Here is a 57,671-nt window from a genome sequence, read left to right as displayed (position 1 = left end):
GTCCAGATTAGGAAAACCATATAAAACTTGCGCATCTTCACGTACGTGTAAGTGTACAAAAATTTGTTGTTCAAGGGCTGATGTTCTAAACGCAAATGGATTCGGTGTGTTTAGCTGCCATCCAATTCCTTGCTGCTCTAGCACAATATACTCAGGGGTAATACGTGTTATTTGTCCTTTTAAATAGTCATACATCTATAATCCCTCACATTCATCGTCTTCGATTATAGCATATAGCGAACGAATGCTCGACTATAAGAAAGATAGTATAGTAGTTGCACCCACACAAAAATGACCGCCAAAAGACGGTCATTTTTTCATCATTCTATCAATATCGTACCACAATTTTGGCCAGTATGTGAGGGCACGTTTTGTAAACGGTACTAAATAATCTAAAAATACTAGTTGCTGTTCTAATGGTAAATCTACTGCAAAAAGCCATTCTCGTAATAGTTCATTTGGATATTTTAAACGATGTAGCTTTCTTTTATCTAATCGTTTCAGCTCTGGTAGCTCTGAAAAAATTTTAGTAAGGTCATAATCTACCGCTGGTAATACCCGATGTAACCATAAAATATATTCATCATCCGCTTCTCCAAGATGTGCCAAATCAAAATCAATTAACTTTAATTCGCCATCAGAGCATCTTAAAAAATTATGATGTACAACATCTCCATGTAAAAGTGTAATATCTTTTTCGGGTACATCCTCCATAGAGATTAACTGTAAGGATTTATCACTATAGTGTAAAATTTGATCTATTTCTTCTTTTGTTAAAAAAGCGCGGAATTCATTGCGTCTGCTCTTAAAACGTAGATAACGCATTTGCCATTTTAAAAGCTGTGAATAAGTGTGTAAACCCGGTATTTTTTTCCAGGATATTTTTTTATAGGTATCATGTAAAGCAATTAATAGCTTAAGAGATTCTATTCTGTCCTTTTTATGAGTAAAATTAGCACTATGGCTATCCTCTTGCCATACTTGCACAATTAAATTTTCATCATCACTCTTCACTATAGGCAAAATTAACGAAGGCGTAAGCCGTCCAAGCTGTCGATGGATTGCCTTTACCTTTTCTGTTATTTCTAATTGCTTTGCACGTTTGACAAAATAGGTTTTGGAGCGATATTTATATTTCCAAATATTAGGCTTTAGTTCCTCAATAATATATGCTTTTTCACCATCGATAAGGCGTCATCCCGCCTGGGTATAAGTGCGGTGACACCCATGGTCCACATGTCGGGCATGGCGGTGGGCAAGCCGATGGACATGGTGGCGGTGGTGGGCATGGCGGTGGGCAGTGACATGGGTCCATTTGCCAATTCGGCATCATTGGTTGAGCATTGCAACCACAAGACTGCCCCATATTCATCTCTGGCATAGGTTGGAACTGAGGCTGCGTATATGCTTCAGGTTTTTGGAAGAACGGTGATGTGCTTGACTCTAAGAAATTCTCCATTCCAGCTACATGACTACCCTTCATTTCACAAGATGTTGGTTGCTGTGGCATTGTATAGGCTTCTACTTGTGGCTCCATTTGCATCGGCATTTGCATTGGCATTTGCATTGGCATTTGCATTGGCATCTGCATTGGCCACCACATATGATGATGAACTGGCTGATGACAGCTAGAACAATGTGGTACTGCTGGCATTTGTGGTGGCATGATATAAATCGGTTGTGGCATTGGCGGTGGCGGTGCTGGTTGTATAACAGGTGGCGGTTGAATTTGTACTGGTGGTGGAGCAACGTTTTGTGTTTGCTCTATCTGCGGCATAACTACTTGCTGGTGCCAGCTTAGCTCTACAGGCTGTGGTACAAACATCGGTTGTTGTGGCATTGGCATCGGCATTGGATAAGGTATTGGTATCATCTGTGGTTCGGGCATCGGTGGTGGTGGCACCACAACAGGTGGTGGCATTGGTCTTTGTACCTCTTTTTTAACACTTTCTTTACCTGGCTTTGTAGGTGATTCTTTGTGCATTTGTGTTTCCTTATGTCCTTCTTTATGTGTTCCCCAGTTTGTTTCTCTATGTCCCTCTCTGTTCCCATCTCGATGCCCTTCTCTATGCGGTTCTTTGTTTATTTTTTCAGGCAAAATGATTTCCATGCCTGGAACAATATAATCTGGATTAGCAAGATGGGCATTCAGTCTCTTTAAATCTTCAAACGAAACGCCGTATTCTTTGGCAATCTTCCACAACGTATCTCCCTTTTGAACAATATGAATACGCAATGTTTTCCTCCCTTCCTCTCTACGTATCATATGTTCAATGTTTCATTTGGATACAAAAAATTCACGCATGTTAGAAATGCTTCATGGTACACTAAGCTTTAAGGAAAACTGCTTCCTTTATTACAGGCAGAGGTGATCTCTTATGAAAAAAATGTTAGGCGAGGAGCGCAGATTGTATCTTCTGGCACAATTAAAAAATAGTACAACACCTATAACAGGCACAGACCTAGCTAAATTTGCCAATGTTTCTAGACAAGTCATTGTCAATGATATGACATTATTAAAGGCTAGAAATGAGCCTATTATTGCAACTAGCCAAGGCTATCTCTATATGCACCAGGAACACTTGCAGCATACTGTAGAACGGACAATCCCCTGTTTCCATACATCAGTGGATGCTGAAGATGAGTTGATGACCATCGTTGACTGTGGAGGCACAGTAAAAAATGTTATCGTTGAACATCCAATTTATGGTGAAATTACTGCGTCCCTCATGGTATCTAATCGGCATGAGGTTAAACAATTTATTGAACGTATTAACAAAACACAGGCAAGCTATTTATCCGAGCTCACTGGAGGTACACATCTACATGTTATTTCTGCACCTTCAACAGAAATATTAAATTTGATTGAGCGTACATTAGAAAATAAAGGCTATTTAATTGCAGATCAATAGTATTTTCTTAGCTGCTAGCCTTCTCTACAAAAAGACTAGCAGCTGCTTTTTATCTGTTATATTTTTTATTACTTTTTGGTGAGGTAATCTCAATTGTATCCCCTTCAGTTAACTGGTTAAATAAATAATCCGTCAGGGGATCATTTTTCTGGATGTTAGCACTTCGACTGATGGTCATTACATACCCTTTATGACCTGTCTTTTCAATTACTGGGAAATTTTTTTGAAGAGAAGGTGCTTCATTCAGCATTGTTAAACGCACTGAAACATAGTTATCTGTTCCATCTATAGGTGCAATTGTACCATCTATTGGTACAATATAAATTAACACGACTAAATCGCTTTCCTGTACTTTTTTCACAACACGAAATGATTTAAAAAACCAAGTATGCATACCTATTTTTACTTTTTTGTAGTCATTTTTTTCTAATCGAGTGGCTATTTCTGCTAATCGATAAAATATTAATTGAAAAGCAATAATTTCTTCATGTGTAACACTTTCCTCTAATGCTTCGCGAATAGAAATTATTAAATATTTACCTAAATTTTTATAATGATCTGGTAAAAGGCCCAAGCTTTGGTACTGATGTACGATTGGTTTTATGGATGGGATAAATTGTTTTAAAGATTCTTGCATCACAGCTCCAAAAACCATATCGATTAATGACATTGCAAATTCTTCTATTTTGTTGACATCATCTTGAAACATATGTAGGAAATCTGGTTCATTGTTCTGTAATTTTTCCACAAAAAGTATCTTTATTTTTTCTTTATTCAGTTGTATTGCTGGTGCAATTTTTTTAATCTCCTTTTGAATATCCACCAAAAACATACTTTTACCTCCTTTTTTACCAAATAAATACTATTAATACTAGTGTAACATGTTTAAGGAGGAAATCGACTCAGCAATTTTAGTCATTTTTTGACAAAAAAAGCTATCCAATATAAATTGGATAGCTTCATAGCTAGAGAAATCTTTTTTGCTGGGAAGATGTAGGCAAAAGGCAAATTTTTTTTTGACCAAAAAGACGATATCTATTTTTCGCCACTGCTCGATACACAATATTTCGTAAATATGGTGGTACGATAATGAAAAGATAGCAGATTGACCACAAACCATCTAATTTTCGACTGATTCTAAGAGCAGCTGTTGATTCAACATATGCCTTTCCATGTTCGATTAATATAACACTGTCAACATTCTCTGACACATTATATTTTGTAAGGAGTGCTTGTCCCACATCACTTTGGATGGACGCAAATTGAAAATACGCTGCCTGATCATACCTAATAATAAATTGCACACTGCTATCACAAAAATTACAGATCCCATCAAACAAAATAATGCCGCCCATACTAAGCCTCCTAGCCCGTTTTTAAGATTCATCTGACGTCAAATACGTAAAGTAAGTACCAAGTGATTTTACCTTGCAGCCAAGTGCAGCTAGTTCTTCCATTGCCCCGCGCATCATAGGTTCTTTTTCATCTGCTAAGACATCAATCATAAAGAAATAGTCACCTAAGCCCGTTTTTAATGGACGGGATTCAATTTTACTTAAATTTAACTGCCGCCATGCAAATACAGATAGCACTTGATGTAATGCCCCTGAACGGTCAGTAGGTAAGGTAATCATAAAAGTTGTTTTTGCCTGTCCATCTGATAATTCCTGTGGGAGCCGTATATTTTGCTTTGATAATACGAAGAAACGTGTATGATTAAAATGGAAATCATGAATATTTGGTTGAACGATTTCCAAATCATATTTTTCTGCCGCTGCTGCATTGCCAACTGCTGCAATGCACTCGTTTGGATTTTCGGATACATATTTTGCCGCTGCGGCAGTTGAAGTTGTTTGTTGTAATGGTACATGGCTGAAGCGATAGAATAAGTATTTATGACATTGTGCTAATGCGTGTGGATGTGAATAAACACCCTCAATTGATTCCCAATGATCCTTTTGGGCTTTATTGACCATTAAATGCTGCTGGATTTTTAACTGAAGCTCTCCTGTAACGTATAAGATTGCCTCATGGAATAAATAATCGAGTGTCAGTGTTACAGAGCCCTCTAGAGCATTCTCCATAGGAACAACTGCTAAATCTACCTTCCCCTCAGCTACCGCCTCAATGCATTCTGGAATTGTTGCACATGGAACGAGCCACTCGGTTGGAAAGATTGCTTTTGTGGCTAAGTATGTAAAAGATGCTTCTGGTCCTAAATATGCGATTCGTTTTTCCCAATGCTGCTCTGTCATTGCAATTACCTCCTTCACTACAATTGTAGTTTATAAATTATTTTTACATATATGTTTTTGACACCTGCACTAATATCCTATTCGTTTCTAGAATGATAAGAATGAGGAGCTGTCCCATCAGATACCATTTCTAATGAGACGCTCCTCTTAAAGCTTTATTTGCCGTCTTCTACCTTAGCAGCAATTCAAAACAGATATTACAATGCTCCAGAACTAATAACTTCCGCTGATTCTACAAAATCTAAACGCTTTAGTTGCTGTATTAATTCATCAAGCTCACAAGTCATGCTTGTTACATCTAATGATAAAGTAACATTAGCACGCCCTTGAATAGGTATGGTTTGATGAATTGTTAGCACATTGCAATGTGTGTTTGTTACTGTTTCTAGAAGCTTTGCAAGTGTTCCTTTACGGTCTTGAAGCTGTAAAAAGACTGTTAAAATGCGTTCCTGCACAATTGAGTGGAAAGGAAATACAGCATCACGATATTTGTAAAACGCACTTCGCGATAAATCCACCTGCTTTACCGCATCCCAAATGGATGAAACTGATCCACTTGAAAGTAAGTGCTTCGCCTCCAAAGTTTTTTGCATAGCATCCGTTAAAACATCTTCACGAACTAAATAATATCGCTGATTCGCAACATTCTTCATACGCTTCCCCCTAAAACTCTTGTCTTAATCGACAAATTCAAATTCAAACTCTTGTAGACGAACTGTATCGCCATCTTGCGCTCCTCGTTCACGTAAAGCTTCATCTACGCCCATTGCACGTAATTGACGAGCAAAGCGGCGAATTCCATCTTCACGGCTAAAGTCAGTCATTTTGAATAGGCGTTCAATTGCATAACCACTAATAATAAATGTTCCATCATCATCACGAGTGATTTCAAAATCTTCACCTTTTGCCTCATGTTTATACATGACTGTTGCCTCTGATTGGTCCTCTAAATCATCATATAGAGGGAATTCTGGTGTTACCTCTAGTAAATCTGCAATGGCAAATAATAATTCTTTTAAACCTTGACGCGAAATCGCAGAAATCGGGAAGATTTGAATATCTTCTCCTACTTTTTGGCGGAACTCCGCTAAGTTATTTTCTGCTTCTGGCATATCCATTTTATTGGCTACAATAATTTGAGGACGCTCTGTTAAACGAAGATTATATTGTTTTAGTTCCTCATTAATTGTTAAATAATCCTCATATGGATCGCGACCTTCCATCCCTGACATATCGATCACATGAACAATAACACGTGTACGCTCGATATGACGTAAAAACTGATGACCTAAGCCCACCCCTTCATGTGCTCCTTCAATAAGACCAGGTAAATCTGCCATCGCAAAGCTTCGATGATCCTCTGTCTCAATCATGCCTAAATTCGGAACGATTGTTGTAAAATGATAAGCACCAATTTTTGGCTTAGCAGCAGAAACAACTGATAGAAGTGTAGATTTACCAACACTTGGGAATCCTACTAGTCCCACATCTGCTAAAACTTTTAACTCTAATATAACATTTAATTCTTGTCCTGGCTCACCTTTTTCAGAAAGTTCTGGAGCTGGATTTGCTGGTGTTGCAAAGCGAGAATTACCACGTCCACCACGGCCTGCTTTTGCGATAATCGCCTGTTGACCATGCTCGACTAAATCGGCAATAACAACGCCTGTTTCTTCGTTCATTACGACTGTGCCTGGTGGTACTTTAACGATTAAATCGTCTGCACGTTTACCATGCATTCCTTTACTCATACCATGCTCACCACGGTCAGCCTTGAAGTGGCGTTTGTAGCGGAAATCCATTAACGTACGCAGGCCCTCTTCAACTTGAAACACAACATTTCCACCGTGACCACCATCGCCACCAGCAGGACCACCATTCGGTACAAATTTTTCACGACGGAAGGCTACCATTCCATCCCCACCGTCGCCACCTTTTACATAAATCTTGACGTGATCGACAAACATTTAATTCACTCCCTACTTGCACTCAATACATATCGCCAGCTCGTTGTTGTCTGCTCAATTGTTTGAATGTCTAATTGTTTCAAACCTTTTTCGGTGAATGCATCAGCACTCCATAGCCCATTTAGCGTGAATGTCACGGCAAATGTATGATCGTCAACACGTACATCAAGCGCTAAGCTTTGTTCTGTAAATGGATCTAATGTATCATAAACATGCATAACTGTTTTGTTTAAGGTATCTACAATTTCCCTATCAATATTATTGGTAACAGGCTTGTTTATCTCACCGCTAAGCTCTAATGGCAAGGAAGGATAGCGCCAACCTGCCGTTTGTAGCCACTCAATTGTTTGTGGTAATTGTAGACGATTAAGGATAGAAAATTTTCGTAATTGTTCCGAATAATTTTGAATAAGTTTTTTTGATTCGTCAATTCTACCTAAATCTAAATTCATGCGAATCAATTGAAGTTGATTCACATAATCATGATTTGCAAAACGTAATACTTCACTAATGGTTAGTGATTGATTGTTCATCCCATTCACTCCAATAAAGTTATCCTTACTAGTATAACAAGTTTTACTGTATTTTTCCCTTAATTCTTCATCGAATTTTATCATGCACTACCAATAAAAGAAAACAGTAAACCTTTTAGAGTTTTACTGCTTTTTAGTGCTTCTATAGATTGTTTTCATTTTATCTATATGGAACTTTATTTTATACAAGGACTTTAATGTTCTCAGTATATTCTGCTGCTGTCATTGTTTTCCCATTAAACAGTTCAAATAAAGCTATGCGCTCTTCTTGTTCCAAATATTCTCTTATATTAAAGGTTAACAAGATACCCGATAGAATGGAGAGGTGACGAAGTGCATTTTTACAAGCAGCAATGATGTTATTACGATGATTATCAAATTTATCCACGAATACTTATAATACCAATAATCCTCTGCACTCATAACAGTCTGTTCGGATAAATAAGCCTTTGTATTAATAATCCAACCCATTGAGCTCATATCTCCACAGCAGTCTATGGATACTATATACAAATGATCGTATATGTCTCTATATTCTTTCAAAGTTTGTTCAATTACATGTACGATGGCATCCTCAAATTTTGCTTAAATTCGCATTCATCTCACCATCTATAAAGGTGGGAGACTTCTGCTGAAAGAAGTTAAACATTCCATCGCTCCAATATAGTACTTATCTCATCTCATTACCCTATCTATTACTCTATTACAATCTATTATTTTGTTTATATGGGTTGTTTTCGCTATATCAACTCTACTTAGTAAAAAGTCTTTATATGTATTATATTATATTGAGGCAGTAAAAAAAGGACTGCTTTAATAGCAGCCCTTTAATAATTAAGCTTCTTGTGATGCTGGGTATACAGATACTTGTTTGCGATCGCGACCTAAGCGTTCGAATTTAACAACGCCGTCAACTTTAGCAAATAGTGTATCGTCACCACCGCGACCTACGTTTGTACCTGGGTAAATTTTTGTACCGCGTTGACGGTAAAGAATTGAACCACCAGTTACGAATTGGCCATCAGCACGTTTAGCACCAAGACGTTTAGACTCAGAGTCACGTCCGTTTTTAGTAGAACCTACCCCTTTTTTCGATGCGAAAAGTTGAAGGTCTAATGCTAATAATAATTTCATCGAGTTCCACCTCCTACTTGGTTGTAGTTGATTTGGATGTATTGTCCGTAATTTTGCACCATAGAATACACTTGGGCAGTCATAACTTGGACAATTAACTGTAGTTTTGCATCTACTTCAGGCTCTAAATCTGATGGTAAAGCTACCTTAAGATAGCCTCCACCTTCAGCAGCTTGTTCGACCTCTGGCTGAATTTGTAATAGCGCGTAAATAGCATTTACTGTACCAATGGCAATGGTAGATGCCCCTGCACATACTAAATCCTTACCAGATTCATCGTATTCAGCATGTCCTGAATATTCAAATGCTGACACATGTCTATTTTCATCGTGATGAATCGTAACTTGTATCATTCGCTACACCTCACAATTAAGCGTTGATTGTTTCAACAACTAATTTTGTGTAAGGTTGACGGTGACCTTGTTTACGACGGTAGTTCTTTTTAGCTTTCATTTTGAAAACAACGATTTTTTTCGCACGGCCTTCTTTCACAGCTTTAGCTGTTACAGTAGCACCTTCTACGAATGGAGCGCCAACTTTAACGTTTTCGCCACCAACGAATAATACTTTATCAAAAGTTACAACCTCGTCAGCTTCTACACCTAATTTTTCAACATAGATTTCTTGACCAGCTTCTACTTTGATTTGTTTACCACCAGTTTCAATAATTGCGTACATTTTACTGCACCTCCTCTTAGACTCAGACTCGCCTGTTTACAAAGGTGATCAAAGATACTTAAACCTTTCCAGAGCGGTTGTAGTAGCACAGGTGCTACAAACAATAACATTAAAATATTACCACACGCTTTTTTTTAAGTCAATCTATTCATCACATATTTCTCAAATGCTAAGCGATATTTTCGATAGTTCCATTCTTTTATTGCTTGAAGCCAAATAAATAAACAAAGAATAGCTAAAAAAATAGAATGTGGTAGATTAGTTAACGTTAAAATAAATGTGATAGATGTTATTATGAGAGAAAGCCAATAGTAATATTCAAACGCATGAACACTTGGATAAAATAAATATAAACACGCCATAAATATTCGACCACCGTCCAACGGAATAATCGGTAATAAATTTATAGCTAAAAGGACAAGCTGAACATTGATAAGCTTATTGGCAAGAATTTCTGGCATAAAAAAAGCGAGGCCAATCCCTATAATTGTAGCGATTGGTCCCCCTAGGGCAATCCATAGGAGTGACGATGCTGGCACAACCGCTGGATTTTCAAATTCGATTTCCCCTCCATATGGTGTAATAACACATGATTTGACCTTAACGCCGCAAAGCATTGCGGCTAATAGATGCCCGGCTTCATGCCAAAGTAAGGAAGTTAAAATAATAGCATAGTAGGCAATTTGGCCACTAAAAATCATTAACAATACAAGAGGGATACAAAGAAGGTGTAATTTAATCTTCATCTGCTGTCGTTGATTCCAGCCATTGCACAATCTGTTCTAAATTATAATGTGTTTTATCTTTTTCAATTGATAGATAGAGTTGTCCAGACTCTTTCATGCCGATTAAATCATTTGTCTGCACCGTTGTATAGGGCAGCTGTGCTAAACTATCCAGCATACCATAGGAAACTGTTGTGCCGTCATCATAAGTAATCGTCATCGTTTTACCCGTGTATTTTGTATGACCTGTAAAAACAACTAGACCATTCTGTCCAGCATAGATAGGTAAACCTATATCATACTGCAATAAAAAGCCTTCCTTAAAAACTTGAGCATTTGCAAACGCTAAAAGTTCAGTTTGCCCAACATCGCTCGATACTAAAATGGTTTCATCCTCTTTGTTTAACCAGCTTTGCCCTAGCTCGCTTAAATAAGTTAAATCCTCTGATGTTGTCACCAGCTTTCGCACAGGTGTATCTAGCACCCCCTGATCTTCTAGACGAATCATCAGCATAATTCCTGCCACAAGTAAGATTGTGACCATCCATTTCCATTTTTTAAACAAGCCCTCATCCTTTTTTCACACTATATGAGATTGCATGTCCATTCATGCAGAAAAAGTTTTGAACAGGTCAACTATCCAAGTAGGACATCGAATTCTGGATTGTGATGATTCTATCCACTACTATGGTTCTTCTATCGATCACTTCGAGGTTTCTATCTGCCACTTTGGCTCCTCTATCCATCACTTCGAGGTTTCTATCCATCAAGCCACAAAAAAAGCCTTCTCGCACAAATGCACGAAAAGACTTAAAAGACTATCTCGAAAATAACGCTTTCAGTTTTGAAAATACACCCCTATTTTCATCTTCAATCGCCATAAGTGGTACAGATTCACCAAGTATTCGACGGGCAATATTACGATAACCTAGGGATGCCTTATTTGCAGGATCCATGACAATTGGCTCACCTTTATTCGATGATGAAATAACATCTTCATTATCTACAATTATACCTAATAAGTCGATAGACAAATGTGTAGTTATCTCATTTACATCCAGTGTATCCCCATTTTTCATCATATGCTGACGAATACGATTAATAATGAGTTTAGGTGCTGTGATTTCTTCCTGTTCAAGCAAGCCAATAATACGATCCGCATCACGCACAGCAGAGATTTCAGGTGTTGTTACTACAATGGCATGCTCTGCACCAGCAACAGCATTACGGTAACCTTGCTCAATACCAGCAGGACAGTCTATTAATACATAATCATAATCTCTTTTTAACTCTTCTATTAAGCTCCTCATTTGCTCAGGATTAACAGCATTTTTATCTGTCGTTTGAGCAGCAGGTAATAAAAATAGTTTCTCATCTACCCGTTTATCTTTTATTAATGCTTGATGAATTTTACAGCGTCCTTCAACAACATCAACTAAATCATAAATAATTCGATTCTCAAGACCTAATATTACATCCAAATTACGTAGACCAATATCAGTATCTACTAAACATATTTTTTTACCCTGTAGAGCCAATGCAGTCCCAAGGTTAGCCGCTGTCGTTGTTTTTCCGACACCGCCTTTACCTGAAGTTATGACGATCGCTTCTCCCACACTAGCTTCCTCCCTTAGACACATTTAACAATGGTCGAATATTTTTTAACACATGAATTTGATCGTACGTAATACGCCCATCGTAGCCGATAAATGCACATGTCATTTCTTCCTGATTAATTGCTTTTACATGTTCATCTGACATCACTTGAACCTGATCAGCAATCATGATATGTGTTGCTTCAAAGCGGGATGCTGCAATGATTGCCTCCTTATTACCATAAAGACCAGCATGTACAATACCTTTAAGTCTACCTAGAACATACACATTACCACCAGCTTCAACACGTCCATTTGGATTGACATTTCCAACAATGATAATATCACCTGCCGAACGCACAATTTGTCCCGATCTGACCACGCCTATATATGTATCTTGTTGACTTTCAATCATTTTCTGGTTGCTTTCATGGATAGTCAGTACTTCACTTTGCACTTTTGAAACGATAAGTTGTTCTGTTTCCTGCACAATTTTAATTAGCTCATTCATTTGATCTTCTGAACAGTATCGATAGCCTAAATATAATTGGACATCCACTTTGCCATCGATACCGCTTTCTGAAACCTTTTTCTTTAATTCTTCTACTAAATCGACATATGCGCATTGATCATCTAAACGAAGAACAAAACCATCCTTTGTCCCCTTCATATTCACTAACTGTTTTTTCATGAATGCCTCACCTCACGTTGCTCTTTGTTAAGAAACTTCACGTGCTCTCTGTAAGACACGCGCATTAATTAAATATTTGAAAGCCCAACCAAGCATCATTAAAAATAAAGCATTTGCAATGATTGTTGGAAGTAGTCGTGAACGTAAGAAATCCGATAATGGGATTGCTGTAAAATCGATAAGATAGAAAAATTGATAGAGTATAAATTCTAAAATGGCTACTAAAATAACTGAAATTGACGTTGTCACAACTAAGTGCTGATGAATCACTTTCACGATAGATCCTGCTAAAAAACAAATAAGCGGATATAGCACTGAATATAATCCAATAATATCAATGTAAAACACATCATACAAGACACCAAAAAAAAGTCCATACATTACCGCACGCTGACGGCTGTAATAGATGGATATAAAAATTAAATATAAGATTAAAAATCGTGGAACTAAATAGTAGATATGCCCCTTCACTTCAATTGGTGAAAGCATCGCAAACTCTGGTTCTAGTAAAAAAAGTAAAACCGCCACAGAGGGGATGAGAAATCGAACCATTATTTTTCCTCCTCTTCATTCGCCTCTGGTGGATTTGATAGATCCTCATTGGTTGCATTGCCATCTGACCCATCAATAACTGTCGATGTGCGTTTCGCAATCACAACATGGTCTAAAATTGAAAAATCTGCAGATGGTTTTACATAGGCCATTTTTGTTAAGCCAAAATCATCTGTACTTACTTCTGTTATTTCTCCGATCGGCACCCCTTTAGGGAAAATACCGCCAAGACCTGAAGAAACTACTTGCTGGCCTTCTTTAACTGTTAAGCTAGAATCGATTCGCTTCATAATGAGTTCATTACGTTCTTTATCAAAGCCCTCGATTAAACCGTATGCTTCTTTATCTCCTAATACCATCGCAGAAACACGATAGTTTGGATTATTTGTATATAAAAGCTCTACCTCAGATGTGAAAGGTGTCACTAAAATAATTTTACCAACTAAACCTTTCGCTGTCATAACTGCCATATTTTTTTCCACACCATGTGAAGATCCCTTATTTAAAATAATTTTCTCTTCCCACTGGTCTGGATTTCTAGCAATAACTGTTGCATGAATCGGATTAAAATCTTTTAAGCTCTCTGATTTATCAATAAGCTCTTGTAGCTTTTTATTATCTAATTTTAAATCCGCTGCTTCAGCTTGTACAACCGCAAAATCTTCTAAGCGTGCTTTTAAACGTTTATTTTCTTCGTACGTGTTTAAGAGGGAGTCAATTTTATTAAAAATACCTGTAATATAGTTCGCCGGCTTCGCAACAATAGATTGTGCGACGCCGACAGTATCTTTAATAATTTGCTCTGGTAGAGTTGCGTTCGTCCGATCGCGTAATGAGAAGCTAATCAATGCCACAAGAAAAACCATGCCCACGAGCAGCAAAATTAATTTCTTATTGAAAAAAAAATGTGGCATTGCCTAAACCTCCTACCCTTTAACTTGTTGTTGACGAATTAAATCAATATGGTCTAGCGCCTTACCTGTACCAATAGCTACACAGTCAAGCGGATCTTCCGCAATAAAAACTGGCATATTTGTTTCTCGGCTAATTACTTTGTCTAAATTCGTTAATAGCGCACCCCCACCTGTTAGCACAATACCGCGTTCCATTACGTCTGCGGATAATTCAGGAGGTGTTTGCTCTAATGTTTTTCGAACACCATCAATAATTGATGATACCGCTTCACGTAAAGACTCAGAAATTTCCTTTGATGAAATTTCAATTGTTTTTGGTAAACCTGTTAGTAAATCTCGTCCTCGAATATCCATTTTTTCTTCTGGACCTTCTGCTAACGCTGTACCAATTTCCATCTTTACAGCCTCTGCAGTACGTTCACCAATTGTTAGGTTATAGGATTTACGAATATACGAAATGATAGATTGATCCATCGCATCCCCACCAACACGAACAGATTCACTTGTTACAATACCACCTAATGAAATAACTGCAACTTCTGTTGTACCGCCACCGATATCAACAACCATTGACCCTGTGGGATCCCATACTGGTAAATTCGAACCGATAGCTGCTGCAAACGGCTCTTCAATTGTAAATGCTTCCTTAGCCCCAGCTTGACGAGCAGCATCAATTACAGCACGTTGCTCAACGGACGTGATACCATACGGCACACAAATCATTACATTTGGCTTTTTCCAATTGCCACCAGAATTTTTAGAGGCTTCTTTTAAATAATATTCAATCATCGCTGTAGTTATATCAAAATCAGCAATAACACCGTCTTTCATTGGACGGATTGCTACGATTGAGCCAGGTGTACGACCAATCATATTTTTCGCATCATTACCAACGGCAACGATGTCTCCTGTTTTTGTATTTTTTGCTACGACTGAAGGCTCTCGTAAAACGATGCCCTTTCCTTTAATAAACACTAATGTATTCGCTGTGCCGAGGTCAATCCCGACATCTTTGCTTCCTAGTCCAAACAAATTGTGTACTCCCTTTCTATTTAAGCCATACTTTCGTTGACATCCATTATACCTCTGTCCATAATTGCATTCAGAGGCTTTACCTCCATCCAGCTGGTGTTCAACACGCACTGAAAAAATGACATACTCATTCTTCTCACCAATTATTGAGGTGAGAACCGTCTATTGCATAAAGATAAAATCATACCTTTCATTATAACGGAAAAACGCAAGAATTTGTAGTGCTACATGCCTCTTCTTGCGGAAAAGATACTATTTTAATTCCCTCCTAAACTTAAAATAGTACGTATAGATTAGAATATAATTTTTATGGTTATAAGACAACGTGTATTAGGCTACCAATTTTTGTGAATATACTAGATATTTCTACGAATACAATAACGTTTAATCTAAAAAAAGGTTCGCTTTCTTTTACAATATATCGCAAAAAAATACAAAATATTTATTTTCAATACAATGACTCATCATTCAAAACTGCTATTTAAGTCGATTATGTAAACTAGTAAACACATTAAAAACTCTGCAAAATATATGCAGAGTTAAAAATAACCTTTTTCTTTTAAGCTAATAAACTGATGATCCCCTATAATGACATGGTCAATTAATTCAATGCCCATAATATAACCGGCTTCTACTAATCTTTTTGTCACTTCAATATCCTCCGTACTAGGTGTTGGTACTCCGCTCGGATGATTATGTGCACAAATTATAGAAGCTGCCGATCTTTTAACAGCCTCGCGAAAAATTTCTCTTGGATGAACGATAGAAACATTTAAGCTACCTATAAAAATCGTTTGCTTATGAATAATTTGATTCTTTACATTTAAGAAAAGAGCAACGAAATGTTCCTGACTTAGCGAGGTCATATCGGGCATTAAATAGGCAGCAGCATCTTCTGGAGATCGGATTGTATACTTTTCTTCACTTTGCTTCTGAGCAAGACGTCTACCAAGCTCAATGGCTGCTAATAATTGAATGGCTTTCACTTCGCCTATTCCTTTAATCGCAACCATTTCTTCAATAGTCGCATGCTTTAAATGATGCAAACGCTCAAAAACACTTAATACACGATTTGCTAGAACAAGAACAGACTCCTCTTTAGTGCCTGTTCGAAGTAAAATAGCAAGTAGCTCCTGATTCGATAAACTCATTGCACCTTGTCGCAATAATCTCTCACGCGGACGATCTTCAATATTCACGTCTCGTATCATCATACTAAGTAAAACATCATTCGGCAATCAAGCCTCACTCCTTCGCAAATTGGATTATCTCGAGTGCTACCATTTGCGTAAACAAAGCTGCAAGTGGTAAGCCGACAACATTGTTATAATCACCTTCAATTCTCTTCACTAAAAGGGTTCCAGCCGTTTGAATGCCATAACCGCCTGCTTTATCAAATGGATCTCCCGAATCTACATATACTTCGATTAGCTCCTGTGATAAATGATGAAAGACAACCGTGGTTTCTTCAATAAACACTGTTTCATTACCATTAGGTTCGATTATGGCAACAGCTGTCATGACCGCATGATGTTTGCCTGATAAGCGACTTAAGTGAGAAATTGCTTCCTCACGAGTTTTTGGTTTATGCAGTAGCTCATTATTATAAACAACAATCGTATCTGCACCAATAACAGTTGTACTTGGAACCTTTTTTGCGACATCACGTGTTTTCAATAGAGCTACACCTTTCACATAATCTTGCATTGTTGTTGCCTGAACACTTGTCTCTTCTACCTCACTCGTAACAACGTCAAAAGGAAGTGATAACATAGCTAGTAATTCTTTTCGTCTAGGTGAAGCAGAAGCAAGCACAAGGTTATGATTTGTTTTAAACATAACTTAACCATTCCTCCTTACTAGCTATCATAACGGAGAAATTGGTATTTGAAAATTTTCTAATAATCAAGATAATGCTGATTTCATGCTAAAATTTTACTTGAAGACAAGCATTTTTCGATTTGTAATGGGCAAAAACCTGTAGGCGAATAATGCTAACATCATTTGAAATAGAAGTGGCTGCAGCTCCAATCGATTGCCAATCAGCAGGAAGTGTAGAATCCTTTGAATTTTCCTTAAAATTTAATTTTGTTGCTTTTTTATCAGCTAACACGGATGGAAGCTCTGCAATTGTTGCCTCCTTACAGCTATCACTGCTTACATTAAATGCTTTTTTAAAAGTAGCAGGATCTTCTAAAAAGGTAAGCTGGCTTTCATCTGTTACCATGCTTGTCCAAACATAAAATTTCCCATCCACTTCAACAATGGCACTTTCTTTTAATGAAGGGTGCTCGGAGACAAAGGAGCTGGCACTTTCATAATTTGAATAAACCCCTGCTTGACTCGCAAAAAACATGGATGACTTTGCGGCACCTCCCGCTGTCGGAATTGTTTCAGAGTCTGCATCCTTATTATTGCTGTTTGCTACCTCGTTGCTATCATTTTTTAAAGATAATTGAGTACTCGCCTGAAGAATACCTAGAAAAATTGCTACACCAAAAAGCCCGACTATTCCTCCAATAATCATTGCTCGAAATATTTGTTTTTTCATTACCTGACTGACAATTTTCATTCATTCATCACCTCTTCCTTCAACATCTCGGACTGCTATCGACGACAATTTGATATAAGTATATGTAAAAAAGCAGCTGTAAATGCTAATTTACTATATTTTGATTTAGTAGTTTTACAGAAGATATACCTTAAAAAACTGCTATTTCCACCTTCAAAAACAATCTATTTTGCTATATAGAAAAGGGAATCATGAAGGAAAAATCGAATAACATTTTATAGACAAAATAAAACTATTGGAGTGAAACCAAGATGGCTAACGATAGAGTTATTGGGCAAACAAAAGGAGCTGGCTTTCAAGTAGGTGTAAGAAGATCATTTTCTATCTCTTCAGAGGATGCTTGGAATCTCCTCACCTCGCCAGATGGATTAAATCTTTGGCTGGGGGAAAGCACTGGCATTATTCTTAATCCAGGTCAGACATACATGACGAATTTGGGGTCAGGAGAAATTCGGATTGTTAAACCGTTACAACAGCTTCGTCTGACGTGGAAAAAGGAAGGATGGGAGCAGCCATCAACAGTTCAAATTCGCGTTCTATCAAAAGCAGACAATCAATTATGCCTCGGCATAATTGCGTCCAGAATCGGCTTTGTGCTTAGGCCTGCATGAAGCAGGTCAGTTAGCCGTTATCGCAGGGATGCGATGATTTTAGGCTAACATCCTTTATTAACTCCTTTCCGATTCCGTGACATCCGCCAGAGGCTTTATCTTCATTCAGTAGGTGTTTGGACACCCACTGAAAAGGAAACAAAACCGCATTCATCTCACCACCTGTAGAGGTGGGAGTCTTCTGCTGAATGAAGATAAAACAACGATTAGCTTTCATCAAGAGAAACTATCAGATCAGTATGTTAGAGAAGAAATGAAAAAATACTGGGAAACTATCCTGGAAATAATAGGTGAGCGATTAACTAAAAAATAATAGAGAAGAATGAATCTAGCTATTCGCTTTGAATTTTATACTACTAACTGTATAAACTTTTAAAGGGGCGTGAAATTGATTATTAGAAACATTGATTTTCCGTGCCTTTTTAGAACTATGCGGTGATATAGAGGGGAGATTTTATGAAGTTAAAATTTAGATGTTTGCTTTCTATCATCTTATGTTTGAGTTTACTGAATGGATGTAGTAATGGGGATTCTATTGAGGGAACTTACATATCTTTTGCCAGACAAGAAAATTTATCAGAAGAGTTACGAGAATTATTATTAGTAAGATTAAAAGAAAATAATATCGACTATATAATAGATACTAAGGGTTCCGTGTATGTAGGTGCAAAAGACGTTGAAAAAGCTGTTTCATGTTGTTCATAATGTTTGAGAATCAGTTATTTCATCTTCTAGGTCATAAAGCGAAATTGTTTTATACCCTTGAACAACCAAGCTTATCTCCTTAGACATATGCAACAATGCTATCGAGCGCTTCAAGAAAAAACACCAATGCGCATCAGTACCCATAAAAAATGAGTACTGATACCACTAAATGCTATCTATTTTTCAATTCACTCCGTACTTCTGTTAATAAATATAAAGAGCCTGTTACAATGGTTCTCAACTTTCTTTCAGACTGATGTTGTAAAAATGAAGCATAGTCTACTATAACTTCTTTATAGGAAGCAGCAGATAGCTTCAACATGTTTTGAGCACTCATTGCACGAGGATTATTAAAATCAACAAAATAAAATTGATCGCTTACCTGCTCAAGTAGCTGCAATATTTCTTGCACATCTTTATCTGCTAGTATTCCAATTACAAAAGTAATTTGCTCATCGGGAAACTCATATTTTATCGTTTCAATTAATTTTTCAACACTTGCCGGATTATGAGCACCATCTAAAATTACAAAGGGCAAAATTTCTTCAAAGCGCCCTAAAATGGCTGCTTCTTTCACTCCCTTTTGAAGAGCATTTTTATTGACATTTATATCTAGTGCAGCTGCCACTTCAAAAAAGGCCGTTATCGCCAAAGCCATATTATTCGCCTGATGTACTCCCTTCATAGATCGTGATAGCTTTGAAATACGGAAGCCCAGCTTACTATAATCATATACCTCTCCATCCTTCTCTTGTCCTACATAAAATTGCTGATTCAGTTCAAGTACAGATGACTGTTTTTCCTGAGCTTTCTTATAGATAATTTCCTTTGCCTCTTGTGGTAAATCACCAATTATTACTGGTTTATATGACTTCATAATGCCAGCTTTATGATGGGTGATACTTTCAATGGTATTGCCTAAAAAATTTGTATGCTCTAAAGCAATACTTGGAATAATCGATACTATCGGTGTCACTACATTTGTACTATCAAGTAAGCCACCCATACCTGCTTCAATAAGAGCGATATCGATATTACTAGCAGCAAAATGTAAAAATGCTGCAATCGTTAAAAGCTCAAAATCCGTTAATTTCTCACTAAGTCCAGCTGCCTGCATTTGTTGGAATACTTGATCCATCTCCACTTCAGTAATTGCTTGACCCTCCACTTGAATTTGGTCATGTACATCGACAATGCAAGGGGACATAAATTTACCTACACGCAAGCCATGCGCTTTCGCTATTGATTCAAGAAATGTGAGCGTCGAGCCTTTACCATTCGTCCCTGCTAAGTGGACAACCCGCAACTCGTTTTCTGGATTATCGACTTTTATTAATGCCTCTTCAATCGCAGCAAGACCAGGTTTAATAATATCATCGCTCTTAACGTTCCATTTTTCTTTATAACGATTTAGATTAGGAATCATCGTTCACCCTCCTGAAGCCATTGGCGTACTTCTGCTATAAAATACAGTGAGCCTGTAATAATTACAATGTCCTTCTCATCTCGTTGACGGAGCACTTTTTGCACCATTTCCTTCCAATCTAAATGAAATTCTTTTTCCCTATTTATAGAGAGCTCAGCTAATTTTTCAGCAGGCATGGCATTCGGTAAATCTATTTGTGTAAAGAAGATAGATTTAGCAATCTGATCCATCATAGCAATACTGTTTGCATGATCTTTATCTGATAAGGCGGCATAGATAAAGCGATAGTTTTGATTTGGATAAACCTCTTTAAGAGTTTGAATAAGCGCAGCTGTACCTTCAGAATTATGGGCACCATCTAGTACAATATTGCCCTGCAATTGCTCAAAACGACCTGCCCACTGAGCATTTGCCAATGCATAACGTATTGAATCGTTAGAAATGTTAAGTACTTGCTTTTCTCTCAATGTGGAGATAGCTGTAATCGCTAGACTCGCATTATTGACTTGATGAGATCCTGCCATCTTTAATGGGACATCTGTCATCTCATTATTTGACTTTTTATAATGAAAATGCTGCAAATTAGCACCTTGCGTTATATTGGCAACACTAAAATCCTTGCCTAACACAAGGCATGGTGCATGACGTTCTTCTGCAATTTGCTGAATAACAGTAAGTGCCTCACCATTTTTTACGCCCACTATCACTGGTACACCATCTTTAATGATACCTGCCTTTTCAAATGCTACTTTCGCCAAAGTGTCACCTAGAAACGCAGTATGCTCTAGTGAGATGGTAGTAATAATTGAAAGTTCAGGTGTAATGACGTTTGTAGCATCTAAACGTCCTCCAAGTCCTGTTTCAATAAGTGCAATATCTACAGCTTGATCTGCAAAATATTGGAACATTATTAAAGTAACAACTTCAAAAAAGCTTGGAAACTCACCTTGATAATGTATTTGAATCTGCTTGGCTACTTTATTCATATAAAGTAAAAAATCCTCATCCTCAATCGGAATACCATCAATCGTCATACGTTCATTCACTTGCTCTAAATGTGGTGAAGTAAAGGCACCTACTTTGCAGCCAGCATGTTGCAAAATTTCTCTTAACGCATTGACAGTGGAACCCTTCCCATTCGAGCCTGCCAAATGAATAGCACGAAATTTGTCCTGAGGATTATCTAAAAGTGTAAGCACCTCCCGCATCAGGACAAGCGGAGCACGTTTATGGTCTACTGCCTTTAATGTAAAAATAAAATCTGTACACTCTTTCATTGTTTTAAACAAAAGAAACACTCCCTCTTACTACAATATCTCTATTTTAGTACAAGTACTGCATATTGCGCATACATTTCGTAAAAAACGCTCATTCCAGCTAACTACTCTTTTATGAACGTTAAAAACACACAGAAAGGCACTTTTATAAGTGAGGTTCTGTGTGTTTTTAAGCAATTTCATATCGAGTTATTGAAGCTGGTGTGCACCAAATAGTGCTCCCATATTATCTAATATAATTTTAGCATCATTGTTTAACAATGGCAGGACATCAGCTCTTTGCACTAAATCAAAGGAGTTTTTTAAAGTTCTTTTTAGCATAGAAATATCAAAATTTGAGCAATACTCGTTAATTTTTTTTATGGTTAATAAGTCGTTCCGTGTTAATTTATTCGCTGATTCTTCTGTCTTACTATCTGCTAGCACATGCTTTATAAGTACACGACCATTTGAATTCAACAAACGATAATGTTTTGCCTCTGATAATTTCAGAAGATTGGTTTCAATCAATACTCTTGCACTGACAAAATCTAATTCATCACATGCCTTGTTGACTTTTGCAATAATTGTAGTAATATTTCCAGTCATACTTTACCTCCATTCAGTTTATCACCGTAAAAAAGACCATTCACATTGAACAGTCAAAATTAATTAACTTTGCATTTAAAGTGCCGACAAGTTTTCATTATTCGTTAATAGTTTTTTATACCTACAATATAACAAGACTAATTAACCTATTATATTAATTATTTTAAATATTACTATATATTTTTCCCTAACACAATACATATCTTTTGATGCATAAAAAAGAAAAACAGCGGATGACTTTATTGCCATCCACTGTTTCAAATTTACATATTTTTCAGTTCTTCTAAACGTTTTAATACAACTGCATGTTTACTTTCATAGTCAGCTAATTTTTCACGTTCTGCATTCACTAACGCTTCAGGTGCTTTTGACACGAACTTCTCATTCGATAATTTACCTGATACTAGCTTCACTTCTTTTGCCCATTTTTCTAATTCTTTTTCAAGACGAGCAATCTCTTCTTCTAGGTTAATAAGCCCAACAAGTGGTAAGAATAGCTCAGCACCTGTTACTACAGCTGTCATTGATTGACCTGGAGCCTCTAAGCCTTCACCAATTGTTAATGATTCTGGATTACAGAATTTTTCTAAATATGCTTTATTTGCATCAAGGACAGCTACAGTTGCTGCATCTTTTGCTGAGATAAATAAAGGTACTTTTTTGCTCATTGGTGTATTAACTTCCGCACGAATATTACGTACTGAACGTATAATATCCATTAGGAGCTTCATGTTATCTGCTTCTTCAGCAAATTGAAGATCCGTACGTACAGTTGGCCACGCAGCTACAGTAATAGATTCACCTTCATGCGGTAGGTGCTGCCAGATTTCTTCTGTAATGAACGGCATGAATGGATGTAATAGACGCATTGTTTGATCTAATACGTAAGCTAAAATAGAACGAGTCGTTTTCTTAGCTGTTTCATCATCACCATTTAAAGGCAATTTAGCCATTTCAATATACCATGAACAGAAATCATCCCAAATGAAATTGTAAAGCTCACGACCTACTTCACCAAATTCGTAGCGTTCTGCGAGGGATGTTACACGCTCAATTGTTTCATTTAAGCGAGTTAAAATCCATTTATCGGCAACTGACTTTTCACCAGTTAAGTCGATTTCTTCATATGTCATACCATCCATATTCATAAGGGCAAAGCGAGAGGCATTCCAAATTTTATTCGCAAAGTTCCAAACCGCTTCAACTTTTTCTGTTGTATAACGCAAATCCTGACCAGGAGATGATCCAGTTGCTAAGAAGTAACGTAAGGAATCTGCACCATATTTCTCAATTACGTCCATTGGATCAACACCGTTGCCAAGTGATTTACTCATTTTACGTCCTTCACCATCTCGTACTAGACCATGAATTAATACATCTTTGAATGGGCGCTGATCTGTAAATTCAAGACCTTGGAAAATCATGCGAGATACCCAGAAGAAAATAATATCATAGCCTGTTACTAATGTACTTGTTGGGTAGTAACGTTTATATTCTTCATTTGTCTCGTCTGGCCAGCCCATTGTAGAAAATGGCCAAAGCGCTGAAGAAAACCATGTATCTAAAACATCTTCATCTTGTGTCCAATTCTCTGCATCTGCTGGTGCTTCTTTTCCTACGTAAATTTCGCCTGTTTCATTATGGTACCAAGCTGGGATTTGATGACCCCACCATAATTGGCGAGAGATACACCAATCACGAATATTTTCCATCCAACGAGAGTATGTGTTTTCAAAACGAGCTGGTACAAAGTTTACTTTACCTGCTTCGTCTTTTTGAATCTCAAGTGAAGCATCAGCAAGTGGTTGCATTTTAACGAACCATTGCGCTGAGAGATATGGCTCTACAACGGCACCAGAACGTTCAGAGTGTCCTACTGAATGCATATGCTCTTCAATACGGATTAACACACCTGCTGCTTGCAAATCAGCGACAATTTGCTTACGGCATTCAAAACGATCCATACCGTTATATTTGCCAGCAAGCTCATTCATTGTGCCATCTTCATTCATTACAAGAATGCGCTCTAAATTGTGACGATTTCCAACCTCAAAGTCGTTCGGATCATGGGCTGGTGTCATTTTTACCACCCCAGTACCAAATTCCATATCTACGTAATCATCGGCTACAATCGGGATTTCACGACCAACGATTGGTAAAATTACAGTTTTACCAATCAGATGCTTATAACGTTCATCATTTGGATGAACAGCTACTCCTGAGTCACCAAGCATCGTTTCAGGACGTGTTGTGGCAACTTCTACATGCCCCGAGCCATCTGCTAGTGGATATTTCATATGATAGAATGCACCTTGAACATCCTGATAGATAACTTCAATATCTGATAAAGCTGTTTTCGCTGCAGGATCCCAGTTAATAATACGTTCACCACGATAGATTAAGCCCTTTTCATATAAATCAACAAAAACAGTTTTAACAGCATCAGAAAGACCTTTATCAAGGGTGAAGCGCTCACGCGTATAATCTAATCCAAGACCTAGCTTTGCCCATTGATCGCGAATATGATTTGCATATTCTTCTTTCCACTCCCATGTTTTTTCGAGGAATTTTTCACGTCCTAAATCATAACGTGTAATATTATCCTCTCGTAGCTTTGCTTCGACTTTTGCTTGTGTTGCAATCCCTGCATGGTCCATACCAGGTAACCAAAGGGCATCGTATCCTTGCATACGCTTCATGCGCGTTAAAATATCTTGTAAAGTAGTATCCCAAGCATGCCCTAGGTGTAATTTACCTGTTACGTTCGGTGGTGGAATAACAATTGAATAGGGTTTTTTCCCACTTTCTGGCTGTGCCTCGAAAAACTTCCCTTGTAGCCACCATTCATAGCGACCAGTTTCAATGGACTGTGGATCATATTTAGTTGGCATTGAAATATTTTCTGTCATTTTGACTCCTCCTGTTGTGTGTTATTTTGTGCAAACATCGAAAAGCTCCAACCATTCCATGACTCATGCTCAGAAGACATTCATCAGAAATAAATTGAAAATAAAAAAACTCCTAACGTCAAAAAGGACGAAGGAGTTTTAGTTCGCGGTACCACCTTTAATTCCAGCAGAGGTAAAGTAAGTGTTATGAATAGAAATAGCACTACTTAAGCCTATTTACTACTGGCTCTTAATTCGGTAACGGTGTTTAACCGGCTTTAACTACTGTTAGTTCACTAAAGCTGCTCGAGGGCTACATTCAATTAGGCACAGATAGAAACTTTTCAGCTACCGTTTCCTCTCTAAAAATGTACGAATAATTTACTCTTCCCTGTCATAGCATCTATATCAATTTTTACACATTGTACCGCAAAATCGTGCAATCTTTCAAGTGATTTAGTCATTTTTAGTGTTCACAATAAAGGAAATAGAAAAGGAAGTGAATATTTAAATGCGACGACGTAAGTATAATCCCTGTTTTTTACCACCATGGCTAAGACAATTTCGCTTTTATTGTAGAACAATTATTGTGCCAATTTGTGCGTTTCAATTTATACGTGTAATCATTATTCCAACATCTGGAGACTTCATCTTTTTACTACTCCTACTACTTCTAAGCTATTTACTCTTAAATGATATCATTTGAAACACGAACTTTTAGCGGTGTATAACCTTCTTCTAATTCCCAGATCATTGACGGAACTTCTTGCCAGGAACTGGACTCACGAACCACAATATGACTTGAAGATTCTCTTAATACAGTTATTTGTTCACTCGCTGTAAGTTTGTCAAGTTTCGCTGGAGCAATTTTCACTTCAACCCGTTCTTCTTTTTGGGCTACAGCTACATGTTGCTTTAGGGGTGCTGTTTCTTCTACAATAATTGCTTTTTCAGCTTTAGCTGTGGTCGATTGTTGGTCAAAAGCACAAGTATTTTCTAAGACCAGTTCTGGCTCATTAAAAATACTTGTAACAGTCCATTCAAGCTGACACATTTGATTAGTAAGTGTTGGTCGAACATCTTTTACCATTAAATCCTCGAGAGCTGAGTCTTTAGGTAAATCGACATGTAATGGGACTGCATATTCAAAATAACCAGTATCCCCTTGAATATCAAGCGCATCAATTTTTACTAATTCATCTTCATCACTAAAAGCCTGCATATCTTGAAAATCAAAGCGAACATGTGCTGTAATATGATAAATACCCATTAATCGCAATGAATCTTCTAATTGCATTGTCTGCCACTGAGGCTTAATTTGCACAGCTGCTATTTCTGTTGGGCAGCCGTAACCAGGAAAACAGAAAGTTTCACGCATATTCCAAGTTTTGTGTTCGATAATAATCCCTCCCCTTGCATCATATGAAGCGAGTAAGGCAGGTATGCTATTGAAAAATTAAGGCAGAATGAAAAAATAATTTTAGATTCTTACTTTAAACAACGATATGATGGTTTCACTAAAAAATGGCATACTAGAAAAGTTTCTAGCATGCCATTTTACTAATGAACAAATGAAATTATACATGTACCAATTTAATTTTATTTGCTACACGATCTGTTAGCATTTGTGTTGCTTTTGGTACGATTGGCTTAAAGATTGGATTTAAAACAGGACCTGCTAATCCACCTGCTATTACTTCTAAAAAGCCTGTCATTTTAGTATTTTCTGCATCGATGCTTTCTGCAAGGAAATATCCATTACCTGTAAAATTATCAGAAAGACCTTTTAATTCAAATGTTACTTTACTAGGAGCAGCCCATTCTAAAATAGTAATTTCAACTTGAACTGTTTTTTTCAGAACTCCAACATTGCCTTTAAAAGTCCATATTGAATGTTTGTCATCAATCATCTCATGCGCGTTATAACCTGGGACAAGCTTTGCCCATTTTTCCATATCACTGACGAAATCCCATACATGATCAATTCCTACGGGTACTTCGACTATATGTGTGCCTGTTGCCATATCAATTCACTACTTTCTTTTATGAATAGCTATATTATAAACGATTTTGCCTACAAATTGACTATGCTGAAAGATATAATTTTTACAAAATCAGGTCCTTTACCCAACAAAAATTTATCGTTGATAATAATAAACGCAATAAATTACAATGATATGTTTTGAAGTGAATAAATATCGGTTATCTAGAGTGGACATGCTCTTAACTTTATATCAAGCTTGCCAAAAAACAACACTTTATAGCAAGTGGTTTTTCAAACAATATAAAAATGGCACGCCAGAAAATAATCTAGCATGCCATTAAGTTTTATCTAGCTAATTGAGCAAAAACTTTATGGAAGGCATCCACTGTTTTAGCGATATGCTCCTCTGTATGTGCAGTGGAAATAAATAATCCTTCATATTGAGATGGTGGTAAGAAAATTCCTTCCTCTGCCATTAGACGGAAGTACTCAGCAAATAATTGTAAATCAGATGTTTTCGCTGTAGCAAAATCAATCACGTTCTCATTAGTGAAGAAGAATCCTATCATAGAACCAGCACGATTGACAGTATGTGGTATATTGTATTTTGTTGCCGCTTCTCGGAAACCAGCCTCTAATTGATCTCCTAGCTTTTTGAAGTATTCATATGAACCTTTATCGAGGCGCGATAATGTTTCATAGCCTGCAGTCATGGCTAATGGATTTCCTGAGAGTGTGCCAGCTTGATAGATTGGACCTGCTGGTGCTATTTGCTCCATAATTTCCTTTTTCCCTGCATAAGCACCTACAGGTAGTCCACCGCCAATTACTTTGCCTAATGTTGTAATATCTGGTGTCACATTGAAATAGCTTTGTGCACAACTATAATCTACACGGAAGCCAGTCATAACCTCGTCAAAGATTAACAGTGCTCCATATTCCTTCGTTAATGCACGTAAGCCTTCTAAAAAGCCTGGCTGCGGAGGCACGACACCCATATTTCCAGCTACTGGCTCTACAATTACACCTGCAAGCTCAGCTCCAAACTTTTCAAAAATTAATTTTGCTCCCTCTAGATCATTGTACGCTACTGTTAATGTATTACGTGCAACATCTGCTGGAACACCAGGGCTATCAGGTAAGCCTAATGTAGCTACACCAGAGCCAGCTTTAATCAGTAATGAGTCTCCATGACCATGATAAGAACCCTCAAATTTTAAAATTTTATCTCGTCCTGTTACTCCACGAGCGACACGGAGTGCAGACATTGTTGCCTCTGTACCAGAAGATACAAAACGAATCATTTCCATGCCTGGTAAACGCTCTAATACCAATTTAGCTAAACGATTTTCTGTATAGCTTGGCGCCCCAAATGAAGAACCCTTCGCCGCTGCATCTGCAATTGCTTGAACAACTTCGGGATGGGTATGACCCAAAATAAGTGGGCCCCATGATAATACATAATCAATATATTCATTGCCATCAATATCTTTAATGATAGCACCATGTCCAGATTCCATGAAAATAGGGTCCATATTAACAGATTTGAATGCACGTACTGGGCTACTGACACCACCTGGCATTAAATTAATTGCTTCTGCATACGCTTGTTTTGATTTTTCGTAAGATCGTGTCATTTATTTCTCCTCCAACCAACGTGCAACATCTTTTGCATGATACGTAATGATTAAATCAGAGCCTGCGCGCTTCATGCCTAATAATGTTTCAAGCACTACATTTTTTTCATCAATCCAGCCATTAATAGCTGCTGCTTTGATCATTGCATATTCTCCAGAGACATTGTACGCAACGATCGGTAAAGTATAATTATTTTTCACATCACGAATAATATCCAAATAGCTTAGTGCTGGCTTAACAATTAAGAAATCCGCACCTTCTGCAATATCTGACTCGGCTTCACGGAATGCCTCTATACGATTTGATGGGTCCATTTGGTATGATTTGCGATCGCCAAATTGAGGAGCACCGTCAGCTGCATCACGGAATGGTCCGTAGTAGCTAGATGCATATTTAACTGCGTATGACATGATTGGAATATGTTCAAAGCCTGCCTCGTCTAAGCCCGCACGTATTGCAGCAACAAAGCCATCCATCATATTCGATGGCGCAATGATATCTGCTCCTGCTTTTGCTTGTGACACAGCTGTACGCGCTAAAACATCTAAAGACGGATCATTTAAAATTTGATCACCTTCAATTAAGCCACAATGTCCATGATCTGTAAACTCACATAAACAAGTATCTGCTATGATTAAAAGCTCTGGGTGGCGTTCTTTAAGAAGACGCGTTGCCTCTTGCACAATACCATGGTCATGGAATGCTCCAGTACCAACCGCATCTTTTTCAGCAGGTAAGCCAAATAAAATAACTGCTGGTATTCCTAATGCTACAACTTCATCAATCTCAGCTTCAAGTTTATCTAATGAAAATTGAAAAACACCTGGCATAGAAGGTACTTCGTTTTTAATATTTTCGCCTTCCATAACGAAAATAGGATAGATTAAGTCCTCTTTGTGTAAGTAAGTTTCTTTTACCATTGATCGTATCGCTGCATTTGCACGCAAACGACGATGTCTTTGAAATTGTAATTTTGTCATTTTCTATTCCCTACTTTCATTATTTCCTCGATGACTGCATGCATAGTATATACGTTGGGCTTAACATCTACAGTTGCACCATGATTTAATATAGCCGCTTCTGTAATATGACCAATTGCTGCAACACGTGCTGCCTCCCACCCAATGACCGAAGCTACATCCATTGCGTAGACATCAACAGCGGAAGGACTAGCTAAAATCACAGTGACATCACTATGTTCACGAATGCATTCTATAATGTTTTGTTTTTGGTCATGACGCTCAATCGTTTCATACACTGTCCATTCCTTTATTTTAAAGGGCAGACCTTCCTTCAGTGTGCTTTTCGCTTTTTCTCCACGAATAAATAGACAACTAGGATTACTGCCTACTACTTCAGGAAATTCTTTAACAAATACATCTGCACTAAAGATGGAAGGCATAAAACTTACATGGAATCCTAGCTTTTCTAGTGCTGTAGTTGTTCTAGTACCAATAGAAGCGATCTTCCCTTGGAAATGCCTTGCGCTTAAATTAAATCGTTGCATTTTACTGGAAAAAGCATCTACAGCATTTTGACTTGTAAAAATAAGCCATTCAAATTGACGCGCAAACTCTATTTGTATATCATCATTTCTATCAATCAACTCGCAAGTTTCAATCAATGGGGCAATAACAGCATATCCACCTAAAGCTGAAATATCATCTATAATTGTTGTCGTTTTAGATGTACCTGTCAAAATAATCGTTTTACCTTCTAAAGGTAAATTACTTTGCATCTTGCTCTGCCTTTACGCGTTGAATTAATTCAAAGGCACCTTGCTTCGTTAAAATCTCAGCAAGCTCTTTGCCAACTGCTTCCGCATCAGAGCCAACTACTGTCTCCTTATAAACAACCGAGGCATCTGGTGCAGCAACAAGGCCAGTTATCGTAATTTCTTCCCCATTCGATTTAGCATATCCTGCGATAGGTACTTGACAGCCACCGTCCATAGCTGCAAGGAAAGCACGTTCTGCATGTGCTTCTTGCCAAGTAATGCTATCAGTTAATTTGCCTAATTCAGCTAATAGTTCAGTATCATCACCACGGCATTCAATCCCAAGAGAACCTTGCGCTACAGCTGGAAGACAATCCTCAACAGGTAAAAACTCAGTCACCACTTCATCGCTCCAGCCTAAACGTTTTAGTCCAGCAGCCGCTAAAATAATGGCATCATATTCATCTGTCTCAAGTTTCGCCAAACGTGTATCTACATTTCCACGGATCCATTTAATTTCTATATCAGGGCGGACTGTTAGCAACTGAGCACTACGTCGAAGTGAACTTGTTCCCACTACAGCATCAGCAGGGAGGTCAGCAAATTTCACATGTCCTTTTGAAATAAATGCATCACGTGCATCTTCACGTGGTGGAATACAGCCTATCACTAATCCCTCAGGTAGTACTGCGGGCATATCCTTCATCGAATGAACAGCAAAATCAATTTCCTTATCAAACAATGCTTGTTCAATTTCTTTAACGAAAAGCCCTTTCCCTCCAACTTTTGAAAGCTGCACATCTAAAATTTGGTCGCCTTTTGTAACAATTTCCTTTACTTCAAATTCAAATGGTACTCCGGCTGCCTTTAACTCATTAATAAACCAATTTGTTTGTGTTAATGCCAGCTTACTTCTCCTAGAACCTACAATAATTTTTCTCAACAGTCTCCAACCTTTCTTCTAATACCATAAATGGAATCGCGATAAACTACTTCCTAGGAAGAAGTTCACAACAACTAATAAATATGCGTAAATATGTACCCATGCATAAGTTGTACCTGTTAGCTTACTTTTGCGATTCACATACAATATCAAGCAATACAAAATTAAGATAATGAAGGAACCAATGATTTTTGCATCAAAAATCGAAAGACTCTCTAACGTTAATAGTGCCCATTCAAACCCTAAAACTAAACTTATAAATAACATAGGAATTCCAATAAAAAATGATATATTCATCCAGCTACTCGTTTGTTGCAAAGATGGCAGCCTTGTCCATAAATATGACCATTTTTTCTTTTTAAGCAATCGATATAAAATTAAATACAATATCGCAAAAACAAATGTTAGCGTAAATGCTGCATAGGATAAAATTGCAAATGATATATGAATAAAAAGCATTTCCGAAATTAGAGTATCACTAACTGCTCCTGTTGGTCTTTTAGGCATAAAAGTAAAAATACTAGCGAATAAAAACCCTAGTATATTAATAATAAATACTGGTAAATCTACTCGCGCTATACAGTGAAGAATAATAGATAATGTAACGAGCAGCCAGGAATAAAATAGAATTCCTTCAGACAAGGATAAAATCGGAAAACGCTTGGTTTCCACAAAGGTTAATAAAATTATGGCACTTTGTATTACCCATACAAATGAAACAAGCCAAAAAGCAATTCGCCTTGCTCGTACTTGTTTATAAAAGTAATCAGTAAAGTAAAATACTAGACTGATCGCATACAAGACGATCATTACTTCATAAAGCCTTGTCATTGTCAAATCAGCCAATAGACATCCCTTCTTTGTATCGAAATTGCTAAAGAAGTATTCAACTTTAGCCTAGAAAAGAAAAACGTTTTCGTATCCTTAGTTTACCACACAGATACGAAAACGCCTCATGTAATATCAGTAGAAAATCTCGTTCGTGAGAAAATCATGGATTTGCTCAATCCTAGATTTGGTTCATGCTTCAATACGAACGTATAGACATCTTAGAAAGAGTACTTTGGTTCAGTAGAAGTTTGTGATGATTGCACACGCTCTTTACGATCAAGCTCTTGCATTGTCATTGCATGTACCTCAGCTTCTACAGCTTCCTCAATACCAAAAATTTGTTGGAATAAACGTAACTGTTCATTTGCTTTTGGTGAATTCGCCATTTCTTTTGCTTGTAAAATGGGCTCTTTTAACAACTGATTAATAATAGATTTAGTATGTTTACTTAAAATTTTACGTTCACGATCCGTTAAATCAGGCATTTTATTTTCAATGCTAATCATTGTCTCCTCTTGAATATGATTAGCTTTTTTACGTAGCGCCGAGATCACTGGCACAACACCAAGAGTTGCAACCCAGTCTTTAAATTGAAGAACCTCTTTGCCAATCATTGTAGTAATGTCAGCTGCCGCACGTTCACGCTCAGCTAAGTTTGCTTCTACAATTCCCTGTAAATCATCTATATCATATAAGAAAACATTTGGTAAATCTCCAACACGTGGATCAATATCACGTGGTACTGCAATATCTACCATAAATAATGGTTTACCTTTACGTAAACGTTCAACAAATTGCATTAGTTCATAGTCAATTACATAATCGGTTGCACCTGTAGACGTAATTAAAATATCCGCTTCCAGTAAAGAACATTGCAGCTCTTTCATCGATTTTGCTTCACCATGGAATTTAGCTGCCAGGCTTTCTGCTTTTTCAAATGTACGGTTAATAACGGTTACTTTTCCTACACCGCTACCGTAAAGATTTTCAATAGCAAGTTCTCCCATTTTTCCAGCACCTAAAATGGCTACATGTTTACGCTGTAAGGATCCGAATATCTTCTTCGCTAATTCAACTGCTGCATAAGAAACTGATACCGCGTTCTCACCGATAGCCGTTTCATTATGTGCACGCTTCGCAAATGTCACTGCTTGTTTAAATAGCTGATTGTAAACCGTTCCTGTTGTTCCAATCTCTTGTCCACTTAAGAAGCTTTTCTTTACTTGACCTAAAATTTGCGTTTCGCCAAGAACCATAGAATCAATTCCTGCAGTCACTTTGAATAAATGCTCGATTGCCTCATCCTCTTCTCGGATTGTTAGATAAGAAGAAAATGTCTCCGTCGGTAAATCGAACCAATTTGCTAAAAATTGTTTTACAAAATGACGTCCCGTATGCACTTGATCCACTACAGCATAAATTTCTGTTCGGTTGCATGTTGAAACAATAACGTTTTCTAATATGCTTTTTTGTTTTTGCAGCGCTTCCATTGCTTGTGGCAGTTCACTCTCTATGAATGATAACTTTTCACGAATTTCAACAGGCGCTGTTTTATAATTCAAGCCTACTACGATGGTATGCATGAATAACACCTCACACGTTCTAATTCACAAATCTCATTATAGCACAGTTCGACAGAAGTTCATCTATAATTTGTGAACATGTCATGAAGAACTGTAATTCGTCATCTACATTAGAATTATTATAAATTAAGTGTAACAAATTATACGTCCTGTTTCAAATTAAAAAACTGCCCCATGAGTAGGAGCAGTTTTATCTATTAATTAGTGATTGTTACAGTCTTTAACGTGATGATTTTATCTTCTTTATCATATGCTACAAATTCTATTTCGTTGTTCACCTTGAAGTCTTGCATAGTTTGAACTGTTTTTGTCAGCATATAAACATTATCACTACGTTTCTTTAATTCAAATTGTACATCTCCGCTTACAGAAGTGAAGCGCACATTAACCTTCGCAACATTTGAACAATTACCATCGATTCTAGCATTCATTGTAATATTCCCTTTGCGTAATGTAACAGATGCTTCTTCAAATAGATTATCAGGGTTTATACAGCTTGAAGAAGTTGTTTTACATAAAATCGCATCAATTAATTTTTGGAATACTTGATGTAACTGTAAATTATCGATTGCATGATAATAAGTTCCACCAGTTTCTGAAGCCAGTTGCATTAAAATGGCATCATTGACTTGTGATTTTTTACCCATACTTACTGTATAAATTTTAACGCCTTGCTTTTTCGCATCATTCAGCACTTTTGTCATTTTCGATTTACTTGTCTTGCCATCAGATATAACAACCATTGCTTTTGACGTTTTCGCATCGTTTGAGAATTTCGTAAGGGCTAATTCAATGCCAGCAAAGATGTCAGTAGCACCCTTCTCTTTCGATGTTTTATAGAGATCTTTTTTCAATACATTCTCCGTACTGCCTTCTGCTAGTACAGTAGCTTTTGTATTTGTTTCAACCACTATATTATTTTTTGCCTTAATTTGATTTATAGCTTCCAACGTTTTCTTACCACGGAAATTTGTTTGATCAGCGGCTTTCATGGATGCTGAGTAATCCACCACAAATGCGACCTCTGTTGCTAATGAACAAGAATTTTTACTGAAATACGGATTTGTGAAAATTTCCTTAGTAATCGTTTTATCCGTCAGGTCTTTTAATATTGTGGTATAACGCGGATCAATTTTATTGACTAGGGTTGCTTCTACTTTAGATTTCCCATAAATAATAGAATCAAAGTAAGCTACTGCTGTTCCAGGTCCCCCTGTTTTGTCTAAATAATCCGAGGTATTTGTCACAAATGAAGCCGTTTTTTCTACACCATCGAATTTAATTTTTACAGTTCCTTGATAATCAGTAATTGGTTCCCCACCTGCTCTTACTAATGTAACCATTACTTTTGTATAACGATCTTTACCAGATGGTCTAGATGCTGCCTCTGCGCTTTCTTTTAATGCTTCTACACGCTTTTTATAAGCCTCTACCTGACCAAGTAATTTACCGCCTTGATATTTTAATAGAACTGTTCGATCATAGTTACTCAAATTCGTAAGAATAGCATATATTTTCATGACACTATCATAATGCTCTAATGTTAATTTCTTTTCCTCTGGCATATGATTCATCAGCTGAATAATGGAACCAACCGGATTTATATTTTCTACCTGTGAAGCAATTGCATCGTCAATTCCTTGCACACGATATATAGGACGACCATCATCAGAAATCATATACATAATTTCTGTTTTAGCTGGTGTTGTCACGGAATCCTTCAAACGTCGATTTAATAGTTCTTCAAATAAATAAACGGAAATATCATAGTTTTCAAACTGTAAAATGGCATTCTCATAACCTAAAGCAGGATATTTTGGATCAGAACCACCATATCTTAAATACGTATTTTGCACATTTCCAAGTGCATCTGTTACATTCGTTTGCTGACCAATACTAAACAGCTTTTTATCTGCATCTTTGTCTAAAGGAACTGGATTGTAAACATCAATGATATTTTCTGTAAAGAACTCAGGCAATTTTTCGTAAGGTTTAAATGGAGGTGTAACATTTCCATTATCATCATCGGTATTGGCTGGATCATACACTTGGTAATCAATACGCATCTCTGGTTGAGGTGAGTAACGCACCTGTGCATTTAATTTTTCACCTACTAGACATTTCATACCTGGATCTGTATTGTTAATCAACTCGAAAGAAATAGTGTCACGGACAGACTTTGTTAATGCTGGTGCTTTTACTATAGCTGTCACTGTAGAGCCATCAGATTGTACGTTTCTAACTGGATCGCCTGCTGTATCCACAATTGTTGCACCATATGATGAAGTTACACGGAATGTATAAGATTTATCGTCTGCAATTGGATCACCATTACAAGCTTTTAACGATACTGTAATTAGCGTTGAGTCAACTCCATTTGCAACTAAATCTGTTTTTTCAACATCGATGCTTTGTAAAGCATTATTTACATATTCTGGTCCAGTAAAATCATTAGAATTATCCTTTGGTTCTTCAAAATCTGCACTACCTGAGCCCATAAAGCCTGCTGGTAAAGTAACTTTATCATTATCACGGCCAGCAGCAGCACGTTTTAATCCTTGAACACTTAAGGAACCATTTTGTACAGCACGATATAAAAATACTGCAATATCCCCACGAGTTAATTTTGTAGAGGGATTAAAATCAGCAAATGTTTTCTTTCCTGTATTACCTGTTGAAATATCATTTGTATATAAATATTGTACTGCTTGAGGTTCATCTAAATCTAAACCTTTAAAGGCTGCATATACCCGTGCAAATTGACCACGTGTTATTGCTTTGGAACGATTCGCTGTTGCATGTGTACCATTAAAAGGTAAATAGAAATCACTATAGAAGTTATAAGCTACACTTTCGTTATACGTTAATGCATAATTACGATCAAGCTTTGCGAGCATAACTACAAGCTCTTGTTCAGTTATTTGTTCATCTGGTAAAAAATTATTAGCGCCATTCAATGATAGTAAGTCATTATCAACTGCCCATGATATAGCTTTGTATTTACTATTATTCGTCGGTACATCCTGAATAGTCGTGGCTGCCCAAGTAACAGCAGGAGCTGCTGATATAAATACTAGTACGAAGCAAAGCAGTGATAACAATGCTTTTTTAGCATGTGCCATGTAGTTCAGTCCTTTCTTTAATTGAAGAACAATATGTCATCACGATAGTTTTGTTTTAGATCATTTTCTAAATAATTCAAGAAACGTTCCAGCACTACTGATGCTTGCGCCCGCGTTAATGGCTGGTTAGGGTTAAATCTACCTGTTACAGGGTCACCTGTCATTAAGCCTAACTCATTAGCAATGTAAATTCCGTCTTTTGTGTAATTTGGAATTTGGGCATCATCTGTAAATTTAGTTACATAGCCTGGGTCTGGTGCTTTGTTTTCAAGTCCTAAGGCACGCACAAATATCGTCGCAGCTTGACCACGTGTAATCGGACTATCTGGTTTAAAATACTCAGGTGTAACTCCTTTAATAATTCCTTTCTTGACAGCTGATTCAATATAGGCATAATCCTTTACAGTACGCTTCACATCTTTAAAAACACTTGTAGATGCAGTTTTTTTCGATTTATTTTCTTTTTCTTGCATAACACGTAAATCAACCGCTTTACCAATCGCTGTTGTAAAGTCAAAACGCTTCATTGGTGTATTCGGAGAGAAAAAGTTACTTGTATCTGTGTAAATACCTAAAGAGTATAATTTATCAATAGCTTCCTTCGCGTAATGATTGTTTAAATCTCTAAACTTAGGAATGATTAATCGTTCAATAGTTGGCATATATTCCGTATCTAAGTCTAACGTTCCCTTTTGTCCAGAGGCTAAATTATACGTATATTCAGAAATAACATCTTTTTCACTTACAACTGCATATCCACCATCAAAGCTACCTAAGCTTCCTAGATTTTGTTCATAGTTTAGTACACGTGATTTACTTGTAGATAATCGATTTTTTACATGGCTTGTTTTGCCATCGCTAAAAGAATAAACCGCTTCTGTAATTTGTGTTTCTGTTGCTCCCCAGAAATTTTCATAACCAGCATGTCGACTATCAGTATCAATGGTTACTGTATTTTGAACTGCATTTTTTCCCGTCCCTGACTGGAAGGAATAGGTTTTTCTAGAAATTACATTACCAGAATAATAATCCGAAGCAGCACGATTGTCCGTCACCGTACCTTGAGAAAATTGGTAATCTACTAATGTATAGGTAGTTTTACCAATCACGATTTTTTCAGCATACTTTTTCACAACACCATTGGACGTTTTTTGACCAATCGTTGCATAATCGACAACATCTGATTCGTAGGCAATATTTCGTGTTAATGTAGCCCCATTACTCGCTATCAGCTTAAGGCTATAGGTCTCTGTTAATTTTCCTTTTGATTCTTTTTCAGTAATTTTAATATCTTTACTTGTCCCTTTAAAAATAACTGGTGTTCCTGTAATGAAAACAGCTTCTTCATATGTATATTCATTTTTTACAGCACCTGTAGTTTCTAATGAAGCAGCTAATGTATTTTGCGGAATGGTAACGCCAAATACAGCTATCGCAAGAACTACTAACATTATTTTAGATAAATGTTTTCGCATTCGTTTTTTGTCCCTCTCTTTCATTCCATGCACGTCTATATAGGGGCTGCCAAAAATCATGCATAAAAAAGCTTAAAATCCGCATGTCTCCTGCAAGTATCATTATAAAAGAATAAGTATACACTCACTTCAACGCATATAGCCTATCTTTCATCTATTCTACTCACAAGAGACTCACAAATTTTATTGAATTAATCTACTAAAATAAAATGAGCTTTGCCAAAACGATCTGATAATACTACTAAACGATCAGAAGGCTTTAAATCCGCTGGTTGAATAACTTTACCAGCTTTTATAAGAGTAGTTTGATCAATATTCATATCAACCATTTCTCCTGCCTCATACCAACGACCTTTCTGCCATTGACTGACACTCTTTACATTGATAACAGCTGGATATGTTGATTTTACTGATTGCAGCTTACCTGCCAGCATTAATGGTGCAACTGGCTTAGCATTATCAAGGATATGAGCAGCCTGAATATGTCCATCTTTCACATAGAAGTAGCCATAATCACCTTCAAATAAATGAAGCTCAATATCAGGGATAACACTATATACTTTTTTCCCATCATCCACTATTGCCTTAGTTGAATTACTTACTGATAAAACAGTATGCTCTGTTTTCTTAAAGACATTTGAGTCAATCTTCATTGCATCATCAATTTCAATTAGATAGCCATCCGCTTGAGATAAGCGACCATAGTATAATTCATGACCTGCTAAGTTCGGAGACATAAAGCTATCACTTGTCACTTGGACAACCTGTGCATAGTGATCACGTGCAGCACCGTCCGAGATAACAAAGGCTGTTCCATAAGCTAATAAGCCAGTAGGTTCGATTAAACGCCCATTGCGAATTAAAATTGTGCCATCATGGAAGTACAGTGTACCAGCAGATTTAAGTTTTAATAATTGATATTTTGTATCCACAGAAAGCATAGGCTCATAGTAAGTTCGTTCGTTATTTTTTAAGACAACAATTTTCTCAATCACTTCTTTACCAAATTGTTTAACCGTAGCATAATATGCTTCACTGCCAATATAGTTTTTCAACTGACCTTTATCAACTTTTGTATTCCCTACATAAATTGGCACCTTTGATGAAAAATCCATCGTTGATAAAGCTGTTGTCGTATCTGAACCAAAATCCCAATTTGCAAAGGCATGTTGATTTTTTACAGTTAATTTATTTGTATTTACATTTACGACTTGTATTTCACCTTTATAAAGATTTTCTACTAATGTACCGGTCTCACTAATGTCTATTTTAGTGACGATTGACGTATTTAAATTTTTAAGACTAAGCTTAATTCGATCTCCTACATAGAGGGCACTAATATCCACAGATGAGGAATTTTTTTGATAGCTTGTATCTTTATTTAGATAGTAGGTTGTTTCTTCCCCAATATCTGGTTTAAACATAATGAATAGTCCATTAGGATCAATACTTGTAACTACTCCAGTAACAGTTGCTTTTTTCGTATTTTGGCCAACTGTAGAAGTAGTAGATTCAGTATCCTTTGTAGAATTAGATGAACCACGAAGTTCAACAACGCTTCGAAGAGAAATATCCGCCTCTACCTTCATTCCCATCTTAAAGCCATCAATGGTAGTGACTGTATTATTAATATACAGGCGGGCATTGTCATTAATATTGTATGTAACTGTACGACCGCCGTCATTTTGTAGAGTGATTTTACTTAGTTTTTTTTCTATTACTCCGTTTGGATTTGCATATTCTGAAAATGTAACATCAACAAAGGATCCTGTCACCATTTGAGTAGCAGCATTGGCTGTTTGACTCGATGAAAATCCAAAAACTGCGAATATCAAAATCAGTAGTATGTATGGAATCTTCTTCAACAAATTCCGCCTCCTTTAAAATTTGTTATTAATAAATAGTATATCGTATTATTGGTAGTTTTACGTCTTCAAAAAGTTACATTTTATCGCATTCTGCTTTCTTATTAGTGCAGCTATTAGACACAAAGATAGAGGTAGCTTTCTATCTTCAAGCTACCTTACCTTTAATCATACTTGAATGTCAATTGTATGTCCGGCTGTTGGATGTGGAGCATCTAACATTTCAACTAACTGTTCTGTATTCTGCTGTTGCATCTCCATTGCCTGTTTTGTAACAGCTAAAGATACGTTTTGCATTAAAGTCGCTTGATTCATGGCAATTGATAAAGCTGCGATATCCATTCAGTCCACCTCCTCTTTAATTTATCGGTCAATTCTTTCATTCATCAAGCGATTTTCCCAATTTTCTACATAACTTTCTCATCAAAAACCTTCGTCCTTTATTGTTTCTTTCCTTATAAATGAAAATAAAAAACATCTACTGTCCTAAAAAATAGACGCAATAGATGTTGTTTTTATCTTCATTCAGCAGAAGACTCCCACCTCTACAGGTGGTGAGATGAATGCGGTTTTAGTTCCTTTTCAGTGGGTGTCCAAACACCTACTGAATAAAGATAAAGCCTCCGGCGGATGTCACGGATTTTCAAAGGAATGAATTGTGCGGGCACAATTCAAAATCCGGACGCAATTACGCCAAGGCGAAATTGATTACATTAAATTTTCAATCGTACGCCAAGTCTCTTCAAAGCCAATTCCTTTCTCTGAAGAAAATACAATAAGTGGATCATTCTTTTCCATATTGAGCGTTTCTTTTACTACTTTTTTATGCTTATCCCATTTACCTTTTGGAATTTTATCTGCTTTTGTCGCAATGACAATACAAGGAATATTGTAATGCTTTAAAAAATCATACATCAGGCAATCATCTGCTGTAGGTGGATGACGTAAATCCACAATTTGTACGACTGCCTTTAATTCCTTGCGTCCTGTGAAGTAGCGCTCTATCATTTTTCCCCATGCTTCACGCTCTGTTTTTGAAACCTTTGCATAACCATAGCCTGGAACATCTACAAAAAACAATTGCTCTTCGATTTTATAAAAGTTCAACGTTTGTGTTTTTCCTGGCTTAGATGAAATACGTGCTAAAGCTTTACGACCAATCATTCGATTAATGAAGGAGGATTTCCCTACGTTCGAACGACCGGCTAATGCAAATTCTGGCAGTCCATCTTCTGGATATTGGTCTGGTCTTACGGCACTAATGACCATTTCGACGTTATGGACTTTCATTTTTCTAAAAACCTCCGTCCAGTGCATAAGCTAATACTTCATCAGCCGATGACACTAGTTTAAATGTAAGTTGCTCGCGTACACTTTCAGGAATCTCCTCAATATCTCGCTCATTATCCATTGGACAAATAATTGTTGTTAAACCTGCGCGATGAGCACTGAGTGTTTTTTCCTTTAACCCGCCTATAGGCAGTACACGACCACGTAATGTAATTTCACCTGTCATACCAACCTCACGGCGTATTGGACGATGTAAAATAGCCGAAACAATTGCTGTTGCCATCGTAATACCAGCAGATGGACCATCTTTTGGTACAGCTCCTTCAGGTACATGGATATGAATATCATGTGTTTCAAAGTATTCCGAATCCACCTCTAGATCACCCATCTTTGTACGAACATAAGACAAAGCTGTTTGAGCGGATTCCTTCATTACATCACCAAGCTTCCCAGTGAGTTGTAATTTTCCTTTACCAGGTGTTAATGATACCTCGATTTGCAAAGTATCACCGCCAACCGTTGTATAGGCTAATCCAGTTGCTACACCAACTTGGTTTTCCTTCTCTGCTTGTCCATAACGGAAGCGATGTTTACCTAAGAGCTCTTCTAATGATTTTGAGCTTACAGTTACACGTTTTTTCTCACCCGAAACAATAATTTTAGCGATTTTACGACAAAGCGTCGCAATTTGACGCTCAAGTCCACGAACTCCAGCTTCACGTGTATAGTAACGAATAATATCGAGTACTGCTTCATCCTTTATAACCACTTGTGTTTTTTTCAAGCCATGCTCTTTAAGCTGCTTTGGTATTAAGTGATTTTTCGTAATTTGAGCCTTTTCTATTTCTGTATAGCCAGCAATAGAAATAATCTCCATACGATCCAGTAATGGTCCTGGAATTGTACTTAGATCATTTGCTGTTGCAATAAATAATACATTCGATAAATCGTATGGCTCTTCGATATAATGATCGCTAAAAGAATTGTTTTGTGCAGGATCTAGCACCTCTAGCATTGCGGCTGCAGGATCTCCTCTGAAGTCATTAGACATTTTATCAATTTCATCTAATAAGAAAACAGGATTAATTGTGCCTGCCTTTTTCATACCTTGGATAATACGCCCCGGCATTGCTCCAACATACGTACGGCGGTGACCACGAATTTCAGATTCATCACGGACCCCACCCAATGAAATACGAATAAATTTGCGATCCAAGCTTTCTGCTATTGATCGAGCTAACGATGTTTTCCCAACACCTGGAGGACCTGCTAAACATAAAATTGGACCACGTAAAGAATTTTTCAATTGGCGTACAGCTAAATATTCTAATACACGTTCTTTTACTTTTTCTAAACCATCATGGTCACGATTTAAAATACGCTCTGCGTGAGCAATATTCATACGATCTTCAGTCGAGTTTGTCCATGGTAGTGAAATAAGCCAATCAATGTAGTTACGGATAACACCACTCTCCGCACTAGCCCCAGGTAACTTTTCATAACGATCTAACTCTTTAAGCGCTACTTCTTTTGTTGTTTCTGGCATACCTGTTTCTTCGATTTTCTTGCGTAATTCAGCTACCTCACCTGTTTTTCCTTCACGGTCTCCTAGCTCTGTTTGAATAGCTTTCATTTGTTCGCGTAAGTAATATTCTTTTTGTGTACGTTCCATCGATTGCTTTACTTTTGTATTAATTTTCTTCTCAAGATCCAGTACTTCTTGCTCATCGTGTAAACGAATAATTAAATGATCTAAGCGCTTTTTGACACTAAGCATTTCTAACACTTCTTGTTTATCAGCAATCTTAAATGGCAAATGTGATGCGATGATATCAGCCAAACGTCCTGGTTCTTCAATGTCAACCACTGTATTAATGGTTTCAGTTGTTATTTTATTTGAGGATTTAGCATATCTTTCGAAATATGTTAACAACGTACGCATTAAAGCCTGTGTTTCAACATCCTTATCAATCGATTCCTCCTTGATCTCTACATCAACAACCGTATATTTTTCCAAAGCTCGATAGTTATTCCAAGTAGCTCGTGCTACACCTTCTACCAATATACGCAACGTTCCATTTGGTAATTTTAGCATTTGCTTGACGTATGCCATTGTACCAATTGCATATAAATCTTGCTCTTCAGGTTGTTCATCATGCATTTCCTTTTGTGTTACTAACAAAATCAATTGGTCCTCTAACATCGCTTGCTCTAGCGCTGCTACAGAACGATTTCTACCCACATCAATATGTAACACCATCGACGGGTATACTAAAAGGCCACGTAAAGGCAATAATGGTACATTTGTTGTTTTTTGTATTGTCACCATGCGGGTATTCACCTCCGTCAAAATTTTCTTGTTCACATCCCGCGCTACTAGTATGTGTCTAAATAGCCGATTCACACTAGTTAATCAAACGAGCCAAAAATTACAACTAATTATTATTGGCTTTATGTATGAATGAATAAAAAGCTGACTGTCGATCTGTGCGAATATTGCACAATCGAAGTCAGCTAAATTACTCTTTATCTCATAACCATTAGACTTAGTCACGTCTGATTGTTATGCTGAAGTTTTCGTGTCGCTACCTTCATCGAGTTCAGTGCCATCTTCAAGAAGCAATTTCGGTCTTTCTTTATCCGTAATTGTTTTTGCAGTAATGATACATTTTTTCACATCTTCACGTGAAGGTAGTTCGTACATTACATCAAGCATTGTTGACTCAATAATTGAACGAAGTCCACGTGCACCTGTTTTACGCTCAATTGCTTCTTTGGCAATAGCTGTTAGGGCACCTTCATCAAACTCAAGCTCAACACCATCTAGTTCAAGCATTTTTTGGTATTGCTTTGCCAATGCATTTTTGGGCTCCGTTAATATTTGTACAAGTGCAGTCTCGTTTAATTGCTCTAGACTTGCAAGTACCGGTAATCGACCGATGAATTCTGGTATAAGCCCAAATTTTAATAAATCCTCTGGAATTAGCTTTGCCATAATGGAGCCTTCATCCACGTCTACTTTGTTCGGATCTGATCCAAAGCCGATTATTTTCTCACCCTGACGACGTTTAATAATGGATTCAATTCCATCAAACGCTCCACCTACAATGAATAGTATATTGGTTGTATCAATTTGTAAAAACTCTTGATGTGGATGCTTACGTCCACCTTGTGGCGGAACACTTGCAACAGTTCCTTCTAAAATTTTAAGGAGTGCCTGCTGTACCCCTTCACCAGATACATCTCGTGTAATAGATGGGTTCTCAGATTTACGTGCAACTTTATCAATTTCATCAATATAGATGATTCCTTTTTCTGCACGCTCAATATCATAATCTGCTGATTGAATTAATTTTAGTAAGATATTTTCAACGTCCTCACCAACATACCCTGCTTCTGTAAGAGAAGTAGCATCTGCAATTGCGAAAGGAACGTTTAAGATACGCGCTAATGTCTGAGCTAATAATGTTTTCCCGCTACCAGTTGGGCCGATTAACACAATGTTCGATTTTGCTAATTCAACATCATCAATTTTACTATTTGTATTGATGCGTTTGTAGTGATTGTAAACCGCAACTGCTAAAGCCTTTTTAGCACGTTCTTGTCCAATTACATACTCATCTAAAATCGCTAAGATTTCTTTAGGTTTTGGAATATCTTGGAATTCAATTTCTTCCTCAACGCCTAGTTCTTCTACAACGATTTCTGAACAAAGCTCAATACATTCATCACAAATATACACACCGGGTCCTGCAACTAATTTACGTACTTGCTCTTGTGGCTTTCCACAGAATGAGCATTTTAAATTGCCTTTTTCATCATTAAATTTGAACAATATGTTTCACCCCTATTCAAGCAACAATCTTACAAGATTATTGAACCTTTATCAAATAAATTGTCTGCATCATTTTACGCCTGGCAATTATGCTATAGATTTTTAAATACTGAAAGACGTATTTAGTTTTGTTATATTACTATTTTTTTGCATAGCCATCAAATATTTAGCCAAATAATTTTATTTTAAAGCGAGTTACTATGCATACGCTTTACTGTAATTCCAAAAAACAGTGACTAGAAATCATACTATTATTGACTCATGATGGATACATCGCAAAGCCTTAAAGTAAAAAGCTACAAACCTTTAATTAGTTACTTAGCCTTTATAATCTATACCATTCACCTAGGCTTAACCTTATTCAGAAGAGGAAGTGTGTTGTCTATGGTGTTTCAAAACTTAGTTCGTTAAGCCTCATTTTGAAAGTTCAGTGAAGCTCCAGCTCTACTGAATAAAGTTAAAATTTAGCACCGTATGAAAAGTCAAACAATACTATGTATTTTAGAGAAGTGGAAGAACCGACAGATTCTTCTTATGGTGAGATTAGTTACATCATCAAATTATTTAGTGTCTATACCTAAAGGGGTCTTGGCTTTCCAACTAAAGAAAGAATATGTGATAAAACAAGGCACGGTATAATGCCGTACCTTGTTTTCTTTTATCTATCCAGTTACAAAAAAATCCTATTCAGTAATTTTAGCGTTTTCTACTAAAAATTCAACTGTTTTTTGAATTTTAATGTCATTTTCTAGAACTGCTGTGCCGCCTAATGCACCTGTAATTTGATCTTTTGTCATGTTAAATTGAGCAGCCATTTTTTCTAACTCAGCTTCAATATCAGCTTCAGTAGCTTCAATTTTTTCAGCTTCAGCAATAGCTTCAAGTGTTAAAGATACACGTACACGACTTTCTGCTTCTTCTTTCATTTGACCACGTAAGTCTTCTTCAGATTGACCTGAGAATTGGTAGTATAGATCTAAGTTCATACCCTGTGTTTGTAGACGTTGACCAAACTCTTGTAACATACGATCAGTTTCAGAGTTAATCATACCTGCTGGTACTTCAAAATCAGCATTTTCAGCAGCTTTTTCTACTAGCTCATCACGAAGAGCTGCATCAGATTCTGCTACTTTTTGTGCTGCAGTTTGTTCTTTAATTTTAGCGCGTAAAGCTTCTACGCTTTCCACTTCTGGATCTAATTCTTTTGCGAATTCATCATTTAACTCAGGAAGAACTTTTGTTTTAACTTCTTTCACTGTTACTTTGAAAGTAGCTTCTTTACCTGCTAATTCAGCCGCATGGTATTCTTCTGGGAATGTAACAACTACATCTTTAGATTCGCCAGCTTTCACACCTGTTAGTTGCTCTTCAAAACCAGGAATGAAAGAACCTGAACCGATTTCTAGTGGATAGTCTTCACCTTTACCACCTTCAAAAGCTTCTTCACCTACGAAACCTTCAAAATCGATCACTGCAGTATCACCTTCAATGATTGCTTCGTCTTCTTTTATTTCAAGTTCAGCTTTACGAGCTAACTGGTCTTGAATTTGTGCATCTACTTCTTCATCAGTTACTTCAACTGGAAGTTTAGCTACTTCTAGACCTTTGTAGTCACCAAGTTTTGGCTCTGGTTTAACTGTTACTTGGGCTGAGAATGTGAAATCTTGACCATGTACGAAGTTTTCTGTTCCAGAGATTTCTGGATAATCAACTGGCATAATTCCAGCTTCATCGATAGCCTTTGCATAAGAATCTGGAACAATGATTTCTAAAGCGTCTTGGTATAGAGATTCAATACCAAAGCGTTGTTCAAACATTTTACGAGGCATTTTACCTTTACGGAAACCTGGTACGTTAATTTGTTTTACAACTTTCTTGAATGCTTGGTCCATTGCTGCGTCTACTTCTGCAGCAGGTACTTCAATTGTAAGAGTACCGATATTACCTTCTTGTTTTTCCCATTTTGCTGACATGTATAAATACCTCCAAATAAATAATCAAGTTTAAATGTTAGACAATTCATTCGTAACTACGATTTTGACAACCATTTTAGTATAACATAGATGCGTATAGTTTCAACTTATTTCATACCTCATGTAGTTCTGTTAGTTTTTCTAACATTTGTAAAAATTCGATGAGTTCATAGTCCATTTCTTGTACTTTTCCGAGCATAGATTGCACAAAGTCAATATAACTATAGGCAATATCATCCGCTTCAAATGGGTGCCATTCAAATGGATATGTTACAATGGCATGCTTTGCCATTAAATATTGTACCATTTCCAATGTTGTTGGGTCTTGCTGTAATTTATTTTCAATTATTTTTTTCACTTCACTGTACTGAGGTAACTGATTTGGTAATACCAAATTGATTGGATTTATCACCATTGTTTGTTCAAATTTTGACACTGTAATATCAATAGATACTTCTTGTTCAACTAATAATATGAGCGCTAAGCTCTGAACAAACGGATGAATAGTTGTACATTCGATAATAGCTTTTAAAGCTGTTTTTAATTGTCGCACATTTGTATCCATTAAACGATGTAACCGGATAGATTGTTCATCAGGTGTAAGCGTACTGAATTTCAGTAGTTCATATTCTTGGTCTTCTATTAATTGTTGTGCATCTTCCTTTTGTTGAAGTTTTCTTGCCACTTCTTGATTTATGCTTTTTAATCGTTGAAATTTTTCAATCTGTTCTAGTGGAAGCACATCTTCCTCAAGCAATGTCGTAATTAACGATTCCACTTGATGGTACTCCTTTAACTGCATACATACCGTAATATATAATTCCATTATTTCCACGTACAAAGTCGTACCCATTGCAAGCAATTGCTCACAAACATCTTTAGCTTTGTTATACGACTTTAATTCATATAAAGCATAAGCATATGCACTTAATGCTAATTCATCTCCTGTTTCATATAAAAATGCTTTTTCAAAGCTGGCTACTGCCTCTTTATATTGAAAATTTTCCGCATATTTATGTCCTTCACGTATTAATGTCTGAACAGCACCTGGAAAAACAACAATATTGTCATGTTTTATAACATGTCGTTTTCGCTTTGTCATTCCCTCACCTCTTTACTACTATTTCACTACACTTTAAAAGGTCGACTCTTCACCAGAATTTGAAATTGAAATGACACATGGTATCCCTCTATCCATAAGCAAACCGATAGCCTTTTCCAAGGTGCAGAATTCTCGCATTTTCCCAGAAGCTTATGCACCACTATGCTATTACAACTTCTTAAATCGCGATCAATGCTTATTTTTAACAAAAAATTCTCTACTTTTGCATTCATATTTTGTAATAAATTGTATTATAATTAATAATAACTATTATTTATAAATCATTGCAGACCTTTGTTTTTCTGCATGTACTAAAATAAGTTCTTCACAAGGAGTGGAATACATGCAATTAATGGATACAGTTAGTGAGTTTGAAAATTGTATCTCTCCAACATTTGAGGCACTATCAATAAAAGTTATTTCATATTCTACAGCGGATGGTCCACAACGAGATTATCCGATCGAATTTGAAATTCTTACTCGCACAAAGGTTGATTCATACGTACAAGAAGCTATTACACATATTATAAGTATCCAAGGTTACATTCCCGGCTCCATTTCAATTGGACATCAACGAGAGTCACTTTTTATTGTTCCCCAAAGTGTACACATTGAATGCAACTATAAACTTCTTAGTATCGACAAAAAAGATATGCAGCAAATTTTACAGCATCCACAACCTAACCTTCATTACAGTGAATGGTTAATAGATGCCATTAAAAACGCAAATATTCTTGTAGAATTAAAAACAAATCAGCGTACAGTTACAGATTGGCCAATTGGCATTAAATCAGCTGTAATCTTGTAGTTAGAGCCAGACATACTTAAATAGGTATGTCTTTTTTTGTGTCTTTGAATAAGTTTATCCTTTTTGTGGCGTTTCTATCATATCAACTTTCTATAGATTCTGGAATTCCCATTGTAAATATGCTCCTATATCACTAGAAAATTTTACAATTTCATTAACTTATCAGTAAAAGGCGCTATTACAAACAAAAATGTTGTGATGATGATAAAATGCTTTTATGGAAGATTATTAAACTCCGGGGGAAATAGCTATGAATATTAAAGATGCATTGAAGTCTTTTTCTACTATGACACTTACCACACGTCAAGAATTTATGATAAAAAATGGCGATTGGTTGTTACAAGAAATGTTAGTCAATATTGGTTCACCAGATGCTGAATTACGGGACCAATTAATATACCGCACTTTTATTGAATTACTGAGTGATAATTTACTGACTACACAGCAGCTACAATCTTTATTTGACACAGCTACTAGTGACAACTACTTATTTTTGAACATAGGGGAAGAAATGAAAGATAGTGTCTTTACACGATCATTTTCCGCATTACTGATTGCTGGGATACTGTCTAAGGATGCTACACTACAAATACTAGACGCCAATCGACTGCAACTTTATTTTCAAAAGATAGGACGGTATTTATTATTAGAGAAAGATACACGAGGATTTGTTCAAGACAAGGGATGGGCTCACAGTATCGCACATGGTGCCGATTTAGCGACCATGACGATTAAACATCCTAAGTTCGATTTACAGCATGCACCATCAATCTTACATGCATTAAAGCTCGTTTCTTGGAAAAATACTGTCTATGTAAACGACGAGGAGGAACGCTTAGTTACTATCATTGAAGCTTTGCTAGATCAAAACTACTCTGAAGAAGCATTAATAGAATTCGTTCAGCAAGCTTTCGATAAATTTGAAATGCATTTAGTAACACAAGGATATAATGAAAGCTTTTTTAGCGGGCGTACATGCACTTTAAATATCATGAAAACCTTATACTTTGCATTAAAAATGAATAATCGATCTCCTCAGCTACAAAATGCCATTTATGGACAAGTTGCAAAATGGCTAAAGCTTGGTGCCTAATTCCTCAGAATTTCAGATAGCAATCTTAGATTTCTCTAAGAATTGCTATCTTTTTTAGCACATATTTTACTTTTCGAGCAAAATATAAACATCCCAATATTTGTATATTCATGAAGTTATATAATTATTTCAACATAATTATTATTCCATTCCAAATTCCACCTTTATAATCATTCCTTACATTGAAAATTTATCCTTTTTTATCCTCAAATCAACTTTTGATGTACTCCTTTTTTCTACAAAACGCAATCAAAATGTTTCACCCTCTTTGATTCCGCGCATATTTTATTACAAAATGACGTCCAAAATGTGAAATGATATTTTCACAAAAAAAATCATTTACTTAGGTAAATATCACAAACTCAGTATTTTCAACGTTTCAACAGTGTTTATTTTACTAAGTCTTAAAATACCAATATTAAAATAATGTTTTTTGTTCAAAAAATGTTCATATTCACCCCCTTCTTACTATTAAATTTATAACAAAATAATTTTTTTTCTGTAAAACGGGGCGTATAATCCAATGTGCAACAACGACATTTGTGTTGATCGATTATGGCACATTGTCTTTAATTCGATTGCACAGATTTATGGCTTTGCAAACGCTTGCACTAGACCAATCAAACACTAGACTCAATGTTTCATAATGAACCATGCCATTGTAAGTACTTTTAGGACTTTGATTGGTACACCAAATAAAAGAGGTGACCTTATTTACTCATCTATTTATAAATGTGAACTTTTACATGAAATTTATGAATAGCCGTTCTATAGAAAGGAGTCAAACATGAAAAAGAAGTTTAGCTTAATGTTCTTAGCATTTAGTGCCCTTGCCATTCTTGCTGGATGTGAACCGCTAACAATTTTAGATCCAAAAGGACCAAATGCTAAAACATTATCAGACACAATTATTTTATCCATTATCACAATGGCCTTTATATTATTAGTCGTATATGTACTTTTAATATTTATGCTAACAAAATATCGTGCTTCAAAAGCACCTGCTAATTATGAGCCGCCTCATGAAGAAGGCAGTCATTTACTTGAAATTACATGGACAGTTATTCCAATTATTATTGTAGCGTTTTTAGCAATCGTTACTGTTAGAACAACAAGTACAGTAGAAGCCAAGCCAGAAGGTTATGACAATCAAGAGCCGCTTGTAATTTATGCCTCATCTTCTAACTGGAAATGGCATTTTAGCTATCCAGAGCAAGGAATTGAGACAGTAAACTACGTAAATCTTCCGATTGATCGTCCAATTGAATTTAAATTGTACTCTTTCGGACCAATTACAAGTTTTTGGATACCTCAATTAGCGGGTCAAAAATATGCAATGAGCGACATGTTGACTACTATTCACTTAGCAGCTGACGAGGTTGGTTCATTTATGGGACGTAACTCCAACTTTAGTGGTCGTGGATTTGCTGAAATGGAATTCGAAGCACAATCAATGACACAGGAAGATTTTGATAAATGGGTTTCAGATGTAAAGGCAAATGAGAAACCATTAACAGAAGAGAAATTTGATGAGCTATTAAAAGCTGAGCATGTTGGTCGTTCAAGCTATTCATCAACACACTTAGAATTTAGCCCTGCTCCTATGGAACATAGTGAACATATGAACATGTCTGACGATGAAATGGATCACTCTGAGATGAACCATGAGAACCATTCAACAGATTCACAAGAAAATTCTAATGCAACACATTCACATTAATTTTTAAAACTGAAAGGAGCGCATCCAATGAGTATGGAAGAAGTTTTCCATCCAATGCAAGAACCGATGATTTTAGCGGCAGCTATTAGTATCGTCGTTGGAGCAGTTGTTATCTTTGCTGGCCTTACTTATTTCAAAAAATGGGGCTATTTCTATAAAAACTGGCTTTCAACTGTTGACCATAAAAAAATCGGTATTATGTATATCGCTGTAGCGCTTTTAATGCTTTTCCGCGGTGGTATTGATGCATTGTTAATGCGTGCACAAACGGCGGTTCCAGACAACGGCCTTCTAGATGCACAACACTATAATGAAATATTTACAACACACGGTTTATTAATGATTTTATTTATGGCCATGCCATTCGTAATTGGTTTAATGAATATTGTTATCCCACTGCAAATCGGTGCACGTGACGTAGCCTTTCCACGTCTAAATGCAGTTAGCTTCTGGTTATTTGCAGCTGGTGCAGGTTTATTAAACCTATCATTCATCATTGGTGGTTCTCCAGATGCAGGTTGGACTGCCTACTTCCCGCTGTCAGGGACAGAGTTTAGTCCTACTGTTGGGAACAACTACTATTCTTTAGCTCTACAATTATCAGGTATTGGTACGTTAATGACCGGGGTAAACTTCATCACGACGATTATTAAAATGCGTGCACCTGGTATGACATTGATGAAAATGCCAATGTTCACTTGGTCAATTTTAATTACAAACGTTATTATCGTATTTGCATTCCCAGTGTTAACTGTAGCACTTGCATTAATGATGCTTGACCGTCAATTTGGTACACAGTTCTTTGCCATGCAAAATGGTGGTATGGACATGCTTTGGGCCAACCTATTCTGGGTTTGGGGACATCCTGAAGTGTACATCGTTATCTTGCCAGCTTTCGGTATTTTCTCAGAAATCATTGCAACCTTTGCACGTAAAAACTTATACGGTTACAAATCAATGGTTATGAGTATGGTTGTTATTTCATTGTTATCATTCCTAGTTTGGGCCCACCACTTCTATACAATGGGTCACGGTGTCATGGTAAACAGTGTATTCTCTATTACAACAATGGCAATCGCAGTTCCTACTGGGGTTAAAATCTTTAACTGGCTGCTGACAATGAGGCACGGGAAGATTCAATTCACAACTCCAATGCTTTATGCACTTGGCTTTATTCCGATCTTCACAATTGGTGGGGTTACAGGGGTTATGCTAGCAATGGCAAGTGCCGACTATCAATATCATAATACGATGTTCTTAGTTGCCCACTTCCACTATGTATTAATTCCAGGAACAGTATTTGGTGTACTTGCTGGTTACCACTACTGGTGGCCAAAAATGTTCGGTTTCCGTTTAAATGAAAAATTAGGGAAAGCTGCTTTCTGGTTTATTGCAGTATGTTTCAACGTAACATTCTTCCCATTATTCATTTTAGGTTTAGATGGTTATGCTCGTCGTATGTATACTTACTCTGAATCAACTGGCTACGGTCCATTGAACATGCTATCGTTCATCGGTGGACTTGGTCTTGCTGTAGGCTTTGCGTTAATCGTGTACAATATCTACTACAGCTGGAAGCATATGCCTCGCAATGAAAAAGCAGATGTTTGGGATGGTCGTACATTAGAATGGGCTACTCATTCTCCAGTTCCAGAGTACAACTTTGCAGTAGTACCAACTGTAACTCGTTTAGATGAGTTCTGGTTTGCGAAAAAAGAAGGTCGTGATATTACGGCTGGTAAAATTGATAAAATTCATATGCCGAACAACACTGGCACTCCATTCTGGATGAGCGGATTCTTCTTCCTTGCAGCATTCTTTGCTGTATTTAACCTATGGATTCCAGCCATCATTAGTATGATTGGTGTATTTGGCTTTATGATTCATCGTTCATTTGAAAAAGATCATGGTCGTTACATTTCAGTTGAGGAAGTTATGGCTACTGAGAAAAGCTTGAGAGGTGATAAATAATATGAAAATCGATTCTTCACTTCCATTAGAATATAGTACAGAGGAAAATCGCCTGAAAATTTTTGGTTTCTGGATTTTCCTTGGCGCCGAAATCGTGTTATTCGCTACACTTTTCACTGTATATTTCACACTTCATACACGCACAGGTAGCGGTCCAAATGGCGCTGAAATTTTTGAATTAACACCAGTATTATGGGAAACATTCTTATTATTAACAAGTAGTTTCACAATTGGTCTTGGTGTTCATGCAATGCGTATTGGTAATAAAAAAGCAATGATGACATTTTTCATCATTACACTGTTATTAGGTCTTGGCTTCTTAGGTATTGAGATTGATGAGTTTGTGACATATGTTCATGAAGGTGCAACAATCCAAACAAGCGCATTCTTATCATCATTAATGACTTTACTTGGTACACATGGTGCCCACGTAACATTCGGTTTCTTCTGGGGTGTTGCCATTTTAATCCAAGTAGCAAAACGGGGCTTAAACCCACAAACGGCTAACAAAGCGTTTATCTTCTCACTGTACTGGCACTTCCTAGACGTTGTTTGGATTTTCATCTTCAGCTTCGTCTACTTGAAAGGACTGATTAGCTGATGAAGGAATTATTCCCAAAACAACATGTGATGGGCTTCGGCTTCTCACTATTACTAACAATTGTAGCTTTAGCAGTTGTTAAATTCGATATGTCACTTAATATGGCATTTGGCATTTTACTAGTAACTGCTCTTGCACAAGCGACTGTACAATTAGTATTATTCATGCACATTGGTGAATCCGAAGATAAGAAAACTTTATATACAACGATTTTATATTCTGTATTCGTAGGTGTTGTCACAATCATTGGTACATTATTTGCCATGATCTGGGGCTATAACTGATAAAAAAAGTCGAGAAAATGATATCATTTTCTCGGCTTTTTCTTTAATATCCATTGATTGAAGAAAATCTAAGTCTAACAATCGCCTTTTCTCTTCATTTAAAACTAACAATAGTTGAATTTTGTCCGACATTAAAAGAAATGACGAAGGGAGGGATGATATAAAATGATTTCAGGTATCAGTTTTCAGACAAACACCGTAAGCCTTACAAAACAAACTTCATCGTCTAAAGGAAGCCTCAAAAATTCTTTTGACTTTGCTTCTTATTTAACTAGTACATCATTAAATAATGCAAATCTATTTGCTCTATCACCTGAGAATACATATGAACAAAGTAAGTTGTATCATAAACCTTTTAAAACACCAACAATCGGAGATTATTTACAAAATAATTTTCAAGCACATCAATTAAAAATAATATCTGCTGCTAAGGAGAGGCTCCAAGCTGAAGTGACAGCCTATGAGTCTACCGTTAAGGATAGCTCTATCACGACTCAGCAAAAGCTTACAACTATGAAAAGAAATAGTGCCATTTTAAGTGATTACTTAAAACAAAGCCAATTAAAGCAGACTATAATTTCTAGCAATGATTTTCGCTTTTAACTTCACAGTGTTACCTGCGTACCTATTTATGATAGATTACACTATTAAAAACGAATCTATTCTCGCGTATGTTTTTAGTGATTATTTGTACCTCCTGGAGCTAATACAGATAATTATTACCATGTGATTAAGCAAAAGATATTGCTATAATTTACTGAGAGGGAGTGTGAATTATGGCTATAGAATTTCAAGCAATTTCTACAACATTGGACATCGCTTATTTCGATGGTGTTACTTATTCAATACCGAAGCAATGTCCACATTGCTATGTCTGGATGATTCCATCGACTATTGATGCAAAAAAGCTATCTTATGATTTACATTATGATATGAATTTTCTTTCACATTCGTGTGTAGGTTGCAAGAAAAGCTTTGTTACTACACATTTCCGTAAAACTTCAAATAACAGCATTACTTTTCATTCTGTATATCCAGAGATGACAAATAAAGCGGTGCCAATGATTATCGCTGAATTTTCTCCGCAATTTGCTAATATTTATAGACAAGCTGCATTGGCAGAAAATTTGGATCAAATTGAACTAGCAACGACTGGCTATCGAATGGCACTAGAAATTCTAGTTAAGGATTATTTACTTGCCGAATTTCCAGAGCTAGAAGAACAAATAAAACAATCCTCCTTGCATCAATGTCTGACAGAATATTTTCAGGATATATCTAATTCTGTCGCTGCCCATGTAGTAAAATCCTTGAGTAATGACTATGTCCATTATGTAAAAAAGCATACTCACGCGGGTTTTGAGGAACTTAAGTTTTATTTTGAGATCTTTGTGAATGATATTGAAACGAAATTAAAATTAAAAAAACCAATTATACATAAAGCAAATATACTCAGCAGCATGTTATAGCATAAAAAGGTGCCTAATTTTTAAGCACCTTTTTTTCAATGTAGGAACATTTACTTAATCTGCAATATTCTCTCCATCTTTATATCTTCCAATAATTCAATTATCTAATGGAATTCGATAGAGCTTATCATCATTCGTCAATGGATTTCCGCGCCCATCCGTATTATTGCTAATGAAATAAAGAAATTGATCGTCTACATAAAGATCTCGAATACGGCCAAGACCTGAAACTAGCTCTCTCTTTTCGAGAGTTTCCATAGTAAATTCCAATATTGCCATTCCTCTTAATGCTGCCACATACAATTTTTCTTCATTATTATCCATTCCTGAAGGAGCCCAAGTTGTATTAAGACCAGATGTAACGATTGGAGCAACCATCCCTTTTCGTTCCTCACTGCCTTCTATAATTGGCCAACCATAATTTTGTCCTTTTTGTATAATGTTGAGCTCATCATTAGCTGAGTTTCCATGCTCACTCGCATACATCTTGCCATCTGATGTCCATGTCAAGCCTTGAGGATTGCGATGACCGAAGCTATAAATATAGGAATTAGGAAAAGGATTATCATCTGGAATAGATCCGTCTAAATGTAAGCGCAGAATTTTGCCTTCAAGTGTAGCTAAGTTCTGTGCTAGCATAGGCTCCGTTGCATCACCAACTGTTGCATAAAGCTTGCCATCTGGACCAATTTTTAATCTACCTCCATGATGATACGTACCACTATTTATACGATCAACTAACAAAATCTCTTCCTTCCATTTGTTATCCTGTAGTGTTAACGTGATAATCCGATTAAACTGTTTAGAATTCTCAACATACGTATAATAGGCATATGCCCTTTTCGATTCAGGAAAATCTGGAGCAAGAACAAATCCTAATAACCCAGCCTCTGAAGCAGTAGAAAGCTCTTTACTAAGTTCTACATGTTGTCTTTCTACCTTACCAGCTTCAACTTTTACAATATTCCCTGGCCTCTCAGATAAATAAAAAACATCACCACTTTTTTGAATAGACCAAGGTGTCTGTAAATTGTCAGCAATAATGTCAAGATTTGAAGTTGTTAAGGCTTTAGCATTTTCAGGTTTTTCATCTTGCTGCTTCGTTTTAATGCACCCTCCAAGAACAAGCAGCAATAGTAGTAACAATAATAAATTCGCTTGTTTCATATCGTTCACCCCTTCATATTTTATTACTGGCAGTAGCTTTCAAAATAAAAAGACGTCATTTAGACGTCTCATGTTGTTGAAATACTATTATGTCAATGACATCAAGGTGACAAATTAAAAAGTATAGCCCTTTTTCAAAACGAGG

57 protein-coding genes and 2 other annotated features (1 of these 59 running past the window's edge) are annotated in these 57,671 nt (G+C 36.7%); of the genes, 12 read left to right on the top strand and 45 right to left on the bottom strand.

What is annotated here, in order from left to right; all coding sequences use genetic code 11:
• From ruvA to AC3WOM_RS09805, 3 genes are all read right to left on the bottom strand, one after another.
• A protein-coding gene (ruvA, locus tag AC3WOM_RS09815; protein ID WP_427541968.1) for a Holliday junction branch migration protein RuvA crosses the window boundary here: on the bottom strand, nucleotides 1-195 show its start. 426 nt of this gene lie to the left of the window's left edge; the window shows 195 of its 621 coding nt (coding positions 1-195); the start codon lies at nucleotides 193-195; its stop codon lies beyond the left edge, outside the window.
• A 114-nt stretch (nucleotides 196-309) separates the two neighbouring features.
• Entirely contained in the window at nucleotides 310-987 is a 678-nt protein-coding gene (locus AC3WOM_RS09810; protein WP_492446499.1) for a phosphotransferase, read from the bottom strand.
• A 190-nt stretch (nucleotides 988-1,177) separates the two neighbouring features.
• On the bottom strand, nucleotides 1,178-2,236 hold the full coding sequence (locus tag AC3WOM_RS09805; RefSeq protein WP_492446497.1) for a LysM peptidoglycan-binding domain-containing protein: 1,059 nt from the start codon (nucleotides 2,234-2,236) through the stop codon (nucleotides 1,178-1,180).
• Between the two features lie 142 nt (nucleotides 2,237-2,378).
• On the opposite strand from AC3WOM_RS09805, the gene AC3WOM_RS09800 reads away from it, so the two are divergent.
• Entirely contained in the window at nucleotides 2,379-2,912 is a 534-nt protein-coding gene (locus tag AC3WOM_RS09800) for a transcription repressor NadR (protein ID WP_492446494.1), read from the top strand.
• Between the two features lie 49 nt (nucleotides 2,913-2,961).
• On the opposite strand, the gene AC3WOM_RS09795 is transcribed toward AC3WOM_RS09800, so the two are convergent.
• From AC3WOM_RS09795 to AC3WOM_RS09700, 20 genes are all read right to left on the bottom strand, one after another.
• A complete protein-coding gene (locus AC3WOM_RS09795; RefSeq protein ID WP_492446493.1) occupies nucleotides 2,962-3,744 on the bottom strand; it encodes a hypothetical protein in 783 nt (260 codons plus the stop codon).
• A 133-nt stretch (nucleotides 3,745-3,877) separates the two neighbouring features.
• On the bottom strand, nucleotides 3,878-4,267 hold the full coding sequence (locus tag AC3WOM_RS09790; protein ID WP_492446491.1) for a thiol-disulfide oxidoreductase DCC family protein: 390 nt from the start codon (nucleotides 4,265-4,267) through the stop codon (nucleotides 3,878-3,880).
• A gap of 21 nt (nucleotides 4,268-4,288) precedes the next feature.
• Nucleotides 4,289-5,167, bottom strand: coding sequence for a prephenate dehydratase (pheA, locus tag AC3WOM_RS09785; protein ID WP_427541985.1), 879 nt, complete (start codon nucleotides 5,165-5,167; stop codon nucleotides 4,289-4,291).
• Between the two features lie 197 nt (nucleotides 5,168-5,364).
• Complete coding sequence (locus AC3WOM_RS09780) at nucleotides 5,365-5,820, bottom strand: ACT domain-containing protein (RefSeq protein ID WP_283868916.1); 456 nt, start codon at nucleotides 5,818-5,820, stop codon at nucleotides 5,365-5,367.
• Between the two features lie 24 nt (nucleotides 5,821-5,844).
• On the bottom strand, nucleotides 5,845-7,134 hold the full coding sequence (obgE, locus tag AC3WOM_RS09775; protein ID WP_492446489.1) for a GTPase ObgE: 1,290 nt from the start codon (nucleotides 7,132-7,134) through the stop codon (nucleotides 5,845-5,847).
• Nucleotides 7,135-7,139: 5 nt separating this feature from the next.
• On the bottom strand, nucleotides 7,140-7,667 hold the full coding sequence (locus AC3WOM_RS09770) for a Spo0B domain-containing protein (RefSeq protein WP_492446487.1): 528 nt from the start codon (nucleotides 7,665-7,667) through the stop codon (nucleotides 7,140-7,142).
• A 181-nt stretch (nucleotides 7,668-7,848) separates the two neighbouring features.
• The gene (locus AC3WOM_RS09765; protein WP_492446485.1) at nucleotides 7,849-8,055 is read right to left on the bottom strand and encodes a hypothetical protein; all 207 of its coding nucleotides are present in this window, start codon (nucleotides 8,053-8,055) and stop codon (nucleotides 7,849-7,851) included.
• Nucleotides 8,056-8,501: 446 nt separating this feature from the next.
• The gene (gene rpmA, locus AC3WOM_RS09760; RefSeq protein WP_053484817.1) at nucleotides 8,502-8,801 is read right to left on the bottom strand and encodes a 50S ribosomal protein L27; all 300 of its coding nucleotides are present in this window, start codon (nucleotides 8,799-8,801) and stop codon (nucleotides 8,502-8,504) included.
• Complete coding sequence (locus AC3WOM_RS09755) at nucleotides 8,798-9,154, bottom strand: ribosomal-processing cysteine protease Prp (protein WP_492446483.1); 357 nt, start codon at nucleotides 9,152-9,154, stop codon at nucleotides 8,798-8,800. Before AC3WOM_RS09755 ends, rpmA begins: the two co-directional genes overlap by 4 nt.
• Nucleotides 9,155-9,170: 16 nt before the next feature.
• Nucleotides 9,171-9,479 carry a 50S ribosomal protein L21 gene (gene rplU, locus AC3WOM_RS09750; protein ID WP_313373082.1) on the bottom strand — a complete coding sequence of 103 codons (309 nt, stop codon included), beginning with the start codon at nucleotides 9,477-9,479 and terminating at the stop codon, nucleotides 9,171-9,173.
• Nucleotides 9,480-9,493: 14 nt separating this feature from the next.
• Nucleotides 9,494-9,568, bottom strand: a sequence feature (ribosomal protein L21 leader region).
• A 45-nt stretch (nucleotides 9,569-9,613) separates the two neighbouring features.
• Nucleotides 9,614-10,225: a site-2 protease family protein gene (locus AC3WOM_RS09745; RefSeq protein WP_427542003.1), complete on the bottom strand. Its 612-nt coding sequence runs from the start codon at nucleotides 10,223-10,225 to the stop codon at nucleotides 9,614-9,616.
• Complete coding sequence (locus AC3WOM_RS09740) at nucleotides 10,215-10,769, bottom strand: peptidoglycan DD-metalloendopeptidase family protein (RefSeq protein ID WP_492446481.1); 555 nt, start codon at nucleotides 10,767-10,769, stop codon at nucleotides 10,215-10,217. The genes AC3WOM_RS09745 and AC3WOM_RS09740 overlap by 11 nt, the downstream gene beginning before the upstream one ends.
• Nucleotides 10,770-11,022: 253 nt before the next feature.
• A complete protein-coding gene (minD, locus tag AC3WOM_RS09735; protein WP_427542009.1) occupies nucleotides 11,023-11,820 on the bottom strand; it encodes a septum site-determining protein MinD in 798 nt (265 codons plus the stop codon).
• Between the two features lies 1 nt (nucleotide 11,821).
• On the bottom strand, nucleotides 11,822-12,490 hold the full coding sequence (gene minC / locus AC3WOM_RS09730; RefSeq protein ID WP_492446479.1) for a septum site-determining protein MinC: 669 nt from the start codon (nucleotides 12,488-12,490) through the stop codon (nucleotides 11,822-11,824).
• Between the two features lie 27 nt (nucleotides 12,491-12,517).
• Nucleotides 12,518-13,042 (bottom strand): rod shape-determining protein MreD, encoded by a 525-nt coding sequence (mreD, locus tag AC3WOM_RS09725; protein WP_427542015.1) that lies wholly within the window; start codon nucleotides 13,040-13,042, stop codon nucleotides 12,518-12,520.
• Nucleotides 13,042-13,956 carry a rod shape-determining protein MreC gene (gene mreC / locus AC3WOM_RS09720; protein WP_427542018.1) on the bottom strand — a complete coding sequence of 305 codons (915 nt, stop codon included), beginning with the start codon at nucleotides 13,954-13,956 and terminating at the stop codon, nucleotides 13,042-13,044. The genes mreD and mreC overlap by 1 nt, the downstream gene beginning before the upstream one ends.
• A gap of 12 nt (nucleotides 13,957-13,968) precedes the next feature.
• Nucleotides 13,969-14,988, bottom strand: a complete 1,020-nt coding sequence (locus AC3WOM_RS09715; protein WP_427542021.1) for a rod shape-determining protein — start codon at nucleotides 14,986-14,988, stop codon at nucleotides 13,969-13,971.
• 539 nt (nucleotides 14,989-15,527) lie between these two features.
• Nucleotides 15,528-16,199 (bottom strand): RadC family protein, encoded by a 672-nt coding sequence (radC, locus tag AC3WOM_RS09710; protein WP_427542189.1) that lies wholly within the window; start codon nucleotides 16,197-16,199, stop codon nucleotides 15,528-15,530.
• 34 nt (nucleotides 16,200-16,233) lie between these two features.
• Nucleotides 16,234-16,827 carry a Maf family protein gene (locus tag AC3WOM_RS09705; RefSeq protein WP_492446478.1) on the bottom strand — a complete coding sequence of 198 codons (594 nt, stop codon included), beginning with the start codon at nucleotides 16,825-16,827 and terminating at the stop codon, nucleotides 16,234-16,236.
• Between the two features lie 88 nt (nucleotides 16,828-16,915).
• Nucleotides 16,916-17,560 (bottom strand): hypothetical protein, encoded by a 645-nt coding sequence (locus AC3WOM_RS09700; protein WP_427542027.1) that lies wholly within the window; start codon nucleotides 17,558-17,560, stop codon nucleotides 16,916-16,918.
• 251 nt (nucleotides 17,561-17,811) lie between these two features.
• Here AC3WOM_RS09700 and AC3WOM_RS09695 point away from each other — a divergent pair, with 251 nt between their 5' ends.
• Nucleotides 17,812-18,171, top strand: a complete 360-nt coding sequence (locus AC3WOM_RS09695) for an SRPBCC family protein (RefSeq protein ID WP_427542030.1) — start codon at nucleotides 17,812-17,814, stop codon at nucleotides 18,169-18,171.
• 456 nt (nucleotides 18,172-18,627) lie between these two features.
• On the top strand, nucleotides 18,628-18,876 hold the full coding sequence (locus tag AC3WOM_RS09690; protein ID WP_492446477.1) for a hypothetical protein: 249 nt from the start codon (nucleotides 18,628-18,630) through the stop codon (nucleotides 18,874-18,876).
• A gap of 172 nt (nucleotides 18,877-19,048) precedes the next feature.
• On the opposite strand, the gene AC3WOM_RS09685 is transcribed toward AC3WOM_RS09690, so the two are convergent.
• The 4 genes from AC3WOM_RS09685 to AC3WOM_RS09670 all read right to left on the bottom strand — a co-directional run bounded on the left by AC3WOM_RS09685 (nucleotide 19,049) and on the right by AC3WOM_RS09670 (nucleotide 25,076).
• Complete coding sequence (locus AC3WOM_RS09685; protein WP_492446475.1) at nucleotides 19,049-20,302, bottom strand: bifunctional folylpolyglutamate synthase/dihydrofolate synthase; 1,254 nt, start codon at nucleotides 20,300-20,302, stop codon at nucleotides 19,049-19,051.
• Nucleotides 20,299-21,591, bottom strand: a complete 1,293-nt coding sequence (locus AC3WOM_RS09680) for a bifunctional folylpolyglutamate synthase/dihydrofolate synthase (protein WP_492446473.1) — start codon at nucleotides 21,589-21,591, stop codon at nucleotides 20,299-20,301. The genes AC3WOM_RS09685 and AC3WOM_RS09680 overlap by 4 nt, the downstream gene beginning before the upstream one ends.
• A gap of 177 nt (nucleotides 21,592-21,768) precedes the next feature.
• Nucleotides 21,769-22,167: a hypothetical protein gene (locus AC3WOM_RS09675; RefSeq protein ID WP_427542042.1), complete on the bottom strand. Its 399-nt coding sequence runs from the start codon at nucleotides 22,165-22,167 to the stop codon at nucleotides 21,769-21,771.
• A gap of 263 nt (nucleotides 22,168-22,430) precedes the next feature.
• Nucleotides 22,431-25,076, bottom strand: a complete 2,646-nt coding sequence (locus AC3WOM_RS09670) for a valine--tRNA ligase (protein WP_492446471.1) — start codon at nucleotides 25,074-25,076, stop codon at nucleotides 22,431-22,433.
• 120 nt (nucleotides 25,077-25,196) lie between these two features.
• Nucleotides 25,197-25,462: a binding site (T-box leader), on the bottom strand.
• Nucleotides 25,463-25,566: 104 nt separating this feature from the next.
• Between AC3WOM_RS09670 and AC3WOM_RS09665 the strand changes: the two genes are divergently transcribed.
• Entirely contained in the window at nucleotides 25,567-25,761 is a 195-nt protein-coding gene (locus AC3WOM_RS09665; RefSeq protein ID WP_492446469.1) for a YszA family small membrane protein, read from the top strand.
• On the opposite strand, the gene AC3WOM_RS09660 is transcribed toward AC3WOM_RS09665, so the two are convergent.
• The 17 genes from AC3WOM_RS09660 to AC3WOM_RS09580 form a co-directional block, all read right to left on the bottom strand.
• On the bottom strand, nucleotides 25,744-26,433 hold the full coding sequence (locus AC3WOM_RS09660; RefSeq protein WP_492446467.1) for a valyl-tRNA synthetase: 690 nt from the start codon (nucleotides 26,431-26,433) through the stop codon (nucleotides 25,744-25,746). The two genes, AC3WOM_RS09665 and AC3WOM_RS09660, sit on opposite strands and share 18 nt — an antisense overlap.
• Nucleotides 26,434-26,632: 199 nt before the next feature.
• Nucleotides 26,633-27,079: an SRPBCC family protein gene (locus tag AC3WOM_RS09655; protein ID WP_492446465.1), complete on the bottom strand. Its 447-nt coding sequence runs from the start codon at nucleotides 27,077-27,079 to the stop codon at nucleotides 26,633-26,635.
• 304 nt (nucleotides 27,080-27,383) lie between these two features.
• The gene (gene hemL / locus AC3WOM_RS09650; protein ID WP_492446464.1) at nucleotides 27,384-28,676 is read right to left on the bottom strand and encodes a glutamate-1-semialdehyde 2,1-aminomutase; all 1,293 of its coding nucleotides are present in this window, start codon (nucleotides 28,674-28,676) and stop codon (nucleotides 27,384-27,386) included.
• Complete coding sequence (hemB, locus tag AC3WOM_RS09645) at nucleotides 28,677-29,657, bottom strand: porphobilinogen synthase (RefSeq protein WP_427542057.1); 981 nt, start codon at nucleotides 29,655-29,657, stop codon at nucleotides 28,677-28,679.
• Nucleotides 29,654-30,415 (bottom strand): uroporphyrinogen-III synthase, encoded by a 762-nt coding sequence (locus AC3WOM_RS09640; RefSeq protein WP_427542060.1) that lies wholly within the window; start codon nucleotides 30,413-30,415, stop codon nucleotides 29,654-29,656. The genes hemB and AC3WOM_RS09640 overlap by 4 nt, the downstream gene beginning before the upstream one ends.
• A complete protein-coding gene (gene hemC, locus AC3WOM_RS09635) occupies nucleotides 30,405-31,337 on the bottom strand; it encodes a hydroxymethylbilane synthase (protein WP_492446461.1) in 933 nt (310 codons plus the stop codon). Before hemC ends, AC3WOM_RS09640 begins: the two co-directional genes overlap by 11 nt.
• Before the next feature lie 18 nt (nucleotides 31,338-31,355).
• Nucleotides 31,356-32,183 carry a cytochrome c biogenesis protein CcsA gene (gene ccsA, locus AC3WOM_RS09630; protein WP_427542066.1) on the bottom strand — a complete coding sequence of 276 codons (828 nt, stop codon included), beginning with the start codon at nucleotides 32,181-32,183 and terminating at the stop codon, nucleotides 31,356-31,358.
• A 203-nt stretch (nucleotides 32,184-32,386) separates the two neighbouring features.
• A complete protein-coding gene (gene hemA, locus AC3WOM_RS09625) occupies nucleotides 32,387-33,751 on the bottom strand; it encodes a glutamyl-tRNA reductase (RefSeq protein ID WP_427542069.1) in 1,365 nt (454 codons plus the stop codon).
• Nucleotides 33,752-33,948: 197 nt separating this feature from the next.
• A complete protein-coding gene (locus AC3WOM_RS09620) occupies nucleotides 33,949-36,873 on the bottom strand; it encodes a VWA domain-containing protein (protein WP_492446458.1) in 2,925 nt (974 codons plus the stop codon).
• Nucleotides 36,874-36,890: 17 nt separating this feature from the next.
• Nucleotides 36,891-38,348 (bottom strand): S-layer homology domain-containing protein, encoded by a 1,458-nt coding sequence (locus AC3WOM_RS09615; RefSeq protein WP_492446456.1) that lies wholly within the window; start codon nucleotides 38,346-38,348, stop codon nucleotides 36,891-36,893.
• Between the two features lie 191 nt (nucleotides 38,349-38,539).
• Complete coding sequence (locus tag AC3WOM_RS09610; RefSeq protein ID WP_492446454.1) at nucleotides 38,540-40,216, bottom strand: hypothetical protein; 1,677 nt, start codon at nucleotides 40,214-40,216, stop codon at nucleotides 38,540-38,542.
• 165 nt (nucleotides 40,217-40,381) lie between these two features.
• A complete protein-coding gene (locus AC3WOM_RS09605) occupies nucleotides 40,382-40,555 on the bottom strand; it encodes a YjfB family protein (protein WP_283869002.1) in 174 nt (57 codons plus the stop codon).
• Nucleotides 40,556-40,921: 366 nt separating this feature from the next.
• Entirely contained in the window at nucleotides 40,922-41,503 is a 582-nt protein-coding gene (gene yihA / locus AC3WOM_RS09600) for a ribosome biogenesis GTP-binding protein YihA/YsxC (RefSeq protein WP_427542081.1), read from the bottom strand.
• Nucleotides 41,504-41,507: 4 nt separating this feature from the next.
• Nucleotides 41,508-43,832 (bottom strand): endopeptidase La, encoded by a 2,325-nt coding sequence (gene lon / locus AC3WOM_RS09595; protein ID WP_492446451.1) that lies wholly within the window; start codon nucleotides 43,830-43,832, stop codon nucleotides 41,508-41,510.
• Nucleotides 43,833-44,066: 234 nt separating this feature from the next.
• Entirely contained in the window at nucleotides 44,067-45,338 is a 1,272-nt protein-coding gene (clpX, locus tag AC3WOM_RS09590) for an ATP-dependent protease ATP-binding subunit ClpX (protein WP_427542087.1), read from the bottom strand.
• Nucleotides 45,339-46,021: 683 nt separating this feature from the next.
• Complete coding sequence (gene tig, locus AC3WOM_RS09585; protein ID WP_427542090.1) at nucleotides 46,022-47,311, bottom strand: trigger factor; 1,290 nt, start codon at nucleotides 47,309-47,311, stop codon at nucleotides 46,022-46,024.
• Nucleotides 47,312-47,423: 112 nt separating this feature from the next.
• Nucleotides 47,424-48,413 (bottom strand): CDC27 family protein, encoded by a 990-nt coding sequence (locus tag AC3WOM_RS09580; protein WP_427542093.1) that lies wholly within the window; start codon nucleotides 48,411-48,413, stop codon nucleotides 47,424-47,426.
• Nucleotides 48,414-48,756: 343 nt separating this feature from the next.
• Here AC3WOM_RS09580 and AC3WOM_RS09575 point away from each other — a divergent pair, with 343 nt between their 5' ends.
• The 8 genes from AC3WOM_RS09575 to AC3WOM_RS09540 all read left to right on the top strand — a co-directional run bounded on the left by AC3WOM_RS09575 (nucleotide 48,757) and on the right by AC3WOM_RS09540 (nucleotide 56,359).
• Nucleotides 48,757-49,221 carry a hypothetical protein gene (locus AC3WOM_RS09575; protein WP_427542096.1) on the top strand — a complete coding sequence of 155 codons (465 nt, stop codon included), beginning with the start codon at nucleotides 48,757-48,759 and terminating at the stop codon, nucleotides 49,219-49,221.
• Between the two features lie 250 nt (nucleotides 49,222-49,471).
• Nucleotides 49,472-50,314: a DUF2785 domain-containing protein gene (locus AC3WOM_RS09570; protein WP_427542099.1), complete on the top strand. Its 843-nt coding sequence runs from the start codon at nucleotides 49,472-49,474 to the stop codon at nucleotides 50,312-50,314.
• Nucleotides 50,315-51,101: 787 nt separating this feature from the next.
• Nucleotides 51,102-52,034, top strand: coding sequence for a cytochrome aa3 quinol oxidase subunit II (gene qoxA / locus AC3WOM_RS09565; RefSeq protein WP_427542102.1), 933 nt, complete (start codon nucleotides 51,102-51,104; stop codon nucleotides 52,032-52,034).
• A gap of 27 nt (nucleotides 52,035-52,061) precedes the next feature.
• Nucleotides 52,062-54,005: a cytochrome aa3 quinol oxidase subunit I gene (gene qoxB / locus AC3WOM_RS09560; RefSeq protein WP_427542105.1), complete on the top strand. Its 1,944-nt coding sequence runs from the start codon at nucleotides 52,062-52,064 to the stop codon at nucleotides 54,003-54,005.
• A 1-nt stretch (nucleotide 54,006) separates the two neighbouring features.
• Entirely contained in the window at nucleotides 54,007-54,606 is a 600-nt protein-coding gene (qoxC, locus tag AC3WOM_RS09555; protein WP_313373117.1) for a cytochrome aa3 quinol oxidase subunit III, read from the top strand.
• The gene (gene qoxD / locus AC3WOM_RS09550; protein ID WP_004226585.1) at nucleotides 54,606-54,890 is read left to right on the top strand and encodes a cytochrome aa3 quinol oxidase subunit IV; all 285 of its coding nucleotides are present in this window, start codon (nucleotides 54,606-54,608) and stop codon (nucleotides 54,888-54,890) included. The genes qoxC and qoxD overlap by 1 nt, the downstream gene beginning before the upstream one ends.
• 165 nt (nucleotides 54,891-55,055) lie before the next feature.
• Nucleotides 55,056-55,493 carry a hypothetical protein gene (locus AC3WOM_RS09545; RefSeq protein ID WP_492446445.1) on the top strand — a complete coding sequence of 146 codons (438 nt, stop codon included), beginning with the start codon at nucleotides 55,056-55,058 and terminating at the stop codon, nucleotides 55,491-55,493.
• Nucleotides 55,494-55,666: 173 nt separating this feature from the next.
• Complete coding sequence (locus AC3WOM_RS09540) at nucleotides 55,667-56,359, top strand: hypothetical protein (protein ID WP_492446443.1); 693 nt, start codon at nucleotides 55,667-55,669, stop codon at nucleotides 56,357-56,359.
• Between the two features lie 96 nt (nucleotides 56,360-56,455).
• Here AC3WOM_RS09540 and AC3WOM_RS09535 read toward each other — a convergent pair whose 3' ends face one another.
• Nucleotides 56,456-57,526, bottom strand: coding sequence for a PQQ-dependent sugar dehydrogenase (locus tag AC3WOM_RS09535; RefSeq protein ID WP_492446441.1), 1,071 nt, complete (start codon nucleotides 57,524-57,526; stop codon nucleotides 56,456-56,458).
• Nucleotides 57,527-57,671 lie beyond the last annotated feature (145 nt).

This window comes from Lysinibacillus sp. FW301-JW8 (genome assembly GCF_058788755.1).
This window is presented reverse-complemented; position numbering and strand designations above follow the sequence as displayed.

What these genes read in the sequence shown, in the direction of transcription:
- AC3WOM_RS09800 (WP_492446494.1), top strand. Translation starts at nt 2,379, where the DNA reads ATGAAAAAAATGTTAGGCGAGGAGCGCAGATTGTATCTTCTGGCACAA.
- AC3WOM_RS09795 (WP_492446493.1), bottom strand. Translation starts at nt 3,744, where the DNA reads ATGTTTTTGGTGGATATTCAAAAGGAGATTAAAAAAATTGCACCAGCA.
- AC3WOM_RS09790 (WP_492446491.1), bottom strand. Translation starts at nt 4,267, where the DNA reads ATGGGCGGCATTATTTTGTTTGATGGGATCTGTAATTTTTGTGATAGC.
- pheA (WP_427541985.1), bottom strand. Translation starts at nt 5,167, where the DNA reads ATGACAGAGCAGCATTGGGAAAAACGAATCGCATATTTAGGACCAGAA.
- AC3WOM_RS09780 (WP_283868916.1), bottom strand. Translation starts at nt 5,820, where the DNA reads ATGAAGAATGTTGCGAATCAGCGATATTATTTAGTTCGTGAAGATGTT.
- obgE (WP_492446489.1), bottom strand. Translation starts at nt 7,134, where the DNA reads ATGTTTGTCGATCACGTCAAGATTTATGTAAAAGGTGGCGACGGTGGG.
- AC3WOM_RS09770 (WP_492446487.1), bottom strand. Translation starts at nt 7,667, where the DNA reads ATGAACAATCAATCACTAACCATTAGTGAAGTATTACGTTTTGCAAAT.
- rpmA (WP_053484817.1), bottom strand. Translation starts at nt 8,801, where the DNA reads ATGAAATTATTATTAGCATTAGACCTTCAACTTTTCGCATCGAAAAAA.
- AC3WOM_RS09755 (WP_492446483.1), bottom strand. Translation starts at nt 9,154, where the DNA reads ATGATACAAGTTACGATTCATCACGATGAAAATAGACATGTGTCAGCA.
- rplU (WP_313373082.1), bottom strand. Translation starts at nt 9,479, where the DNA reads ATGTACGCAATTATTGAAACTGGTGGTAAACAAATCAAAGTAGAAGCT.
- AC3WOM_RS09745 (WP_427542003.1), bottom strand. Translation starts at nt 10,225, where the DNA reads ATGAAGATTAAATTACACCTTCTTTGTATCCCTCTTGTATTGTTAATG.
- minC (WP_492446479.1), bottom strand. Translation starts at nt 12,490, where the DNA reads ATGAAAAAACAGTTAGTGAATATGAAGGGGACAAAGGATGGTTTTGTT.
- mreD (WP_427542015.1), bottom strand. Translation starts at nt 13,042, where the DNA reads ATGGTTCGATTTCTCATCCCCTCTGTGGCGGTTTTACTTTTTTTACTA.
- mreC (WP_427542018.1), bottom strand. Translation starts at nt 13,956, where the DNA reads ATGCCACATTTTTTTTTCAATAAGAAATTAATTTTGCTGCTCGTGGGC.
- radC (WP_427542189.1), bottom strand. Translation starts at nt 16,199, where the DNA reads ATGATACGAGACGTGAATATTGAAGATCGTCCGCGTGAGAGATTATTG.
- AC3WOM_RS09705 (WP_492446478.1), bottom strand. Translation starts at nt 16,827, where the DNA reads ATGTTTAAAACAAATCATAACCTTGTGCTTGCTTCTGCTTCACCTAGA.
- AC3WOM_RS09700 (WP_427542027.1), bottom strand. Translation starts at nt 17,560, where the DNA reads ATGAAAATTGTCAGTCAGGTAATGAAAAAACAAATATTTCGAGCAATG.
- AC3WOM_RS09695 (WP_427542030.1), top strand. Translation starts at nt 17,812, where the DNA reads ATGGCTAACGATAGAGTTATTGGGCAAACAAAAGGAGCTGGCTTTCAA.
- AC3WOM_RS09690 (WP_492446477.1), top strand. Translation starts at nt 18,628, where the DNA reads ATGAAGTTAAAATTTAGATGTTTGCTTTCTATCATCTTATGTTTGAGT.
- AC3WOM_RS09685 (WP_492446475.1), bottom strand. Translation starts at nt 20,302, where the DNA reads ATGATTCCTAATCTAAATCGTTATAAAGAAAAATGGAACGTTAAGAGC.
- AC3WOM_RS09675 (WP_427542042.1), bottom strand. Translation starts at nt 22,167, where the DNA reads ATGACTGGAAATATTACTACAATTATTGCAAAAGTCAACAAGGCATGT.
- AC3WOM_RS09670 (WP_492446471.1), bottom strand. Translation starts at nt 25,076, where the DNA reads ATGACAGAAAATATTTCAATGCCAACTAAATATGATCCACAGTCCATT.
- AC3WOM_RS09665 (WP_492446469.1), top strand. Translation starts at nt 25,567, where the DNA reads ATGCGACGACGTAAGTATAATCCCTGTTTTTTACCACCATGGCTAAGA.
- AC3WOM_RS09660 (WP_492446467.1), bottom strand. Translation starts at nt 26,433, where the DNA reads ATGCGTGAAACTTTCTGTTTTCCTGGTTACGGCTGCCCAACAGAAATA.
- AC3WOM_RS09655 (WP_492446465.1), bottom strand. Translation starts at nt 27,079, where the DNA reads ATGGCAACAGGCACACATATAGTCGAAGTACCCGTAGGAATTGATCAT.
- hemL (WP_492446464.1), bottom strand. Translation starts at nt 28,676, where the DNA reads ATGACACGATCTTACGAAAAATCAAAACAAGCGTATGCAGAAGCAATT.
- hemB (WP_427542057.1), bottom strand. Translation starts at nt 29,657, where the DNA reads ATGACAAAATTACAATTTCAAAGACATCGTCGTTTGCGTGCAAATGCA.
- AC3WOM_RS09640 (WP_427542060.1), bottom strand. Translation starts at nt 30,415, where the DNA reads ATGCAAAGTAATTTACCTTTAGAAGGTAAAACGATTATTTTGACAGGT.
- hemA (WP_427542069.1), bottom strand. Translation starts at nt 33,751, where the DNA reads ATGCATACCATCGTAGTAGGCTTGAATTATAAAACAGCGCCTGTTGAA.
- AC3WOM_RS09620 (WP_492446458.1), bottom strand. Translation starts at nt 36,873, where the DNA reads ATGGCACATGCTAAAAAAGCATTGTTATCACTGCTTTGCTTCGTACTA.
- AC3WOM_RS09615 (WP_492446456.1), bottom strand. Translation starts at nt 38,348, where the DNA reads ATGCGAAAACATTTATCTAAAATAATGTTAGTAGTTCTTGCGATAGCT.
- AC3WOM_RS09605 (WP_283869002.1), bottom strand. Translation starts at nt 40,555, where the DNA reads ATGGATATCGCAGCTTTATCAATTGCCATGAATCAAGCGACTTTAATG.
- yihA (WP_427542081.1), bottom strand. Translation starts at nt 41,503, where the DNA reads ATGAAAGTCCATAACGTCGAAATGGTCATTAGTGCCGTAAGACCAGAC.
- lon (WP_492446451.1), bottom strand. Translation starts at nt 43,832, where the DNA reads ATGGTGACAATACAAAAAACAACAAATGTACCATTATTGCCTTTACGT.
- tig (WP_427542090.1), bottom strand. Translation starts at nt 47,311, where the DNA reads ATGTCAGCAAAATGGGAAAAACAAGAAGGTAATATCGGTACTCTTACA.
- AC3WOM_RS09580 (WP_427542093.1), bottom strand. Translation starts at nt 48,413, where the DNA reads ATGACAAAGCGAAAACGACATGTTATAAAACATGACAATATTGTTGTT.
- AC3WOM_RS09575 (WP_427542096.1), top strand. Translation starts at nt 48,757, where the DNA reads ATGCAATTAATGGATACAGTTAGTGAGTTTGAAAATTGTATCTCTCCA.
- AC3WOM_RS09570 (WP_427542099.1), top strand. Translation starts at nt 49,472, where the DNA reads ATGAATATTAAAGATGCATTGAAGTCTTTTTCTACTATGACACTTACC.
- qoxA (WP_427542102.1), top strand. Translation starts at nt 51,102, where the DNA reads ATGAAAAAGAAGTTTAGCTTAATGTTCTTAGCATTTAGTGCCCTTGCC.
- qoxB (WP_427542105.1), top strand. Translation starts at nt 52,062, where the DNA reads ATGAGTATGGAAGAAGTTTTCCATCCAATGCAAGAACCGATGATTTTA.
- qoxC (WP_313373117.1), top strand. Translation starts at nt 54,007, where the DNA reads ATGAAAATCGATTCTTCACTTCCATTAGAATATAGTACAGAGGAAAAT.
- qoxD (WP_004226585.1), top strand. Translation starts at nt 54,606, where the DNA reads ATGAAGGAATTATTCCCAAAACAACATGTGATGGGCTTCGGCTTCTCA.
- AC3WOM_RS09545 (WP_492446445.1), top strand. Translation starts at nt 55,056, where the DNA reads ATGATTTCAGGTATCAGTTTTCAGACAAACACCGTAAGCCTTACAAAA.
- AC3WOM_RS09540 (WP_492446443.1), top strand. Translation starts at nt 55,667, where the DNA reads ATGGCTATAGAATTTCAAGCAATTTCTACAACATTGGACATCGCTTAT.
- AC3WOM_RS09535 (WP_492446441.1), bottom strand. Translation starts at nt 57,526, where the DNA reads ATGAAACAAGCGAATTTATTATTGTTACTACTATTGCTGCTTGTTCTT.